The 52,505-nt window shown below is 68.4% G+C and carries 51 protein-coding genes; 29 read left to right on the top strand and 22 right to left on the bottom strand.

All coding sequences use genetic code 11. From position 1 onward, the window contains the following. Nucleotides 1–455 (bottom strand): hypothetical protein (locus VFG40_RS03475; protein WP_324894947.1); only part of this gene is annotated, 455 nt, incomplete at its 3' end. Nucleotides 456–533: 78 nt separating this feature from the next. Here VFG40_RS03475 and VFG40_RS03480 point away from each other — a divergent pair. Then, nucleotides 534–770, top strand: a complete 237-nt coding sequence (locus VFG40_RS03480; RefSeq protein ID WP_324894949.1) for a hypothetical protein — start codon at nucleotides 534–536, stop codon at nucleotides 768–770. Nucleotides 771–1,044: 274 nt separating this feature from the next. Here VFG40_RS03480 and VFG40_RS17810 read toward each other — a convergent pair whose 3' ends face one another. From VFG40_RS17810 to VFG40_RS03510, 7 genes are all read right to left on the bottom strand, one after another. After that, a complete protein-coding gene (locus tag VFG40_RS17810; protein WP_414649238.1) occupies nucleotides 1,045–1,425 on the bottom strand; it encodes a contact-dependent growth inhibition system immunity protein in 381 nt (126 codons plus the stop codon). A 566-nt stretch (nucleotides 1,426–1,991) separates the two neighbouring features. Next, nucleotides 1,992–2,690 (bottom strand): pseudouridine synthase, encoded by a 699-nt coding sequence (locus VFG40_RS03485; protein ID WP_324894951.1) that lies wholly within the window; start codon nucleotides 2,688–2,690, stop codon nucleotides 1,992–1,994. Further along, nucleotides 2,687–3,748, bottom strand: coding sequence for a class I SAM-dependent methyltransferase (locus tag VFG40_RS03490; RefSeq protein ID WP_324894953.1), 1,062 nt, complete (start codon nucleotides 3,746–3,748; stop codon nucleotides 2,687–2,689). Before VFG40_RS03490 ends, VFG40_RS03485 begins: the two co-directional genes overlap by 4 nt. Before the next feature lie 869 nt (nucleotides 3,749–4,617). After that, entirely contained in the window at nucleotides 4,618–4,983 is a 366-nt protein-coding gene (locus VFG40_RS03495; protein WP_324894955.1) for a YajD family HNH nuclease, read from the bottom strand. A 96-nt stretch (nucleotides 4,984–5,079) separates the two neighbouring features. After that, nucleotides 5,080–7,086 (bottom strand): OPT family oligopeptide transporter, encoded by a 2,007-nt coding sequence (locus tag VFG40_RS03500; protein WP_324894957.1) that lies wholly within the window; start codon nucleotides 7,084–7,086, stop codon nucleotides 5,080–5,082. An 88-nt stretch (nucleotides 7,087–7,174) separates the two neighbouring features. Continuing rightward, complete coding sequence (locus VFG40_RS03505; protein WP_324894959.1) at nucleotides 7,175–8,170, bottom strand: alpha/beta hydrolase; 996 nt, start codon at nucleotides 8,168–8,170, stop codon at nucleotides 7,175–7,177. Between the two features lie 254 nt (nucleotides 8,171–8,424). Next, complete coding sequence (locus tag VFG40_RS03510; RefSeq protein ID WP_324894961.1) at nucleotides 8,425–9,288, bottom strand: pseudouridine synthase; 864 nt, start codon at nucleotides 9,286–9,288, stop codon at nucleotides 8,425–8,427. Nucleotides 9,289–9,365: 77 nt separating this feature from the next. On the opposite strand from VFG40_RS03510, the gene VFG40_RS03515 reads away from it, so the two are divergent. The 3 genes from VFG40_RS03515 (at nucleotide 9,366) to VFG40_RS03525 (ending at nucleotide 14,853) form a co-directional block, all read left to right on the top strand. After that, nucleotides 9,366–9,911: a YaeQ family protein gene (locus tag VFG40_RS03515; RefSeq protein WP_324894963.1), complete on the top strand. Its 546-nt coding sequence runs from the start codon at nucleotides 9,366–9,368 to the stop codon at nucleotides 9,909–9,911. A 196-nt stretch (nucleotides 9,912–10,107) separates the two neighbouring features. Then, nucleotides 10,108–12,582: a sensor domain-containing protein gene (locus tag VFG40_RS03520; protein ID WP_324894964.1), complete on the top strand. Its 2,475-nt coding sequence runs from the start codon at nucleotides 10,108–10,110 to the stop codon at nucleotides 12,580–12,582. Between the two features lie 279 nt (nucleotides 12,583–12,861). Then, entirely contained in the window at nucleotides 12,862–14,853 is a 1,992-nt protein-coding gene (locus VFG40_RS03525) for a CocE/NonD family hydrolase (protein WP_324894966.1), read from the top strand. A 341-nt stretch (nucleotides 14,854–15,194) separates the two neighbouring features. Here VFG40_RS03525 and VFG40_RS03530 read toward each other — a convergent pair whose 3' ends face one another. Both VFG40_RS03530 and VFG40_RS03535 read right to left on the bottom strand, forming a co-directional pair. Continuing rightward, complete coding sequence (locus tag VFG40_RS03530; protein WP_324894968.1) at nucleotides 15,195–16,049, bottom strand: PA4780 family RIO1-like protein kinase; 855 nt, start codon at nucleotides 16,047–16,049, stop codon at nucleotides 15,195–15,197. Nucleotides 16,050–16,128: 79 nt separating this feature from the next. Next, complete coding sequence (locus VFG40_RS03535; RefSeq protein ID WP_324894970.1) at nucleotides 16,129–17,142, bottom strand: LLM class flavin-dependent oxidoreductase; 1,014 nt, start codon at nucleotides 17,140–17,142, stop codon at nucleotides 16,129–16,131. Nucleotides 17,143–17,288: 146 nt separating this feature from the next. Between VFG40_RS03535 and VFG40_RS03540 the strand changes: the two genes are divergently transcribed. After that, nucleotides 17,289–18,335 (top strand): HDOD domain-containing protein, encoded by a 1,047-nt coding sequence (locus tag VFG40_RS03540; RefSeq protein ID WP_324894972.1) that lies wholly within the window; start codon nucleotides 17,289–17,291, stop codon nucleotides 18,333–18,335. Nucleotides 18,336–18,427: 92 nt separating this feature from the next. On the opposite strand, the gene VFG40_RS03545 is transcribed toward VFG40_RS03540, so the two are convergent. Then, nucleotides 18,428–18,955, bottom strand: coding sequence for a hypothetical protein (locus VFG40_RS03545; RefSeq protein ID WP_324894975.1), 528 nt, complete (start codon nucleotides 18,953–18,955; stop codon nucleotides 18,428–18,430). Between the two features lie 332 nt (nucleotides 18,956–19,287). Here VFG40_RS03545 and VFG40_RS03550 point away from each other — a divergent pair, with 332 nt between their 5' ends. The 4 genes from VFG40_RS03550 to VFG40_RS03565 are packed head-to-tail and all read left to right on the top strand — an operon-like array spanning nucleotide 19,288 to nucleotide 23,627. After that, nucleotides 19,288–19,983 (top strand): methylamine utilization protein, encoded by a 696-nt coding sequence (locus VFG40_RS03550; protein WP_324894977.1) that lies wholly within the window; start codon nucleotides 19,288–19,290, stop codon nucleotides 19,981–19,983. Then, a complete protein-coding gene (locus VFG40_RS03555) occupies nucleotides 19,973–22,348 on the top strand; it encodes a putative bifunctional diguanylate cyclase/phosphodiesterase (RefSeq protein WP_324894979.1) in 2,376 nt (791 codons plus the stop codon). The genes VFG40_RS03550 and VFG40_RS03555 overlap by 11 nt, the downstream gene beginning before the upstream one ends. Further along, nucleotides 22,345–23,205, top strand: coding sequence for a DUF3034 family protein (locus VFG40_RS03560; RefSeq protein WP_324894981.1), 861 nt, complete (start codon nucleotides 22,345–22,347; stop codon nucleotides 23,203–23,205). Before VFG40_RS03555 ends, VFG40_RS03560 begins: the two co-directional genes overlap by 4 nt. After that, nucleotides 23,205–23,627, top strand: coding sequence for a group I truncated hemoglobin (locus VFG40_RS03565; RefSeq protein WP_324894983.1), 423 nt, complete (start codon nucleotides 23,205–23,207; stop codon nucleotides 23,625–23,627). The genes VFG40_RS03560 and VFG40_RS03565 overlap by 1 nt, the downstream gene beginning before the upstream one ends. 21 nt (nucleotides 23,628–23,648) lie before the next feature. Here the strand turns inward: VFG40_RS03565 and VFG40_RS03570 are convergent, their stop codons facing one another. Then, on the bottom strand, nucleotides 23,649–23,822 hold the full coding sequence (locus tag VFG40_RS03570; protein ID WP_324894985.1) for an oxidoreductase-like domain-containing protein: 174 nt from the start codon (nucleotides 23,820–23,822) through the stop codon (nucleotides 23,649–23,651). Between the two features lie 3 nt (nucleotides 23,823–23,825). Next, entirely contained in the window at nucleotides 23,826–24,611 is a 786-nt protein-coding gene (locus tag VFG40_RS03575; protein WP_324894987.1) for a class I SAM-dependent methyltransferase, read from the bottom strand. A gap of 177 nt (nucleotides 24,612–24,788) precedes the next feature. Here VFG40_RS03575 and VFG40_RS03580 point away from each other — a divergent pair, with 177 nt between their 5' ends. Beyond that, nucleotides 24,789–26,252, top strand: coding sequence for a GGDEF domain-containing protein (locus VFG40_RS03580; RefSeq protein WP_324894989.1), 1,464 nt, complete (start codon nucleotides 24,789–24,791; stop codon nucleotides 26,250–26,252). Here VFG40_RS03580 and VFG40_RS03585 read toward each other — a convergent pair whose 3' ends face one another. From VFG40_RS03585 to VFG40_RS03600, 4 genes are all read right to left on the bottom strand, one after another. Then, nucleotides 26,253–26,513, bottom strand: coding sequence for a 2'-5' RNA ligase family protein (locus tag VFG40_RS03585; RefSeq protein WP_324894991.1), 261 nt, complete (start codon nucleotides 26,511–26,513; stop codon nucleotides 26,253–26,255). It abuts the gene before it with no gap. Next, nucleotides 26,396–26,845, bottom strand: a complete 450-nt coding sequence (locus tag VFG40_RS03590) for a 2'-5' RNA ligase family protein (RefSeq protein WP_324894993.1) — start codon at nucleotides 26,843–26,845, stop codon at nucleotides 26,396–26,398. Before VFG40_RS03590 ends, VFG40_RS03585 begins: the two co-directional genes overlap by 118 nt. A 121-nt stretch (nucleotides 26,846–26,966) precedes the next feature. Then, entirely contained in the window at nucleotides 26,967–27,317 is a 351-nt protein-coding gene (locus VFG40_RS03595) for a YkgJ family cysteine cluster protein (RefSeq protein WP_414649240.1), read from the bottom strand. Next, the gene (locus VFG40_RS03600) at nucleotides 27,310–27,549 is read right to left on the bottom strand and encodes a hypothetical protein (RefSeq protein ID WP_324894997.1); all 240 of its coding nucleotides are present in this window, start codon (nucleotides 27,547–27,549) and stop codon (nucleotides 27,310–27,312) included. The genes VFG40_RS03595 and VFG40_RS03600 overlap by 8 nt, the downstream gene beginning before the upstream one ends. Nucleotides 27,550–28,127: 578 nt before the next feature. On the opposite strand from VFG40_RS03600, the gene VFG40_RS03605 reads away from it, so the two are divergent. After that, a complete protein-coding gene (locus VFG40_RS03605) occupies nucleotides 28,128–28,295 on the top strand; it encodes a hypothetical protein (RefSeq protein ID WP_324894999.1) in 168 nt (55 codons plus the stop codon). 61 nt (nucleotides 28,296–28,356) lie between these two features. On the opposite strand, the gene VFG40_RS03610 is transcribed toward VFG40_RS03605, so the two are convergent. Continuing rightward, nucleotides 28,357–29,319 (bottom strand): LysR family transcriptional regulator, encoded by a 963-nt coding sequence (locus VFG40_RS03610; protein WP_324895001.1) that lies wholly within the window; start codon nucleotides 29,317–29,319, stop codon nucleotides 28,357–28,359. Between the two features lie 131 nt (nucleotides 29,320–29,450). Here VFG40_RS03610 and VFG40_RS03615 point away from each other — a divergent pair, with 131 nt between their 5' ends. From VFG40_RS03615 to VFG40_RS03645, 7 genes are all read left to right on the top strand, one after another. Further along, nucleotides 29,451–30,677, top strand: a complete 1,227-nt coding sequence (locus VFG40_RS03615; protein ID WP_324895003.1) for an acyl-CoA dehydrogenase family protein — start codon at nucleotides 29,451–29,453, stop codon at nucleotides 30,675–30,677. Further along, nucleotides 30,674–31,744, top strand: a complete 1,071-nt coding sequence (locus tag VFG40_RS03620; RefSeq protein ID WP_324895005.1) for a phosphotransferase family protein — start codon at nucleotides 30,674–30,676, stop codon at nucleotides 31,742–31,744. The genes VFG40_RS03615 and VFG40_RS03620 overlap by 4 nt, the downstream gene beginning before the upstream one ends. A gap of 2 nt (nucleotides 31,745–31,746) precedes the next feature. Then, nucleotides 31,747–32,445 (top strand): histidine phosphatase family protein, encoded by a 699-nt coding sequence (locus VFG40_RS03625; protein WP_324895007.1) that lies wholly within the window; start codon nucleotides 31,747–31,749, stop codon nucleotides 32,443–32,445. Nucleotides 32,446–32,472: 27 nt separating this feature from the next. Further along, a complete protein-coding gene (locus tag VFG40_RS03630) occupies nucleotides 32,473–33,240 on the top strand; it encodes an SDR family oxidoreductase (protein ID WP_324895009.1) in 768 nt (255 codons plus the stop codon). Nucleotides 33,241–33,391: 151 nt separating this feature from the next. Beyond that, on the top strand, nucleotides 33,392–34,180 hold the full coding sequence (locus tag VFG40_RS03635; protein ID WP_324895011.1) for an SDR family oxidoreductase: 789 nt from the start codon (nucleotides 33,392–33,394) through the stop codon (nucleotides 34,178–34,180). Nucleotides 34,181–34,385: 205 nt separating this feature from the next. Then, nucleotides 34,386–35,405 carry an NADP-dependent oxidoreductase gene (locus tag VFG40_RS03640; RefSeq protein WP_324895013.1) on the top strand — a complete coding sequence of 340 codons (1,020 nt, stop codon included), beginning with the start codon at nucleotides 34,386–34,388 and terminating at the stop codon, nucleotides 35,403–35,405. Between the two features lie 238 nt (nucleotides 35,406–35,643). Beyond that, the gene (locus VFG40_RS03645; protein WP_324895015.1) at nucleotides 35,644–36,132 is read left to right on the top strand and encodes an aspartyl protease family protein; all 489 of its coding nucleotides are present in this window, start codon (nucleotides 35,644–35,646) and stop codon (nucleotides 36,130–36,132) included. Nucleotides 36,133–37,365: 1,233 nt separating this feature from the next. Here the strand turns inward: VFG40_RS03645 and VFG40_RS03650 are convergent. Continuing rightward, nucleotides 37,366–38,361, bottom strand: a complete 996-nt coding sequence (locus VFG40_RS03650; protein ID WP_324895017.1) for an NmrA/HSCARG family protein — start codon at nucleotides 38,359–38,361, stop codon at nucleotides 37,366–37,368. Between VFG40_RS03650 and VFG40_RS03655 the strand changes: the two genes are divergently transcribed. The 4 genes from VFG40_RS03655 to VFG40_RS03670 all read left to right on the top strand — a co-directional run bounded on the left by VFG40_RS03655 (nucleotide 38,360) and on the right by VFG40_RS03670 (nucleotide 42,996). Beyond that, nucleotides 38,360–39,274: a LysR family transcriptional regulator gene (locus VFG40_RS03655; RefSeq protein ID WP_324895019.1), complete on the top strand. Its 915-nt coding sequence runs from the start codon at nucleotides 38,360–38,362 to the stop codon at nucleotides 39,272–39,274. The two genes, VFG40_RS03650 and VFG40_RS03655, sit on opposite strands and share 2 nt — an antisense overlap. A 1,160-nt stretch (nucleotides 39,275–40,434) precedes the next feature. Then, nucleotides 40,435–41,412, top strand: coding sequence for an aldo/keto reductase (locus VFG40_RS03660; protein WP_324895021.1), 978 nt, complete (start codon nucleotides 40,435–40,437; stop codon nucleotides 41,410–41,412). Nucleotides 41,413–41,913: 501 nt separating this feature from the next. Further along, the gene (locus VFG40_RS03665) at nucleotides 41,914–42,102 is read left to right on the top strand and encodes a hypothetical protein (protein WP_324895023.1); all 189 of its coding nucleotides are present in this window, start codon (nucleotides 41,914–41,916) and stop codon (nucleotides 42,100–42,102) included. A gap of 12 nt (nucleotides 42,103–42,114) precedes the next feature. Next, a complete protein-coding gene (locus VFG40_RS03670; protein ID WP_324895025.1) occupies nucleotides 42,115–42,996 on the top strand; it encodes a prohibitin family protein in 882 nt (293 codons plus the stop codon). A gap of 78 nt (nucleotides 42,997–43,074) precedes the next feature. On the opposite strand, the gene VFG40_RS03675 is transcribed toward VFG40_RS03670, so the two are convergent. Both VFG40_RS03675 and VFG40_RS03680 read right to left on the bottom strand, forming a co-directional pair. Beyond that, a complete protein-coding gene (locus tag VFG40_RS03675) occupies nucleotides 43,075–43,659 on the bottom strand; it encodes a TetR/AcrR family transcriptional regulator (protein ID WP_324895027.1) in 585 nt (194 codons plus the stop codon). Next, nucleotides 43,656–44,339 (bottom strand): cupin domain-containing protein, encoded by a 684-nt coding sequence (locus VFG40_RS03680; protein WP_324895029.1) that lies wholly within the window; start codon nucleotides 44,337–44,339, stop codon nucleotides 43,656–43,658. Before VFG40_RS03680 ends, VFG40_RS03675 begins: the two co-directional genes overlap by 4 nt. Before the next feature lie 132 nt (nucleotides 44,340–44,471). On the opposite strand from VFG40_RS03680, the gene VFG40_RS03685 reads away from it, so the two are divergent. From VFG40_RS03685 to VFG40_RS03700, 4 genes are all read left to right on the top strand, one after another. Further along, a complete protein-coding gene (locus tag VFG40_RS03685) occupies nucleotides 44,472–44,855 on the top strand; it encodes a YidH family protein (protein WP_324895031.1) in 384 nt (127 codons plus the stop codon). A gap of 23 nt (nucleotides 44,856–44,878) precedes the next feature. Continuing rightward, complete coding sequence (locus tag VFG40_RS03690) at nucleotides 44,879–45,409, top strand: lipocalin family protein (RefSeq protein ID WP_414649239.1); 531 nt, start codon at nucleotides 44,879–44,881, stop codon at nucleotides 45,407–45,409. Between the two features lie 140 nt (nucleotides 45,410–45,549). After that, nucleotides 45,550–46,068: a DUF427 domain-containing protein gene (locus tag VFG40_RS03695; RefSeq protein WP_324895033.1), complete on the top strand. Its 519-nt coding sequence runs from the start codon at nucleotides 45,550–45,552 to the stop codon at nucleotides 46,066–46,068. A gap of 31 nt (nucleotides 46,069–46,099) precedes the next feature. Next, on the top strand, nucleotides 46,100–46,879 hold the full coding sequence (locus tag VFG40_RS03700; RefSeq protein WP_324895035.1) for an SDR family NAD(P)-dependent oxidoreductase: 780 nt from the start codon (nucleotides 46,100–46,102) through the stop codon (nucleotides 46,877–46,879). 24 nt (nucleotides 46,880–46,903) lie between these two features. On the opposite strand, the gene VFG40_RS03705 is transcribed toward VFG40_RS03700, so the two are convergent. Continuing rightward, nucleotides 46,904–47,752: a DUF3014 domain-containing protein gene (locus tag VFG40_RS03705; protein WP_324895037.1), complete on the bottom strand. Its 849-nt coding sequence runs from the start codon at nucleotides 47,750–47,752 to the stop codon at nucleotides 46,904–46,906. A 223-nt stretch (nucleotides 47,753–47,975) separates the two neighbouring features. Here VFG40_RS03705 and VFG40_RS03710 point away from each other — a divergent pair, with 223 nt between their 5' ends. From VFG40_RS03710 to VFG40_RS03720, 3 genes are all read left to right on the top strand, one after another. Continuing rightward, on the top strand, nucleotides 47,976–50,129 hold the full coding sequence (locus tag VFG40_RS03710) for a putative bifunctional diguanylate cyclase/phosphodiesterase (RefSeq protein WP_324895039.1): 2,154 nt from the start codon (nucleotides 47,976–47,978) through the stop codon (nucleotides 50,127–50,129). 87 nt (nucleotides 50,130–50,216) lie between these two features. Beyond that, complete coding sequence (locus VFG40_RS03715; RefSeq protein WP_324895041.1) at nucleotides 50,217–50,987, top strand: alpha/beta hydrolase-fold protein; 771 nt, start codon at nucleotides 50,217–50,219, stop codon at nucleotides 50,985–50,987. 82 nt (nucleotides 50,988–51,069) lie between these two features. Next, nucleotides 51,070–52,449 carry a diguanylate cyclase domain-containing protein gene (locus VFG40_RS03720; RefSeq protein ID WP_324895043.1) on the top strand — a complete coding sequence of 460 codons (1,380 nt, stop codon included), beginning with the start codon at nucleotides 51,070–51,072 and terminating at the stop codon, nucleotides 52,447–52,449. Nucleotides 52,450–52,505 lie beyond the last annotated feature (56 nt).

A 52,505-nucleotide genomic window follows, 5' to 3' on the forward strand; every position in this document is an offset into this window, starting at 1 on the left:
TAGGCATCGTTGTGCGGATCGTGCTCCGCTACCCACGCCTGCACGCTGATTCGGTGCTTGTAGACAAAAACTACCATGCACCCACTACCAAGAACGAAAGCGACGGCTGACAGTAGTGAGAAATGCCCGATAAGAGTGCCAAGCGACACTAGGAGCAAAAGACTGCTAGCAGTGAAGAGCAAGAGCCCAGTGCCGGAGCCCTTTAGGGTTGAGAAATGTCCGCTGGCTTCAGGCCCAAAGAAAGAATAAGCCTCGCCCACTTGCCAAAGAGCGAGCCACGCAGGGATGGCAATGGACGCACAGAAAAACGACACGGAAAGTGCGCAACTATTGACTCCGATTTGGGTGATCAAAAACACAATAGCTGTCGATAAGCCCGCGCCACTGAGCGTCATGGCCCGAGCCTTATCCCACTTGGCTTCGTCCATACGACGCGCCACAGGATCAATTGCCATCTTGTACTTTTCTTCGATTGGAGGCTGAGTGTCCATAATGCCTAACGCTGAAGTTAAGCGGCGGCGAAGCCGTCCGCCTTGAACGAGATGTTAGGCGCGATGCTCGATTTTTGCGCGAAACACCAACGTGACAAGTTGAAGGCCAAGGAGGATGCCGATTGCCATGGCAACGGGCACCAAAGCTTCAACATAGAACGAAACTTGCGAGACAGCCAGACGAGCCAAAACCACAAGCGCCTGAGCCAAACATACATACGCAGCCAAGTGGAAGAATTGAAGAGGCTGCCGGAAATTGAATGGGTTGATCTGCCATGAAGGGCGAAGCCACAGCCTTGCCGAACGTGGATTTATGACCTGAAGCCCGAGAACGAGCAACAGGCCAACTGGACAAAAAGCGAGTATGGCAAGCAACGCGCTCCAGCCGATGGGTGGTGATGCCTGAGGCCCTGGGGGCACGAACAATGCCCCAACTGCCGACGCAGCAATTATGACCCACCGCACGATCAGCCAAACATGCATGCTTTTGACGCCCAACGCTGGAGTTAAGCGGCGGCGGTACGCCGTCCGCTTGGACGAGTGGTTAGGTGCGCTACCGCCTAGCCACATAGGCGCTGGTTGCAGGAACAACCAACTCTTGAACTGCTTTGGCTGCCGCGAGAGCGTCGCTACAAATATCGAAGAGCTCACTCTCCGATAGTGCCGGCAAGCCATAGCTCTCTGCTGCGTTAAGCAGGCTGCATAGTAAGTCACCTGGATAGCCATCAGCCTCAACAAGAGGTTGCTCGATGAGAGCGGCAACCGCCCGCTCTGCAACTTGAGGCAACGCGATTCCTTGACGTAGGCAGAACGCTAACTCACCAATCGTCAGGTCAGTGATTAGGCGCTCCGCCAGTGCATGAGCTCGAATGCTGACACTAGTATCCAGTACTGGCCTCTGTGCCAAGGTTGGGTCTGCGTCAATAACTCTCATGGCACCTAACGCTGGAGTTAAGCGGCGCGCGGTACGCGCGTCCGCCTTGAACGAGTTGTTAGGCCAATACTAGCGTGGCCACGTAAGCAAGCGGAGCAGCCAAGGCAAAGCCCGCGCACACTGAGAGTAAGTGCTTCCTTCGCCTGCCTTTGGCGAACAATGCTGCGCATAGGACGCAAAGCCAAACCGCGGCGAGCACCCAGAACGAGGCTGCTGCCCGTGCGTTGAGAATTGACCAGATAGTTAGGTTGCCCAGGCCGCTCTTGTCCATAACAGCGTCGGCAGCGTGCGCGAACCAGAGGAACAGGCAGAGCGGAATAGCCAACGCGATGGCTGCGATGATGGCTGAGCGAGGAAGTCCCATAGGAGCCTAACGCTATGTAGGTTGCAGAACGCTGTCTAATCCTGCGGCCTAACACCGATCTTCGGAGCGGGAGTTTCGCCTCGTTCCTGCGCATTGGGCAACTTAGCACCTGCGCCGCAGCCTAATCCAGCCATCTAATACTGCTGCCGGTTTCCGGTTGGAGGGCCGTCGGCTTCAATTCGTCCGACGAACTTGAGCGACGTCAGCAAAAGATCGATGCAGTCTCATCTTCCCCCAACATCCGCCACTCCCCCGCCGGTAAATCACCCAGCGCCAACCCACCCACCGACACCCGGTGCAGTGCCTCCACGTGGTTGCCGACGGCGGCGAACATGCGGCGGACCTGGTGGTAGCGGCCTTCGTGCAGGGTGAGGCGAGCCTTGCGTGGTTCCAGCACCTCAAGCTCGGCGGGCAGTAGTGGCGTCTTCTCGGCTTCCAGCATCAGCGTGCCGCTGGCGAAGGTGGCGGCTTCGTCGCCGCGCAGGTCGTTGGCGAGGGTGGCCTCGTAGACCTTGGGCACGTTGGCCTTGGGCGAGATGATCCGGTGCAGCAGCGCGCCGTCGTCGGTGAACAGCAGCAGGCCGGAGGTCTCGCGGTCCAGCCGGCCGACAGTGGAGAGTGCGGGATCGCGCACCCGGTAGCGCGGCGGCAGCAGGTCGTAGACCACGCGGCCGATGTCCTTGCGCGAGCAGGTGGCGCCGAGCGGCTTGTGCATCATCAGCACGATGCCGGCGGGCGGATCGAGCGGCTCGTCGTCCACGCGGATGTGTTCGTGCGGCACCTTGTCGTCGGCATACAGCACCTCGCCATCGGGATCGGTGATGCGCCCCTCGCGGAACATCAGCGCTACCTCCTTGCGGCTGCCGTAGCCGAGGTTGGCAATGAGCTTGACCAGTTTCATGCGTGGGCTCCGCGCGCGCTGATGACCTTGAAGCCGCCTTCGTCGGCGACGGGATGGACCTCGTCGAACCGGGCGGCGAGGGTGGCCTCGTAAGGCAAGTGACGATTGGCGACCAGCCACAGCTGGCCGCCCGGGGTAAGCGCAGCGGCCGCCGCAGCGATGAATGCCCGCCCGAGCTCCGGCTGGTCGGCGCGGCCTTGGTGGAACGGCGGGTTGCTGACGATGGCGTGGTAGCGGCCAGGCAGCCCCGTCGTGACATCGTGCCAGTGCAGCGCCACGGCGACATCGCGCCCTGCCCTCGCCTGTGCCTCGGCCAGGTTCTCGCCGGCGCAGGCCAGTGCGCGCTGCTCGGCCTCGAAGCCGTCCAGCGCGGTGACGCCCGGGCAGCGGGCAATCACTTCGCTGCCGAGGTAGCCGTAGCCGGCGCCGAGGTCGGCGACATCCCCGGCCAGGTCGTGCGGCAGATGCGCGGCCAGCAAGGCGGAGGCGGCGTCGACGCGATCCCAGGCGAACAGGCCGGGCCGGCTCCAGTAGCCGGCGGCATTGCGGCGCGGCGCGTCGAACGCGAGCCAGTCGGCATGCAGCGCGTGGTCGTGCGCGCCGTGCAGCGGCCCGGTCCAGAACACGCGGCATTTGTGCTTGGACAGATGACCGCCCTGCCCGGCCAGCGCCGCCAGATCGGACTGCGCCGACCTGGCGCCCTCGGCATTGGGGACGCACGCCAGCACCATCCCGCCCGGCGCGGCCAGCGACACAGCGCGGGCAAACAGGACATGTGCCTCGTCGCGCTGGCGCGGCGGCAGCACCAGCACCAGATCGAAAAGCTCGCCCTCGACCCACGCATCGACGTGGAAACGGCTGCGCTCCAGCGCGTCGGCGAATGGCTTGAAGCTCTGCTCGAGGCGCCAGCCGGGGCGCGCGACCTCGCGCAGCCGGAAGCTGTCGCGCGCGCGCAGAAACAGCACCCGCGCATCGGCCGGCAGGCGCAGGATGCCCTCCGTCAGCGGCATGAACAGGGCGTCGAGCACCTCGTCGACAGGGGCGGCAGCTACGGGCATGGAAGGAGTGCGGCAGGCGGAACGAGCAGCAATTGTACGTGGAGAGTGCGCGCGGCCCGGCTTGCAGCTTCGCGTGCCAGCTCGGGGGCGCGTGCCGCGCGATGCAGTCGGGCGAGCCGGCGGGGTGGCGGCGCGACGCGGCCGGGACAAGCAAGGTGGATGCCCGCGTTCGCGGGCATGACGCCCCCTACTGGAAAGTGCGGCACGCGGGGCAGACGGCGATGATACGTGGAGAGTGCGCGTGGCCCGGTTTGCAGCTTCGCCTGCCAGCTCGGGGCGCGTGCTGCGCGAGGCGGTCGGCGAGCCGGTGGGGCGGCGGCGCGACAAGGCGAGGACGATCAAGGTGGACGCCCGCGTTCGCGGGCATGACGCCCCTACTGGAAGGTGCGGCACGCGGGGCAGACGGCGATGGTACGTGGAGAGTGCGCGTGGCCCGGTTTGCAGCTTCGCGTACCAGCTCGGGGCGCGTGCCGCGCGATGCAGTCGGCAAACCGGTGGGGCGGCGGCGCGGCGCGGCCGGGACGATCAAGGTGGATGCCCGCGTTCGCGGGCATGACGCCTCGGTGGAAAGTGCGGCCATGCCGGGGCCTCGTGGCGGCGTGCTCCGGGCGACCCGCCGGGTGTGCGCATGCGGCCGGATCGCCGGCTAACGTTCTGGCTACGTTTGCCGCTCAAGCATCGCCGGAAGGCCGGCAGGGAGCCTTGAGGCGGAGCCGGCACGTGGCCGTTGCGATCACAGGGGCATGTCCGCTCGCCGACCTGCGACCCACTCGGGACTTCCGTGCCATCCAAGGCGAACCACCTGCGGCGAGTTCCTGGCTGCCGGCAGCGTGTGCCGGCTGCGCCACGCATGGCCGGCGGCACTCCGATTACTTCTTCCGCTCCAGCATCGCCTTGAGGTCGGCGAAAGGGTTGCCGGTCGCCGGGGCCGGCGCGTCGCCGGTGTCGAGCGAGCCGGTGTCGTGGTCGAGGTACCGCTGGTGTTCGTTGTCGTGGCAGTACAGGCAAAGCAACTCCCAGTTGCTGCCGTCGGCCGGGTTGTCGTCGTGATTGTGGTTGCGATGGTGCACGGTGAGCTGCTGCACGTTGCTGCGATCGAACTCACGGGCGCAGCGGCCGCAGATCCACGGATACATCTTCAGGGCGCGGTCGCGGTAGCCGTGGCCGCGCTGCTCGGCGGCGCGCCGGGCATCGGCGACTATTCGGTCCAGCTTGGTGGTGTTGATGTTGGCCATGATTGCCGGAAGTGATGGAGTACGAAAGACGGGCGGTGCGCGGGTGCGGCACGGTGCGGCGGCGCTGCGGGCGCCGCCGACGCGGGCTGCGCGAGATTACCCCCCGGCCCGGCCCATGCGGCCAACCCAGCGGTAGAGCACGAACACCACGATGGCGAAGGCACCGCCGCCAAACCACACCGACGCATTGGCGAAGCCCGGGCCGACGATGGCCAGCGGGCCGTCCTTGTCCAGGCCGAGCTTGTCGGCGAACGCCACGATGGCCGCGATCACCACGCCGATGATGCTCTCGCCGACGATCAGGCCGGACGCCAGCAGCACGCCAAGCTGCTTCACCGGCTCGCTGCGCGGCCCCTTCTCGGCCTGCCGGTCGTAGACCCAGCCGACCACCGAACCGACCACCACCATCAGCGTGCTCACGGTCGGCAGGTAGATGCCCAGCCCCACCGCCAGCGGCGGCAGGCGGAACCGGCTGACACGGGCGAGCACCTCGTCGACGAGGATGATGGCGGCACCGATGCCCGCGCCCATCTCGATCAGGCTCCAGTCGATGTTGCCCTGGATCACGCCCTGCGCCAGCGCCGAGATCAGCCCGGCCTGCGGTGCCGGCAATGCGGTGGCCGGGTCCACGCCCGGCGCGCCGAGGAAGCCGTAGGCGCGGTTGACCAGGTCGAGCACCGGCGGGATCACCGCCGCGCCGGCAATCACGCCCACGATCAGCGCCGCCTGCTGTTTCCACGGGGTGGCGTCGACCAGCTGGCCGGTCTTGAGATCCTGCAGGTTGTTGTTGGCGATGGCGGCCACGGTGAACACCACCGCGGTGACGAACAGCGAGAACGCCACCAGCGCCTTGCCGGTATCCGGCGGCAGGTGCGGCTGCACGAACGCCGTCAGCAGCAGCGAGGAGCAGATCACCACCAGAATGCCCACGCCCGACAGCGGGCTGTTGGACGAGCCGATCAGGCCGGCCATGTAGCCGCACACGGTGGAGACGAAGAAGCCCATCAGCACCACGAACGCCACGCCGCCGATCGCCAGCATCGCCACCGCATGGCCCAGCCCGCTGACATTGGCGAAGTGGCCGAGCAGCCAGGCGATCGGCACGAAGCAGGCCAGCGTGATCACGCCCACCAGCCCGATCGGCATGTCGCGCTCGGTGCGCGGCAGCGTGTCGGCCTGGCCAGCCTTGCGCACACGGTTGGCGGCCATCGCCCCGGCCAGCCCGCTGGCGACCGGCTTGACCAGCTTGGCCAGGGTCCAGATGGCGGACACGGCGATCGCGCCGGCGCCCACGTAGCGCACCTTGGCGCTCCAGGTGGCCTGGGCCAGCTCGGCGATGTCCCCGGCGCCGCCGGCCAGTGCGGCGTAGTGCGGTACGCCCCAGCCCCAGCCGATCACTGCGCCCACCAGCATGGCGATGCCGACCGAAATGCCCACCAGGTGGCCGATCGCGAACAGCGCGAACGACAGGCCGAAATCGAAGCCGGTGACGCCGCCGCGGTCGTTCACCGCGAAGTAGCGCACCACGTCCGAGGCGAACACGCGGGTGGCCACGACCACCGCGAACACCGCCGAAACGATCGAACCCCACAGCACGGCAAGCAGGCCGGCGCGGCTGTCTTCGGTGGCCGCGGCGGTGGTCTCGTCACCGGCGCCGACCTTCAGCACCTCGGCGCAGGCCACGCCCTCGGGATACGGCAGCTCCGAGCCGGTGACCAGCGCGCGGCGCAGCGGGATCGAGTACATCACGCCCAGGATGCCGCCCAGCGCGCAGATGGCGAACGACAGCCAGAACGGAAACCCGGTCCACCAGCCGATGATGATCATGCCGGGCAGCACGAAGATGATCGACGACAGCGTGCCGGCCGCCGAGGCGATCGTCTGCACGATGTTGTTTTCCTGGATGGTCGCGTTCTTGAACCCGCGCAGCAGCGCCATCGAGATCACCGCGGCCGGGATCGAGGTGGAGAACGTGAGGCCGGCCTTGAGGCCGAAGAACACGTTGGCCGCGGTGAAAACCACGGTGATCACCACGCCGATGATCAGGCCTCGGATGGTCAGTTCGGTGCGCGGCGCAAGGCCCGGCGCGTTGGGTGGGCTCACGTGTGACTCTCCCCGGATGGACAAGGCCCGAAAGATAGCCGGTAACGGTCGGGCTTGGCAGCGCGCGCTGCCGCATGAAGCCCCGCCCTCAGTGGCGCGGCGGGAACGCCCAGCGCAGGAAGTCCGGCAGTACCGCCGCCCAGGCGGCCTGGTCGTGATGCGCCCCGGGCACCATCTCCAGCGCCACCTGACCGCCGCGCGGCGGATGCGCCGGATCACCCGTCACCACCGCGTAGCCCAGCTGGCGCAGGCCCCGGCGCGCCGTGCCGTCCACGTCGTGCCAGCCGTCGACGAGGTCGCGCAGGTCGTCCACCGCGTCGATCACGCCGTCGCCGTCGCGGTCGCTGGTTTCCTCTGCGAGGCCGATCGAAAACCACAGCCGCAGGGCCGGCCGCACCGGCGCGCGGTCGACCATCCGCAGCGCCAGCCGCGTGTGCTGCACGGCGCGCGCGTCGCTGCGATCGCCAGCCACCCAGAACGACGGCGAGAACGCGCCGACCGTGCCGAACACGTCCGGCCGGTTCCAGCCCAGCCCGAATGCGCTCAGCGCGCCAAGCGACCAGCCCAGCACCGCGCGGTCGGCAGCGGTGGGCCGGGTGCGGTAGCGCGCGTCGATCGCGGGCACCAGCGTGTCGACGAACCAGTGCGCGTACGGCTGCGCCAGCGTGCCGATGGCGCCGAAGCGCGAGCCGCCCACCACGCTGCGCCGGCGCACGCCGTCGAACAGGCCGTAGAGCGCCAGCCGTTCGGGCAAGGCATCCACCGCCACCACGATCACCGGCGCCATGGCGTGCCGGGCCTGCAGATCCGCAAGCGTCGGTTGCAGGCCGACCGCCGGCATGTCCTGGCCGTCGTTGACGTACAGCACGGGATAGCGCTGCGCGTCCCGCGCATAACCCGACGGCAGGTACACAGTGACGTGGAAGGCCGGTGGCGCGAAGGCGGTGTCGGGAAGCTTGAGGCTTTCGGTGGTGATGGCGCCCCGGGTGACGCCGGCCGCGCCGGGTGTTTCGCCGGCATGCGTCTGCGGTGTAGCGAGCAGAAGACAGAACGCCATCGCGAACAGAAGGTGCGTCGAGCGCATGCGGATGATCCCTGAAGAGATGAGTGACGGGCGCGGCCGGTGCGGGGCCGTTGCCCTTCGACTCCGCTGTGCGACGCCGGGGGCAGACGATGGGAGATACCGCCGAACGGCCATGCTGGCGTCACCTGGTCGAGATGAGGCAGCCCATCGGCAAGGCCCGTGCAGCGGGCTGTTCCCGATGCAGATCATTTCGCCGGTCAACCTGTGCGTGGCGCAGCAGGGCCCAGCGGCAGCGCCCTCCACCACCGCGCTCATCACAACGACAAGCCGCTGCAGAAGCGTCGCGCTTCACCGCTCAGCGGATCATCGAAGATCAGCTCCCGCGCCAGCAGCGCAAGCGGCCGTACCGGGTCGTCCGGCGCGGCCGGCTGCAGCCGGGGATACAGCGGATCGTTGGCAATTGCCGCACCCAGCCCGGCCATCTGCACGCGCAGCTGATGCTTGCGACCAGTCAGCGGCTCGAGGCGATAGCGCCACAGCGATTCGCCGCGCTCGACCACCTCGATGCGGGTCTCGCTGTTCGGTTCGCCCGGCCCTTCGCGCATGCGGAAAAACGGTTCGCCGCGCTCGATCCGCGAACGCCGCACCTGCGGAAAGGGCAGCTCCGGCAGCGGCGGCGCGAGCGCCTCGTAGACCTTGCCGATGCGACGCGCGCGGAACAGCGCCTGATAAGCGTCGCGCGTAGCGGGGCGGATGGAAAACATCACCAGCCCGCGGGTGAGCCGATCAATGCGGTGCAGCGGCACCAGATCCGCATGCCCGGTGCGGGCCACCAGCCGCGCCAGCAGCGTCTGGGTGACGTAGCTTCCCGCCGGGGTCACGGGCAGGAACGGCGGCTTGTCGGCCACCAGCAGATGATCGTCGGCGTACACCACCCGCACCTGACCCGCGATCTCCGGCTCATCCGCTACCTCGCGGAAATAGCGCACCGGCATGCCGATGCGGTACGGCGTGCGCGCGGTGATCGGCGTGCCTTCGGCATCGAGCACGCGGCCGCGGGCGATGCGATCCAGCCACTGCGCGCGCGGGATGCTGGCGAAGTGGGCGCACAGGCAATCCAGCACGGTCGCCCAGTCGCCGGGCGGCAGATGCAAGGTGCTGGCGGGAGTCGTCGTCATGGCGGACGCGCAGCGTAACCCGATAGCCGCGCGCGGTCCCGGCTAGACTGCACGGCTGACATCACGGAATGCATCGCATGGCCCTCAACGCCACCATCTACAAGGTCGAGCTGCAGGTCAGCGACATGGACCGGCACTACTACGCCACCCACGCGCTCACCCTCGCCCGCCATCCGTCGGAAACCGAGGAGCGCCTGATGGTGCGGCTGCTCGCCTTCGCGCTCTACGCCGACGACCGGCTGGAGTTCGGCAAGGGCCTGAGCAACGAGGAAGAGCCGGACCTGTGGCGCAAGAGCTACACCGACGAAATCGAGCTCACCATCGAGCTGGGTCAGCCGGACGAGGCGCGCATCCGCAAGGCCTGCGCCAGATCGCAGCAGGTGGTGGTGATCAACTACGGCGGCCGTGGTGCAGACGTGTGGTGGGACAAGATCGCCAACAGCCTCACCCGTTTCCGCAATCTCACCGTGCTGGATATCCCCGAGGCGACCGTGCAGCAGCTGGTCGGCCTGCTCACGCGCGGCATGCGCCTGCAGGCGCTGATCCAGGATGGCGAACTGCAAATGATGGACGGCAGCGACAGCGTCACCGTGAACCCCTCCAGGCGCATGGCCGCCGCCTGAGGGCGCGCCCGCGACGATCGACTCAAGCCGCACCAGCCGGGGTCGATAACCCCGGCAATCGGGGAGTCTTCGCCGGCCGTGGCGCGACCGTGACGGGCGGTGTAACGTGCCTGCACCTGGCGCGAAGCCTGTGGGGAAACGCATCCGGGGGTCCCGGCCATCGGCCGGCGTGGAGGTCAGCACGGGCGGCGCGGCAATGGGCAGTGCGATCGATCTCGGCGGCATCACCCCGATCCTGTCCACGGTCTCGGAAGGGATTCTGCTGGCCGACGCGCGCGGGCACATCACCTACGTCAACCAGTCGTTCACGGCAATCACCGGCTTCACCAGCGAAGACCTGGTAGGCACTACCTGCCGCGCCATGCAGGGCCCGCTGACCGAGCCGGACACGGTGCAGCGGATCCGCGAGGCGATCGCCTCCGGCAGGCCGTTCTCGGGCGAGATGCTCAACTACACCAAGGGCGGCGAGACGTTCTGGAACGATCTCACCATCACCCCGGTGTTCGCCAACGATGCATTGTCGGGGTTCATCGGCATCACCCGCGACAGCTCCGCCCGGCGCGACGCGGCCGACGCGCAGGCCTCGCGCGAGCGGCTGTACACGTTCCTGTTCCAGCACGTGCAGGCCGGCATCGTGCTGCACCGGGCCAACACCGAGATCATCTACGCCAACGAGACCGCGCTGCGTCTGCTCGGCATGAGCCACGACGCGCTGCTGGGCGCGTTCTATACCGACGAGCACTTCGAGTTCCTGCGCGAGGACGGCTCGCCGATGCCGCTGGAGGAGTTTCCGGTCGCGCAGGCGCTGGGCAGCCGCCGCGTCGTCAACGACCTGATCCTGGGCCTGCGCCATCCCGTCGACCATCGCATGGTGTGGGTGATGTGCAATGCGTTCCCCAACCTCGACGCCCAGGGCGAGCCCACCGAGGTGGTGGTGAGCTTCACCGACATCACCGGCCTGAAGCAGGCCGAGCGGGCGCTAAGCAAGTCCGAGGAGCGCCTGAGCCTGATGCTGCGCGGCGCCAACGACGCGGCGTGGGACTGGGACCTGGTCGCGGACGAGCTGTACTACTCGCCGCGCTGGTGGCAGATGATCGGCTATGCGCCGGGCGAACTGCCGGTCGACTCGCAGCTGTGGAAACGCCGCATGCACGCGCAGGACCTGCGCCGCGTCGAGGCCGAACTTGGCGCGCACCTGGCTGGCGACACCGCCAGCTACGAGATCGAATTCCGCCTGCAGCACAGCAACGGCCACTACGTGCCGGTGCTCTCGCGCGGCTTCATCCTGCGCGACCCGGCGGGTCGACCCACGCGCATCTCCGGCACCAATACCGATCTCACCGAGCGCAAGCGCAGCGAGCAGCAGATCCACCGGCTGGCTTATTACGACCCGCTCACCGCCCTGCCCAACCGGCGCCTGCTGATGGAGCGGCTCGTCGCCCTGGTCGGCGACACGGCGAGCGGGCGCGAGCACGGCGCCATGCTGTTCATCGACCTGGACAATTTCAAGCTGCTCAACGACACCATGGGTCACGACGTGGGCGACCAGCTGCTCAAGCAGGTCACCCGCCGGCTGCACGCTTGTGTTCGCCAGCGCGAACTGCTGGCTCGGCTGGGCGGCGACGAGTTCGTGTCGATGATGGAAGGCCTGGGCCATGATGCCGATCAGGCGCAGCGCCAGGCCGAATCCGCGGCGCACCGCATCCGGGACGTGCTGTCGCTGCCCTACAGCCTGGACGGCATCGACTACCGCTGCACCGTGAGCATCGGCATCGCGCTGTTCGCCCGGGGCGAGCGCGCGGCCGACAGCACGCTCAAGCATGCCGACCTGGCGATGCACCAGGCCAAGGCCGCCGGCAAGAACACGCTGCGCGTGTTCGACCCCGCCATGCAGGCCGCCGTGGACGCGCGCCTGGCACTGGAGCACGACCTGCGCAGCGACCTGCAGGCACGCCGGCTGCAACTGCACTACCAGCCGCAGGTGGACAGCGCCGGCGAGACGGTGAGCGCCGAGGTACTGCTGCGCTGGCACCATCCGGTGCGCGGCAACGTGCCGCCGGACCAGTTCATTCCGGTCGCCGAGGCCACCGGGCTGATCGTGCCGCTGGGCGAATGGGTGCTCGACAACGCCTGCCGCCAGCTCGCCGCATGGGCGGCCGATCCGCGCACGGCGCACCTGAGCCTGTCGGTGAACGCCAGCGTGCGCCAGCTGCACGACCCGGGCTTCGTGCAGTCGGTGCTGGACATCCTCGCCGCCACCGGCGCCGATCCGACGCGGCTGGTGATCGAGGTCACCGAGAGCCTGTTCGCCGAGAACATGGAGGAGGTGATCGCCCGCATGGCGCGCCTGCGCGAGACAGGAGTGCGCTTCTCGCTGGACGATTTCGGCACCGGCTACTCCTCGCTCAGCTACCTGCAGCGGATGCCGCTGGACGAGATCAAGATCGACCGCTCGTTCGTGCAGGACATCACCCGCAGCGAACACGCCGCCACCATTGCACGCATGATCATCTCGTTGGCCGACAACCTGCACATCACGGTGGTGGCCGAAGGGGTGGAGACAGAATCGCAGCGGGTGTTCCTGCACGATCACGGCTGCCGTCACTACCAGGGCTACCTGTTCAGCCCCGCGCTGCCGCTGGACGCCTTCGAGGCGCGCCTGCAGCAGTGATGTCCTGATCGGGCGGCGGTGGCGACGGGACGGTACCCGACACGCTCGCGCGTCGTGCCGCACGTCATGCAGCCCGGCCAACGGCGCCCCCGGCCGGCGCCCGCTCCGGGGAGCGTTGCACCGTGCGGATTGTCATGTGTTCGAGCCGAACAGGATCAGCCGGCCCGGTTGAATCAGCGCAGCGCCGGGCGGCCTTCCCCCACACGCCCCGTACCAATGGTTAATGGCTCCGCTGGCGCGCGCCCTGATACCTTGGCCGCTCCATCCAGGGGACCCCTCATGATCTCGCGCAAGCTGCTTCCTGCTTCTCTCAAGGCCGGCCTGGTGCCCGCCTTCGCCACCGCACTGCTGGCCGTCTCGGCTGGCGCCTTTGCCCGGCAGGATGCCGCACCGAAATATCCCGAGTACCCCAGCGAAACCCCGGCCAGCTTTGCGCCGGTGAACGCCGATGCCGACTTCGAGCGCCGCGTGGTGATGATCCCGATGCGCGACGGCGTGAAGCTGCACACGGTGATCCTGGTGCCGCGGAACTTGAACGGCACGGGCGCGAAACATGCCGGCATCGTGCTCACCCGCACCCCCTACGACGCCGACGCGCTCACCACCCACTCGCAGAGCGGAGACCTCGCCGCCAACCTGGAGGGTTACGACAACCCGGCCGACGTGATCGTGGAGGATGGCTACATCCGCGTGGTGCAGGACGTGCGCGGCAAGTACCACTCCGAAGGCGATTACGTGATGAACCGGCCGGTGCACGGGCCGCTCAATCCCACCCCGGTGGATGACGCCACCGACACCTACGACACCATCGACTGGCTGGTGAAGCACGTTCCGGAGAGCAACGGCAAGGTCGGCACGCTGGGCATTTCCTACGACGGCTTCGAGCCGCTGATGGCGCTGATCCACCCGCATCCGGCGCTGAAGGTGTCGGTGCCGATGAACCCGATGGTCGACGGCTGGATGGGCGACGACTGGTTCCACAACGGCGCGTTCCGCCAGCAGAACCTGCCCTACATCTACGAGCAGACCGCCACCCGCGACAACTCCGCCAAGTGGTGGTCGAACGTGCGCGACGACTACGACCTCTACCTGCGCGCGGGTTCCGCCGGCGAGCTGGCCCGCCAGCACGGCATGCAGCAGCTCGGCTTCTGGCAGAAGATGCTCGACCACCCCGACTACGACGCGTTCTGGCAGGAGCAGGCGGTCGACAAGCTGCTCGCCAAGGAGCCGCTGAAGGTGCCGGTGATGCTGGTGCACAGCCTGTGGGACCAGGAAGACAGCTACGGCGCCATCGCCGTGTACAAGGCGATCAAGCCCAAGGACACCGGCAACAACATGGTCAAGCTGGTGATGGGCCCGTGGCACCACGGCCAGGAGATCGAGGACGCCAGCTCGCTGGGCGCGCTGAAGTTCGGCAGCGACACCGGCACCTGGTTTCGCGAGCACGTGCTGCGCCCGTTCCTGGCGCAGTACCTGAAAGATGGCGCGCCCAAGGCCGATGTCGCTCCGGTGACCGCGTTCCAGACCGGCACCAACCAGTGGGAACGCTTGAAGAGCTGGCCGGCCGGCTGCGGCGGCAGCTGCGCGGTGAAGCCCACGCCGCTGTACCTGGAGCCCGGCATGAAGCTTGGCTTCGAGAGCGACGACGACGGCGACAGCGACGCCTACGTGTCCGATCCGGCGCATCCGGTGCCGTTCCGCGCGCGGCCGATCCAGCCGGTGGGCTACGACGCCGGGCAGACTTGGTCGCAGTGGCTGGTGGACGACCAGCGTGAAGCCTCCGGTCGCACCGACGTGCTCACCTACACCTCCGACGTGCTCACCGCGCCGCTGACCATCGCCGGCCAGCCGCAGGTGCACCTCACCGCCTCCACCACCGGCACCGACAGCGATTGGGTAGTGAAGCTGATCGACGTCTACCCGGACATCGTCGGCAACCAGCCGGAGATGGGCGGCTACCAGCTGGCGGTGGCGATGGACATCCTGCGCGGCCGCTACCGCGAGGGCTTCAGCCAGTCCCGGCCGATCGCGGCAGACAAGCCGCTGCCGTACACCTTCGCCCTGCCGACCACCAACCACGTGTTCCTGCCGGGCCATCGGATCATGGTGCAGGTGCAGTCGAGCTGGTTCCCGCTGTACGACCGCAACCCGCAGACCTTCGTGCCGAACATCATGCTGGCCAGGCCGGAGGACTTCCAGAAGGCCACCCAGAAGGTGTTCCACTCAAGCTACGTCGAGCTGCCGGTGGTGTCCTCGGGCAAGGGCTCCTGAGGGCGGGCTGAGGCTCGCGCCCGCCGCGCGCCGGAAACCATCGGCGGCGGGCGAAAGCTGTCACCATGGCGCACGCGGGGATTCCTCCGCAGGAGCGTGCCATGAAAGGTCTGAATCAGCAGAAAGGCGGCAAGAAGAAAGCCTTGAAGACGCCCAAGGAGAAGAAGGCCGACAAGAACGCCAAGAAGGCGGCCAAGGGAACCAGTTTCCCGGGGCATTGAACAAGAAGGGCCGCGATGCGGCCCTTTTTCATGGGATGTCCGCGGCCCCATGAATGATGTCGCCGAGGGTGCCGCCCGAGCCGGTACGCGACCCGAGACGCCGCAACCCGATCGATGCGTTCAATCCTCGCGCGCCGCCTCGCGGCCCTGCTGGCGGATGATCGCTTCTTCCCGCGCATCGATGATCGACTGCATCACGCTGTCCACGTCGGCGGCGCGCTCGTCGAAGGTGAAGTGGCCGGTGAGCTCGGTGTCCGGATGCAGTTCGCTCTGCTCGAACAGTGCCCACATCTCCTCGGCATAATGCGTGTCCAGCAGCTCCGGCGCGAAGCGCGCCAGCGTGATGGTGAGGTTGCCCACGTCACGGCGCAGCATGAAGCGCGCATTGTTGTTGCCCGCCGCGCTCACCGCCTGCGGCAGGTCGATGATCACCGGGCCGTCCGGCCCCACCAGCACGTTGTATTCCGACAGATCACCGTGGATCAAACCCACGCAGAGCATGCGCGCCACCTGCTGCATCAGGAACCGGTGCCAGGCGCGCGCGGTCTCCGCGTCGACATCCACCTCGCCCAGCCGCGGCGCCGAGTGGCCCTCCTCGTCGGTGACCAGCTCCATCAGCAGCACGCCATTGAAGTAGCCGTGCGGACGCGGCACGCGCACACCGGCATCGTGCAGCAGGTACAGCGCGTCGACCTCGGCGTTCTTCCAGGCCGCCTCGGCCTCCTTGCGGCCGAACTTGGTCGCCTTGCCCATCGCGCGCGCTTCGCGGCTGCCGCGCACCTTGCGCCCTTCCTGGTACTGCACGCGCTGCTGGAAGCTGCGCTGGGCCATGTCCTTGTAGACCTTGGCGCAGCGGATCGCGTCGCCACAGCGCACCACGTACACCGAGGCCTCCTTGCCGCTCTTGAGCGGGCGCAGCACCTGGTCGATCACGCCATCGTCGATCAGCGGCTGCAGGCCGTTGGGAATCTTCATGCGGTGTCACTTGGCCATGCGAGGGGAGAGAGGGCGCCATGATGCCCGAACCACGTCGGCCGCGCCCCCGGCGCCTGCCTCAATGGCGCACGGCGGTATCTGCCGATGCGAGCGCGCTCCGTGCGGCGGCAGCAAGACCGAACGAGTGCAGGCGCGCCGCGGGGTCGAAGATGTTGGCCGTCAGCAGCAGCTCGTCCGGGCGGTGCCGCGCGATGAAAGCGGCCAGCCCGCGCTGCACCGTGTCCGGACCGCCCACCACGGCGCAAGCCAGTGCCTGCTCCACGCCGAGCCGCTCGGTCGGGGTCCGGAATGTCTCGATATCGTCGATCGGCGGCGGGATCAGCCCCGGCCGGCCGCGGCGCAGGTTCACAAACGCCTGCTGCTGGGTGGTGAACAGGCGCCGTGCCTGCGCGTCGCTGTCGGCCGCCACCACGTTGAGCGCGAGGATCGCGTACGGCGCGGCCAACCGCGCCGAGGGGCGGAAATCGCGGCGGTAGGTCGCCAGCGCCTGGTCCATGGCATCGGGCGCGAAGTGCGAGGCGAAAGCGAACGGCAGGCCCAGCTGTGCGGCCAGCCTGGCGCTGAACAGGCTCGACCCGAGCAGCCACACCGGCACGTCCAGGCCCGCGCCGGGCACGGCACGCACCGCCTGCCCCGGCGCAGCGGGCTCGAAGTAGCCCAGCAGCTCGACCACGTCGTTCGGAAAAGCGTCGGCACTGTCGAAGTAGCGCCGCAGCGCGCGGGCGGTCGGCTGGTCGGTGCCGGGCGCGCGGCCCAGGCCCAGGTCGATCCGGCCCGGATACAGCGAGGCCAGCGTGCCGAACTGCTCGGCCACCTGCAGCGGGGCGTGGTTGGGCAGCATGATGCCGCCCGAGCCGACCCGGATGGTCGAAGTGCCGCCGGCCACGTGGCCGATCAGCACCGCGGTGGCCGCGCTGGCGATGCCGGGCATGTTGTGGTGCTCGGCCAGCCAGTAACGGTGGTAGCCCAGCGCCTCGCCGTGCCGTGCCAGGGCGAGCGCGTTGCGGAACGCCTGCGCGGCGTCGCTGCCCTGCGTGACCGGGGCCAGGTCCAGGATGGAGAACGGAATCATGCGTGACTCGACAAACGGGGGGGGGGATCGCTTCGAAGTGGGGGCGAGCCGCTCGAATGCCAGCGCGGGCCCGGACGCTTCATTTTTCCTGCACCACGCCGTTAACACCTTCGCGAGGCCGGGTGTCCGGCCGAAGGCGGGGATGCATGGGCAGTCTGTGGCGCCGGATTCTTGGATATGCGGAGGTGGCACCACCGCCGCGTACGCCGGCGCGCAAATTCGCCGCGCGTCCCGCCGCGGCACCCAGTGCCGAAGAGACCGCCGCCGCCCACGAGGCGATGTCGCTGGCGGAACTGCGCGACCGCTTCCACCGTTACGTGCTCGGCCTGCCCGACCACGTCGGCGACGAGCCGACCCAGCAGGAGCGCGCGATCCTCAAGCGGCTGCAGGCCACCTGCGGCCAGTTCGACGTGCGCAGCCTGCCGCGCTTGCCCACCGTGCTGCCGCAGCTGCTGCGCTCGCTCAAGAGCGACACCGTGGGCGGCGCCCAGCTGGCCAAGCTGATCGGCCGCGATCCGGTGCTGGTGGGCGAGGTAATGCGGGTCAGCCGCAGCATCTACTACCGCACCCTGCACCCGATCCAGAGCCTGCAGCACGCGGTGGTACTGCTCGGCCAGGACGGCCTGCGCCGGGTGGTGACGATGCACGTGATGAAGCCGATCCTGCACGCCAGCGCGGGCATGTTCGGCCACGTGGCCGGGCAGCGCCTGTGGGACCACGCCGAGCGCTGCGCGCACGCCTGTGCGTACCTGGGCAAGAGCAGTTCCGATCCGTTCGAGGCCTACCTGGCCGGTATCGTCTGCAACACCGGCACCGGCGCGGTGGTGCGCGTGCTCGATCAGGAGGCGCCTGCCGAGCTGGGCCCGCTGACCAACCATTTCCTCGCCAGCTGCGCACAGATGGCCGCGCACATCTCGCTGCGCGCGGCACAGCACTGGAATCTGCCGGGCAAAGTGCTGTTTGCGCTGCAGGAACGTGCCGAGGTACCGACCGAGCCGGAGAGCCCGCTGGGCCGGGCGCTGATGTGCGCCAATACGCTGGCGATGGCGCAGGTGCTCGGCGAACACGCGCTGGCGGCGCCGGACACCGACCTGAGCACCGCCTGGCCCGACGTGTTCACCCCGGCGATGATCGAGCGCTGCCAGCAGGATCTGCGTCGGCAGTTCCGCGACAGCGACTCCCGCGGCAACTGAGCTCACCCTCAGCGACAGGCGCGAGCCGCCAGACCCCCGCCGGACGCAACGCGCGCCCGGCGCGACGACGCGCCGGGCGCCCTAACAGCGAGTCAGGGCTGCGCCTGCCGACTGACGCGCACGTCCGCCGCCAGCTTGCCGGCGATCTGGTCGGCGGCATCCTTCAGCAGTACGCCCAGCGCACGGCCATAGGCGGCATCATTCGAGCCGGCGGCCACGGTGGCGGTACTGGTGGCGCTGTATTCGTGCGCCACGATGAGGCCGCGGGCGTTTACCGTGCAGCGCAGCGACAGATCGAGCTTCGGCGTGTCCGGTGCCTCGTCGGTGTCGACGTTCATCTGCGTCTTGAGGTCGTCGCAGGCGATGGTCAGGTTGGTGAAGTAGTCCGGCTGCACGCCTGCGCGCAGCTGCGCCTCCACCGCGGTGGCGACCGAGGGCTCCGGCGAGAGCTTGATGGTGTCGTCCAGACCGCGCACCAACACTTCCTCCGGCCCCGTCGCCAGGATCAGCCATGGCGCCTGATTCGGCACCACCAGCGCGCCGAGCGGCGCGGGCGTGCGCACGTCGTGGCCGCAGGCAGCGAGCAGCACGGTTCCGGCCATGGCCAGTATGCGTTTCATGATGATTTCCCCCAGGAAGAATCTGGGAATCTAACCCGCGACCGCCCGCCGATCAATGCCGGCGGGCGTTTGGACGTCCGTTTGTCGGCGATGGTCGAGCGCGGCGATAGCGCCGGCAGGCGCTTGAGAGGGCCTGCAACCGCGACCACGCTTGCTTCGTATACACGGGTGCCCGGCGAAGGCGCGGCAGAGGCAGCGCCCGCGTGCGGGGCCGTGTACGCTGTCGTGCAGGCCGCTCAAGGGAATGCGCGCCAGCGTCGATAACGGTTGATCGCAACAGGTGCGGGCACGGGCGCGCGACCCGGCCGGCACCCATCGGACATCATCGAGCCATGATCAAGCTGCTTTCCTCCCGCGCCGCCTTGCGGATGGCCCTGGCCCTGCTGCCACTGTCCGCCAGCGCAACCGGCGCGCGGCTCGACGTGCAGGTACGCGACACCGCCGGCGCACCGGTACGCGATGCCGTGGTGTGGCTGCTTCCGCTGGACCGCCCCGCCCCGCCGGCATCGGCGGGCGCCAGCGCGGTACTGGACCAGCGCAACCTCAGCTTCACCCCGCAGGTGCTGGTGGTGCGCACCGGCGCGACGGTGAGCTTTCCCAACAGCGACAACGTGCGCCACCAGGTGTACTCGTTCTCGCCGGCCAAGCACTTCGAGCTCAAGCTCTACACCGGCAACCACGCCTCCACCGAGCAGTTCGACCAGCCTGGCATCGTCACGCTCGGCTGCAACATCCACGACTGGATGCTCGGCTATGTGGTGGTGGTGGACACGCCCTGGTTCGCACAGAGCGGTGACAACGGACAGCTGACGCTGGAAGATCTGCCCGCCGGGCGTTACACGCTGCAACTGTGGCAGCCGCGACTGGCCGCCGGCGCCCCGCCCGTCAGCGAGACGGTGAGCCTGGGCACCACGCCGCTGCAGCGCAACTACACGCTGGCGCTGGTGGCGCCGGAGCAGACCAACCAGCCGCCGCCGGACCTGGAGATGGGGCTGGGCGCGCGCACGCAGGGCTCGCATGAGCATTAAGTTCCGCGAGCGGCTGGCGCTGCTGCTGCTGGCGCTGTTCGTGCTGGTGCAGGTACCTACCTTTGTCGCGTTCTATTACGCCACGCGCCAGAGCGCGCTCAGCCAGGCACAGACCCGGCTCGCCTCCGGTGCGCGCGTGTTCGCCGACCTGCTGCAGACGCGCGGCGCGCAGCTGGAAGACGCCGTGCGCATCACCACCAGCGACTTCGGCTTCAAGCAGGCCGTCGCTACCGGCGACACGCCGACCATCCACTCGGTGCTCTACAACCAGGGCCACCGCATCTCCGCCGACCTGATGGTGCTCACGTCGCTCGACGGCCGCGTGGTCGCGGCGCTGGACGCCAACGGCAAGACCATGGCGGTCGGTGATTGGACCGCGCTGGTGGCGCACGCTGGCGAGGTGGCCGGCACCACCGTGACCCTGATCGACGGCCGGCCTTACCAGCTGGTGATCGTGCCGGTGCGGGCGCCCACCCGCATCGCCTGGGTCGGCATGGGCTTCGCGCTGGACGACGCGCTGGCGCGCAGCCTCAAGGACCTCGCCGGCGTGGAGGTGACTTTCCTCGCCCGAGACCGCGCCGGCCACCGCTGGTTGCGCACTACCCTGTCGGCCCTGGACGACACCGGCCGCCGGGCGCTGTTCGACGCCACCGGCAGCGACAATCCGGTGCCGCGCGTGCTCAGCCTGGGCCCGCAGGACTACTTCACCCAGTGGAAGCCGCTGCAGGGCGACGACGGCATGCTCGGTGCGCTGCTGCAGTTCTCCCGCAGCGAGGCGCTGGCAACCTATCGCTCGCTGGAGCACGAGCTGCTGCTGATCGCCCTGCTTTCGCTGGTGGCTTCGCTGGGCGGCGCGCTGTGGCTGTCGCGCAACGTGACGCGCCCGGTCTCGCTGCTGGCGGACGCGGCGCGGCGGATCGGCCACGGCGACTACCTGGGCACCGTGCCGGTGCAGCACAACGATGAGCTGGGCGAACTGGCCCATGCCTTCAATGGCATGCAGCGCGGCATCGCCCGGCGCGAGCAGCAGATCGCCCACGCCGCGTTCCACGACAACCTCACCGCGCTGCCCAACCGGGCCAGCCTGCAGCAGAGCCTGGTCGATGCGCTGGTGCGTGCCGCCGGCGCCGGCCATACCCTGGCCGTGCTGATGCTCGACGTGGACCGCTTCAAGGAAATCAACGACACGATGGGCCACGGCATCGGCGACCGCGTGCTGGTGGAGATCGGCCGGCGCCTGCGCAGCGGCCTGCGCGACGACGACGTGCTGGCGCGTTTCGGCGGCGACGAGTTCGTCGTGCTGATGGAGGGCATCCACGCCGACGACCTGATGCGCCGTGCCGAGGAATTGCTCGATGCGGTCGCACAGCCGATCCGCGCCGACGCGATGGAACTGTTCCTGGACGTGAGCGTGGGCATGGCGCTGTTTCCCGAGCACGGCGACGTGGCCGAGGAGCTACTGCGCCGTGCCGACATCGCCATGTACGACGCCAAGGAGGCCCGCGCCCGGCTGCAGCTCTACCGGCCGGGGCGCGACGCCGAACACCTGTACCGGCTGTCGCTGGTCAACGACCTGCGCCGCGCCGTGCCCAACAACGAGCTCGAGCTCCACTACCAGCCCAAGCTGCAGCTGTGCAGCCAGCGCGTGCTCAACGTGGAGGCCCTGCTGCGCTGGCGCCATCCGCAGCACGGGCTGATCCCGCCGGACGACTTCATCGCGCTGGCCGAGCACTCCGGCATCATTCGCTCACTCACCGACTGGGTGCTGCACGAGGTGATCCGCCAGTGCGCCGAGTGGTCGGCGCAGGGCATGGACATCGGCGTGGCACTCAACCTGTCGGCGATGGATCTGGGCAGCGGCGAGCTGCCCGACGTGCTGGCGCGCCACCTGGCCACCTACGGCATCGACCCGGGCCGGCTGGTGCTCGAGGTAACCGAGACCGCGGTGATGCGCGACGCACTCTACTCGCTGGAAGTGCTCAACCGGCTCAAGGCCTGCGGCGTGATGCTGGCGATCGACGACTTCGGCACCGGCTACTCCTCGCTGTCGCACCTCAAGCGCCTGCCGGTGGACGAGCTGAAGATCGACAAGTCGTTCGTGATGGGCATGGCCGAGGACGAGGACGACGCGGTGATCGTGCGCTCGACCATCGAGCTGGCGCACAACATGGGCCTGAAGGTGGTCGCCGAGGGTGTGGAAACCGATGCGGCGATGCAGATGCTGCGCGGTTTCCGCTGCGACAGCGCGCAGGGTTACCTGATCAGCCGCCCGATGCCGGCGGCCGACGCCACCCGCTGGCTGGCCGACGCCTGCGCCGAATTCGCCGCCCGTCCGGCGGCCGAGGCGCAGGATTGCCGCGCATGAGGTCCGTTCGCGGCGCCTTTGCCCTGCTCGCCTGCCTGTGGCTGGCCGCACCGGCCCACGCTGGCGACGGCCGTCTGCTCGCCACCGGCGGCGCCAGCATGGTCGAAGGCAGCGCCGGTGGCGGCCTGGTGCCGTGGGCGGTGTTGTCCGGCTACGCCACCCGCGAGCAGGTCGGCGCCACTGCGTTCGTCACCCGGCTGCACCTGCCGGACTACCGGCTCGACGCGCACGGCGTCGCGTTCACCTGGCATGACCGGCTGGAACTGTCGCTAGCGCGCGACCGCTTCGACCTGGGCACGCTGGGCAAGGCGATCGGCATGCCCGGCGCCGCGCTGCGCCAGGACGTGTTCGGCGCCAAGCTGCGGCTGGCGGGCGACGCGGTCTACGGGCCGCTGCCGCAGATCTCGCTGGGCGTGCAGCATAAGCACAATCTCGACTTCGCGGTTCCGGCGCTGGTCGGTGCACGCCGCGATCGCGGCACCGACGTGTATCTGTCCGCCACGCAGGTGCTGCTGGCCGGCGCGGCCGGCTACAACCTGCTGTGGAACGTGACCGTGCGCTCCACCGACGCCAACCAGTTCGGCCTGCTCGGCTTTGGCGGTGACCGCGGCGGGCGCCGGCTGGTGGGTGAAGGTTCGCTGGCGTTGCTGCTGGACCCGCACCTGGCGGTGGGCGCGGAGTACCGGCAGAAACCCGACCATCTGGCCTTCGCTCGCGAAGACGACGCTTCGGACCTGTTCCTGGCCTGGTTCCCGACCAAGCACGTGTCGCTGGTGACCGCGTACGTCTCGCTCGGCTCGATCGCCGGCCTGCGCAGCCAGCGCGGCTGGTATCTCTCGCTGCAGGGGAGCCTGTGATGCGCCTTCGCCCGATGCTCTTGATCCCCCTGCTGCTGGCAGGCTGTGTGCAGACGCAGGTGAAGGCACCGACGCTGTACGACCAGCTCGGCGGCAAGGCCGGCGTGGCGGCGATCACCGAGAACCTGCTCGATGCGTTCGCTGCCGATCCGCAGGTGGCGCCGAGCTTCGCCCATGTCGACATCCGCCGCTGGAAGCGGGTGTTCGCCGACTATCTCTGCCAGACCGCCGACGGCCCCTGCCAGTACCGCGGCGACTCGATGGAGGAAGTGCACCGCGGCATGCACATCGACGAGGCGATGTTTAACGCCGTGGTGGAAGACCTGATCACCGCGATGGACCGCCAGCACGTGCCGGTGCGCGTGCAGAACCGGCTGATTGCCCGCCTCGCGCCCACGCGCGCGCAGATGCTTTACCGCTGAGCAGCCCCCCGAGGCACCGGCTCAGCCGGACGCCTCGGGATGACGCGCCAGCCACGCGGCGAGGGCGTCCTGGTATTGCTCCATGGCGCGATCGTAGACGTCGTAGATGCACGGCACGCAGCCTTCGCCACAGCAGTCGAGGGGCTCCGGCGCCTCCGGCGGCTGCGGCTTCGGGTCGTCGTCCTTGACCGCCACGCGTCAGCCCCCGGGCTTGCGGAACCGGTAGACGAACTGGTCGGTATGGCCGCGGATCGACTTGTCGAACACCTTGATGTCGTGCGGGTCCTTCGGGTTGCGCAGCACTTGGCTTTCGCCGTCGAACACGAACCCGGCCGACTCGACCTGCTTCTTCACGATCGCCGGATCGATACGGTGCAGCGTGTCGGTGTCACGCATGCCCGAGCCCGCCTCGGCCACGTGATCGACCACCACGAACAGCCCGCCGGGCTTGAGCGCGGCGAATACCTGCTTGTCGAAGGCGACCGGATCGAGCTTGCCCATGAAGGGATCGGGATAGTCGTGGTAGTTCTGCGAGGTGAACACCAGGTCCACCGGCTCGGGCGTGGCGAACTGCGCCGCCGGCTGCACCAGCACGCTGACGTTGCCGTAATGCGGATCGGTGGCGAGCTTGCGCAGGTTGGCCGAGTCCGAGCCGGACACCTTGTCGTAGGCATCGGGCCAGATGCCGTAGACGTGCCCGCCGGGGCCGACGATGGCGCTGAACACGCGGGTGAAGTAGCCGCTGCCGGGGATCAGGTCCACCACCTTCTGGCCCGGCTTCACCTGGGCAAAGGCCATCAGCTGGGCTACCTGGCGACGGGCGTCGTTGGCCGCGTCCAGCTTGCGCGCGGGATCGTCGACCGCGTTGCGAACATAGGACGGGGCGCTGTTCGCCGGGACGGCGGCCTGGGCGGTGGACGCGCCGGCGGGCAGCGTCAGCGGCAGTGCGAGAGCGGTCACAAGGGCAAGCAGGGTCGGTCGCATGACGGTCTCCTCGTTGGCAGGGAGCGCCCAGTGTGCACCCCCGCGCCGCGGTCGTCGCCATGACCTGTGCCACATCGCGCGCGCCGGGCGCACCGGAGTGATTGCCGCGCCCGCCGCGGCGTAGTACTAGTGGGCCGTTTGTTGCAGCCAGCCGCAACCGCCCAGGGACCGCTGCCGATGACCTTGCTCTTCGCGTGTGCTTTCGTGCTGTTGCACGCGCTGGCGATATGGCTGCTGCCCGCATTTGCGATTCAGGCGTCCTACTTTTTCCTGCTGCTGGCGCCGGTGCTGGCGCTGGCGGCGGCACTGCGGCGGGCGGCGCGCAACGGCTGGTCGCACAGTCGCGGCTGGCTGCTCGCGGCACTGGCCATGGCTTTCTGGACAATGGGCATGCTGGCGAGCCTGCGCCAGGACCTCTACCTCGCCAACGCCAACGCCGCGCCCGGCGACAGCATGCTGCTGTTCATCCTGTTCGGCGTGCCGATCGTGATGGCCGTGTCGGCCTCATCGGTAGAGGGTGAGGCGCTGCTGGTAAGGCTGATCGACGGCGCGCTGGCGCTGGCGCTGGGCTACCTGTTCTACGTGCACACCTTCAGCCTGCTCACCGTGCGCGGTGCCGACAGCATCGAGCAGGCACAGCAGGTGGCGGCGATGTTCGATGCCGAGAACCTGTTCCTGCTGCTGGCGTCGGCGATCCGGCTGGCCGCAGCAGAGCGTCGGGCCGAGCGACATTTCTTTCGTGCGGTGGTGCTGTTCACCGGGCTCAACACGCTGGCCAGCTTCTACTACAACCACTTCGTCGCGCTGGGCGACCACCCGGATTTCGGCTCGCTGCGCGACCCCCTGATCGACGTGGCGTTTCTCGCCTTTGCGGTGCAGGCGTGGCACGACCCCTCCGCCCGTCGCACCGGCCGACGCAGCTCGCCCGCGCTTTCGCGCATCGTGCGCACCGGCAGTCCGCTGTTGATGGCGCTGGCGCTGCTGGTGGTGGCGGTGATCGTGCTGCGCGAGCGCTTCTACTTCGGCGTGGCGGGCCTGGTGGTGGCGGTGGTCGGCTATGGCGTGCGCACGACGCTGGTGCAGGTCAGCCAGATCCAGGCCGCCGAAGGCCTGGCCAGGCACAGCCATGCGCTGGAGGAGATGGCGCACACCGACAGCCTTACCGGGCTGGCCAACCGGCGCGCGCTGGACGAGGTGCTGGAGCGCGAATGGGTGCTGCGCGAACACGCCACGCGCAGCATCGCGGTGCTGATGATCGACATCGACTACTTCAAGCAGCTCAACGATCGCTACGGACACCCCGCGGGCGACGCCTGCCTGCGCATGGTCGGGCGGGTGCTGCTGGCCACCGCCGGCCGACCCGGCGACGTGCTCGGCCGCTATGGCGGCGAGGAGTTCGCGCTGGTGATGTGCGGCGGCTCGCTGGCCGATGCGCAGGCGGTGGGCGAACGGCTGCGCGCGGCGGTGGAGAAGCTGGCCATCGCCAACGCCGACAGTCCGTTCGGGATCATCACGGTCAGCATCGGCGCGGCCAGCGGCCTGGTCGGCGAAGGCTCGCCTGATACCTTGATGGCCGCGGCGGACGCGGCGCTCTACGCGGCCAAGCAGGCGGGCCGCAATCGAGTGACCGTGGCGGGCTAGTCAGCCCGGCAGCCGCCAGCTGCCCAGCACCTCGTAATCGCCGGCGCCGACCTCGCTGTGCAACAGCAGCACCCGATCGACCGGCCACGCAACCGGGGCTACCGCTACCGGTGCAGCCAGGTCCTGCTGGCCGTAGGCGAGCGTCACATGCGGGGTGAAGCTGCGCTCGATCCGCCCGCCGAGGCGCACCAGCGACAGTTCCCGCCGCAGCTGTTCCCACAGCGCCTGCAGCGCCGGCGAGCCCTGCGCACTGCGCAGCACACACGGCGGCCGGCGCCCTGGAAACTGGCAACCTGATCCGCCTGCCACGTGAACGGCGCCACGCGCACCTTGCCGATGGCCGCACGCGCCGCCTCCAGCAGCGATGGCCGCAGGCTGGGGTGGTCGCCCAGAAAGGCCAGCGTCACGTGATAGCGTGCCGGCTGCACCCAGCGCGCCTGGATGTTGCCCTCCTCGCGCAGCGTGCGGGCCGTGGCAGCGATCTGCTCGCGTACCGGCTCCGGCGGCACCAGCGCGAAAAACAGGCGGTGCAGCGGACCGGCCGGCTCCTCCAGCCCGGGCAGGCCGATCTGCGGTTCGTCGGGAGCACTCATGGCGGAAGACCTGCTGGCAGAAGTGACGGCGGTGGCGCGGCGGCCGCGGACACCTCATCGGCGCCTGCGGCGGCGGCAGACAACCGCGCGCGGGGCCGCAGTGTGCCACGCGCAGTGGGGCTCAACGGTCCCAGGTGTGGACCGCCGTGGGCACGGCGCGGTGCGCGGACCACGCCGCGCGCTCGTGCCGGCAGCTCGGGCTGCCCATGGCGAACTTGCGGCAGATCGCCGGGCGGTCGGCGTAGATGGTGCAGCGGAAATCCAGCGGGTCGACCGCGGCACACCAGCCGTCCTCGCCCTTGGCGAGCGTCTGCAGGCCGCGCTCATCCTCTTGCACCAACCAACGCGGTACCCGGTCCTCCGGCATCAGCACCACGGTCAGGCGGCAGCACACCGCTTCGCACGTATCGCACTGCACAGACGGATCCACCCGCTGGTAAAAAGGGTCGTGCGTGGCGTCGTGTTCAGACATGCCCGGCACGTCGGGCATCCACGAACGCCTTTGCCTGCTCCAGCATCCAGCCGCCGAGGCGTTCGCTGTCGAGTTTCTTGCGCGCCTGCGGGTAGGGCTGGTGCACCACTTCGTCGCCGGCCAGGCTGACGGTGTAACTGTCGACGCTGCAACGGATGAGATACCCGCAATAGCGGGTGACGAGCGGCAAGGTCGGGGCAACCACAACGGGCGCAGCACGGCGGACGGGCATGAATGACATTCCTGCAGACAGGGCTGGCGTGGCACCACGCAGGGGCGGGCGCAGTCGCGGGGACGGCGCGGCCGGGGCGTGGATGGCAGTTGCCAGCGAGGGAAGGAGCCCGTTCGAGAGCGGGCTGGCGATGCGCGGACAGCGATGCAGCCGCCTGCGCCTTCACATGAAGGTTCGCGATCTTAGCCGCTGCAGGGTTACGGCGATGTTGAGGCCCTGCCCGGGGGGGATCGGCCGAGCCGGCCGGCCGCCTTACAGACGCGTAACGAAAAACAGCGCATGCTGGGCAGGTTGCCGCAGGACGCAACGCGACGCGATCGCGTGTCCGGTGGCCTGGTTTTCGCTCATGCCCTGCCCGCGCGGGCCCCCGTGATGCCGCCCACCGGAGCTCAGGCCCGGCGCCGCATTGCAGGGTTCTGCGCCCTTTATCCATCGTTCGAACGCGCGCTCCAGCACACCGGCGCACGTCGCTGCACCGTCACGCCTTTGCTCCACCGCGCCAGGACTCTGCGCCTGCGCGGTTTCTGCGGCCCACGCCGCACGTGATCCATCCCGGATCGTCACCTGAAAGGCTCGCCATGACTTCACCCAAGAACGAGATGTCCGTGCAGTACATCCACGACGTGTACAGCATGGACAAGACCAAGGCCGCGGGTCAGCCGGCCGCCAAGCGCGCGGCCGTGGCCAAACCGGCAGCGGCCGCCAAGGCAGCCAAGCCGCGCAGCAAGCCGGCTCCGGCCAAGTAGCTCCGCGTCGAGCCGGGTCGGGCCAGCCCCGCCCGGTCGCCACGCATTGACCGCGGGCCGCTCAGGCCACTGCAGCGGCCGCGCGGCGCCTGCGTGGCGGCGCCGTGCGGAACGCGGGCGCGTCCCGGATCGCCTCCATGACCTGCCCGCGCAGCCACGCGTGCGCCTGTTCGGACTGTCGGGACGCATGCCAGTACGCGAGGATCGGGATCGGCTTGAGCGCCAGCGGCAGCGGCCGCACCGCCAGCGGCAGCAGCGGCGTCAGGCTCGCCGCATACGAGGCCGGCAAGGTCAGCAGCAGGTCGGTATCGGCCGCGATCTGGCAGGCGGCAAAGTAATGCTGGCAGATCAGGCCCACGTCGCGATCGCGCCCGTCCTGATTGAGCAGCACGTCCAGCGCCACCGGTTCGCCCAGCGACGACACCGCCACGTGCCGTGCGCCGAGATAGTCGGCGCGCCGCAGCGGCGCACGGGCGAGTGGATGTTGCGCCCGCATGGCCACCACCAGCGACTCGTCCAGCAGATGCTCGCTGCCGATCCGCGCACTGACGCGCTGGCGGCGATCCACCACCATGTCGAGCGAGCCGGCCACCAGTTCCCGCTCCAGCTCCGCCGTGGCCACCCGGCGACTGACGATACGCACGCCCGGCGCCTGCCCCGCCAGCCGGCGCATCAACGCGGGGAATGCGATCGACTCCAGCACGTCGCGAAAGCCCACGGCAAAGGTCATCTCCAGCGTCGCCGGGTCGAAGCTCGACTGCTGGCGCACCGCGGCGTGCAACCCCTTCAGGTGCAGCTGCACGTCCGCCATCACGCCGCGCGTGCGGTCGGTGGCCACCACGCGGTTGCCCTGGCGCACGAACAGCGGATCATCGAACAGCGTGCGCAGCCGGTTGAGCGCATGGGTCACCGCCGGCTGGGTCAGGTGCAGCGCCCGCGCCGCGGCGCTGATGCCGCCGTGGGTGTCGATGGCCGCCAGCACGCGGAACAGGTTCAGGTCGATGCGGCGAAAAGCATGATCCATGGCGGTACTCGCGTTCTGGCCGAATGGCACCGGCAGCATATCAATCCCGGCGATGGCCCCGCATAAGCGACATTCATTTCAATGATCCACGCCAGCGGCGTAGGCTCGACCGGTCACCAGGAGCCGTCATCGTGGATTTCTCGCACTCCGCCCGCAGCGGGCAGCTGCTCGACCGACTCGACCGCTTCATGCGCGAGCAGCTGGCGCCGGCCGAGGCAACCTACGCCGCGCAGCAAGTCGGCGGCAGCGACCACCGCCGCTGGCGGCAGCCGCCAGTGATGGAGGAACTCAAGGCGAAAGCGCGCGACGCCGGCCTGTGGAACCTGTTCCTGCCCGACCCCAGCCACGGCGCCGGGCTGTCGAACGCGGACTACGCGCCGCTGGCCGAACGCATGGGCCACAGCTTCATCGCGCCGGAGGTGTTCAACTGCAGTGCGCCGGACAGCGGCAACATGGAAGTGCTGGCCCAGTACGGCACGCCGGCGCAGCAGGCCCGCTGGCTGGCGCCGTTGCTGGACGGCACGATCCGCTCGGCGTTCTGCATGACCGAGCCGGAGGTGGCCTCCTCCGACGCCACCAACATGCGCGCCACCGCCACCGTCGACGGCGACAGCATCGTGCTGGACGGGCGCAAGTGGTGGTCCACCGGCATCGGCCATCCGCACTGCCGCGTGGTGATTTTCATGGGCCTGAGCGATGCCTCGGCGGAGCCGCACGCGCGCCACAGCATGGTGCTGTGCCCGCTGGACGCGCCGGGTGTGACGGTGGAACGGATGCTGCCGGTGTTCCACACCTTCGACGAACCCTCCGGCCACGGCGAGGTGCGCTTCGACCAGGTGCGGCTGCCGCTGGATCACGTGATCCTGGGCGTGGGTCGCGGTTTCGAGATTGCCCAGGGCCGGCTGGGCCCCGGCCGCATCCACCACTGCATGCGCGCCATCGGTGCGGCCGAGCGGGCGCTGGCCATGCTCTGCCAGCGCGCCGCCGCGCGCACGGCTTTCGGCCAGCCGCTGGCAAGGCTCGGCGGCAATGGCGACATCATCGCCAACGCGCGCATGGCGATCGAGCAGGCGCGCCTGCTCACGCTGAAGGCGGCCTGGACCATCGACACGCAGGGCGTGAAAGCCGCGCTCAGCCTGATCTCGCAGATCAAGGTGGTGGTGCCGGGCATGCTGCAGCAGGTCACCGATGCGGCGATCCAGATCCACGGCGGCGCCGGCCTGTCCGATGACCTTCCACTCGCCGCCCTTTACGCCTATGCACGCGTGCTGCGGCTGGCCGACGGTCCCGACGAGGTGCACCGCGCGGTGGTGGCAAAGATCGAAATGAAGGAACAACTGCGAGGGAACACGCGATGACTGCTCCGACCGACCAGCCGCGCGACGTGCGCGACGAGGACCGTTTCGACGAGGCGCGGCTGGATGCCTTTCTCAAGCGCGAGCTCGACGGCCTCGAAGGCGCGCCGCGGATCCAGCAGTTTCCCGGCGGCGCCTCCAACCTCACCTACCTGATCCGCTACGGCCAGCGCGAGCTGGTGCTGCGCCGCCCGCCGGCCGGCGCCAAGGCAAAGTCCGCGCACGACATGCTGCGCGAGGCGCGGGTGATCGCGGCGATCCGCCCGCATTTTCCGTTCGCGCCGGCCATCCTCGCCAGCTGCAGCGACCCCGACGTGATCGGCTGCGACTTCTTCGTGATGGAGCGCCTGCCCGGCGTGATCCTGCGCCGCGAGCTGCCCGCCAAACTCGGGCTGGACGAAACCGGCCTGCGGCAACTTTGCACCGGCTTCATCGACCGGCTGATCGAACTGCACCGCGTCGATACCAGCCAGCCGGACATCGCCGCGCTGGGCAAGGGCGAAGGCTACGTCGCGCGCCAGGTCGCCGGTTGGAGCGAGCGCTGGCGCAGGGCGCTGACCGAGGGCGCCGATCCGCACGAGGACGTACTCGCCTGGCTGGCCGAGCACCAGCCCCCGGGCGAGGCGGCACTGTGCGTGATCCACAACGACTACCGTTTCGACAACGTGGTGCTGGACCCGGCCGACCCGCTCGCCATCACCGGCGTGCTGGACTGGGAGATGGCCACGTTGGGCGATCCGCTGATGGACCTGGGCGGCTCGCTGGCCTACTGGGTGCAGGCCGATGACGACCCGGTATTCCAGTCGTTCCGGCGCCAGCCCACGCACGCAGCCGGCATGCTCACGCGGCGCGAGGTGATCGATTACTACGGCGAGCACAGCGGCCGCAACGTGGACAACTTCGGCTTCTACGAAGTGTTCGGCCTGTTCCGGCTGATGGTGATCATCCAGCAGATCTACTACCGCTTCGCGCTCGGCCAGACCAGCAACCCGCAGTTTGCCGGCTTCGGCGACGCGGCCCGCTACCTCGGCCAGCGCTGTCGCCGCCTTATCAGGCCGGCGGGCGCCTAGGCATGGGCGACCTGCTGCTGATCCGCCACGGCCAGGCCAGCTTCGGCGCCGAGGATTACGACCGGCTCTCGCCCGTCGGCGAAACCCAGTCGCAGCGGCTGGGTGCATGGCTGCGGGGCAACGAGCCGGCACCGGTGCTGGTCGCCCGCGGCAATCTTCGCCGCCACGCGCAGACCGTGCAGCGCTGCCTGGATGCCGCCGGCGTGGACGCACCCATCCTCACGTTTGCGGGGCTGGATGAGCTGGACCACGTGGAGCTGCTGCGCCGCCACCGCCCCGACCTGCCCGATCAGGCTGCACTCGCGGCCGAGATGCGTCGCCACGACGATCCGCGTCGCGCCTTCCAGTCGCTGTTCGCCGCCGCCGTGGAGCGCTGGACCAGCGGCAGCCACGACGGCGAGTACCACCGCAGCTGGAGCCAGTTCCGCGACGAGACCTTGCGCGACCTGCACGCCTTGACCGAGCAGGCGCTGGAGCGCGACGGCGATGTGTGGGTGATCACCTCCGGCGGCCCGATCGCCGTGATCGCCGCGCAGCTGCTGGCCGTGCCGGTGGAGCGCACCTTCACCCTCAGCTGGCCGCTGGTGAACACCGGGATCACCCGCGTGCGGCCCGGCCGCAGTCGCCACCAGCTCGTCACCTACAACGCATGGCCACACCTGGCCGGCGCCACGCACACCGACCTCCTTACCCATCGCTGACCGCACTCCGTTCGCAAGGAACCGACCATGAGCACCGACCTGTTCGACCTCACCGGCAAGATCGCCGTCGTCACCGGCGCCAGCCGCGGCATCGGCGCCGAGATTGCCCGCCTGCTCGCCGCACAGGGGGCGCACGTGATCGTCTCCAGCCGCAAGCTCGAGGACTGCCAGCGCGTGGTCGAAGGCATCGTCGCCGATGGCGGCAGGGCCGAGGCACTGACCTGCCACATCGGCGAGATGGAACAGATCGAAGCGCTGTTCACCCAGCTGGAGAACACCCACGGCCGGCTCGACGTGCTGGTCAACAACGCCGCCACCAACCCATACTTCGGCCCGATCACCGAGACCGACCCCGCGATCTTCCAGAAGACCGTCGACGTGAACATCCGCGGTTACTTCTACATGTCCAGCCACGGCGCCCGACTGATGGCGAAGAACGGCGGCGGCGCCATCGTCAACGTGGCCTCGGTCAACGGCGTGGTACCCGGCTTCCAGCAGGGCATCTACTCGATCACCAAGGCCGCGGTAATTTCCATGACCAAGGCCTTCGCGGTGGAATGCGCCGAATCCGGCGTGCGCTGCAACGCGCTGCTGCCCGGCCTCACCGACACCAAGTTCGCCTCGGTGCTGGTCAACACCCCCGCCATCCTCAAGCAGGCGCTGGCGCACGTACCCATGCGCCGCGTGGCGCAGCCGTCGGAGATGGCCGGCGCCGCGCTCTACCTGGCCAGTGCCGCCTCGTCCTACACCACCGGCGCCGTGCTCAACGTCGACGGCGGCTACCTGTCGGTGTGAGGCACCGGCTGTGCTCTCCTGTCCCGCCGCAACGGCCGTCGGGTAAGCGACTGTCCGTGGCACCAACCAGACGCGCGTCGGTCACCACCACCCCCAGAACGGGTTTCCGCGCCAACCACGACGAATGCCCGACACCTCCCGGAGCTCCGCCATGACCAACCCATCCGCACCGCGCGCCGCGGGCAAGCAAGCCTTCATCACCGGCGCCGCCGGTGGCCTCGGTGCTGCCATGGCGCACCTGCTCGCGCGCCACGGTGCGCGGGTGTTCCTCACCGACATCGACGAAGCGGCGGCAGCGGCCGTCGCCACCGCCATCAATGCCGAATATGGCACCACGGTGGCGTGGTCGGCCCAGCAGAACGTGCGCGAAGAGGCGCGATGGCCGGCAGTGCTGCAGCAAGCGGCCGAAGCGATGGGCGGGCTCGCCGTACTCATCAACAACGCCGGGATCGGCGCCATCGGCGGCGTCGAGTCATTGACCGACAAGGAGTGGCAGCGGGTCATGGGTGTCAACGTCGACGCCATCTACTACGGCTGCAAGTACGCCCTGCCCTGGCTGAAGCAGAACCAGCCGGCGTCGATCATCAACATCTCCTCGATGGCCGCCTTCAAGGTCGACCCCGACTTCACCGTCTACAACGCATCCAAGGCGGCGGTCGCCTCGCTGACCAAGTCGGTGGCGATCGACTGCGCGCGCCAGCAGCTGGCCATCCGCTGCAACTCGATCCACCCCGCCTTCATCCGCACCGGCATCGTCGAGCCGTTCTTCCAGCAGCTGGGCGAGGAAGAAGCCCTGCGCAAGCTCACCCGCGGCAACCCCATGCGTCGGCTGGGCGAACCGGACGACGTGGCGTTCGCCGCGCTCTATCTCGCCTGCGACGAGAGCCGTTACGTCACCGCCGCCGAGCTGCGCGTCGATGGCGGCGCATCGGCCGTCTGATGCGTGACGTTGACGATCGCGCGAGGACACTGTGCCGCGCGGCCGCCACACGGCACGGCCTGCCGCCTCCAAGCGTCCGTGCAGCGGGCGCACCCATGGCAGCGCCAACGCACCGCCCGCCGGCCTTCCCGGCCCTGCGCAACCGTTTCCTGCGCACGCCGCGTGAATGCCGAACCCTCCACGCCACCCACCCGCGAGGCCGACCATGACCCTGAGCAACCGCCAACTTCGCCTCAAGACCCGCCCGGAAGGCCTGGTCCACCGCGACAATTTCGACCTCGTCACCAGCCCGATTCCCGAACTCCAAGACGGCGAGGTGCTGGTCCGCACACTCTATATCTCGATGGATCCCACCAACCGCGTGTGGATGCGCGACATCCCGCAATACCTCCCGCCCGTGGCCATCGGTGAAGTGATGCGCGCGCTGGGCCTGGGCCGGGTGGTGCAGTCGCGTTCGGCGCAGTACCGCGAAGGCGATCTGGTGCAGGGCATCACCCGCTGGCAGGACTACCTCGTGCTGCACGAAAGCGCCAAAGGCTACGTACGCCTACCCGCCGACCCCGGCATCCCGCTGCCGACCCTGCTTGGCGCCGCCGGCATGAGCGGCGTCACCGCCTACTACGGCATGACCGACATCGCTCCGGTGCAGCCCGGCGAGACCCTGGTGGTTTCCGCCGCCGCTGGCTCGGTCGGCTCCATCGCCGGCCAGATCGGCAAGATCATGGGTGCCCGCGTGGTCGGCATCGCCGGCGGCGCCGACAAGTGCAACTACCTTGTCGACGAACTCGGCTTTGACGTCGGCGTCGACTACAAGGCCGCGGACTTCAAGCAGCAGCTCAAGGCCGCCACCCCCGACGGCGTGCACGTGAACTTCGAGAACGTCGGCGGCGACGTGATGAAGGCGGTGCTCGGCCGCATGAACATCGGCGGCCGCGTTGCGCTGTGCGGCCTGATCGCCGGCTACAACTCCGGCGAGAAACCCGGCGACGACTTCAGCCCGTTCATCATGAAGCGGCTACGCATGCAGGGCTTCCTGGTGCTCGACTACACCAAGACGAAAGAGGCGGTGCATGCGATCACGGGGTGGATTCGCGAGGGGAAGTTGAAGACCGAGGAGACGGTGGCCGAGGGGCTGGAGAACGCGCCGGTGGTGTTGAACCGGTTGTTCGATGGGAGTCATCGGGGGAAGTTGGTGTTGCGGGTGAACCCTCAGGAGGAGTCGTGATTTTCGTCCCGCCTCCGCTGTCCACCCAACGCGACCCAGTATGCGCTCTAGATCATCGAGGACTCCGCCAGTGAATGACTTACGAGGAAACCGGCCCACCGTCATGACCGGGCCACGATCCATTTGCGCGAACGGAGTTTGAGCGGACAGCGGCACCGCAGCCCACGCACGTTTGGGAAAAGCTGAATGTGCCCCGGCGTTGTCTCAACAACACATCATCCATAGCAAGAGGATCCAAATGCGTCGACTACTCGCAGTCTCCCTCTTCATGTTCATTTTTCCAGCGCTGGCGCAAACCGAGGAGATCACCCTGCCGATGCACCGCGACCGCACTGGCCAGCTAAGCGTCTCGTTAACGCTCAACGGCGTTCCTGCACGACTTCTGGTGGATACCGGTGCCAATGTCAGCACTATGGATAGAAGCCGGCAGGCGTTCCTCCCGGACGGCGAGATGCCGGAGTCAGCCGCCCCCGGCGCGCCGCCGCAAGTGGAGTTATCTGTAGCCTATCGGCTTCGATCCATCGGAGCAGAGCAGTTCACATTGCTAGACCTGAGCTTCATCAACGTCGGAGCAGAACGTATGGGTACCCCACCGTTCGATGGTCAGCTTGGCGCCAGCTTCTTCGAGCAACACCACGCCGTGATCGATTTTCACACCATGACGATACGCCTGGATGCTTCGGGCAGCTCAACTAACAGCGAAGTTCACGGATCGACGCAAAGGTAGTGAGAGCACTGATGCGCCAGGACATTCGCCGCGTCACAAGGATGCTAATACGAAGCCTTTCGTGCGCCTTCGGCGCCCGAGTCACTTTCTCTTGGGTCGCCAAGAGAAAGTAACCAAAGAGAAGGCGACCCTCCTCGGCGCTTGCCGGGCTGCGCCCGGCAAGTCCGTGAGCCGCGGCCGGGCTTTTCGACAGGGCTTCCTGCCCTGACGAAAAGGCATCGGCCTCCCTGCCGATGCCCCTGCGGGCATGATCGTCCGCGACTCACCGCCTCACAAAGGAGTGGGGATCAAAAGCAGGAGCAACAGCAGCAGCAAAAGCTAAAGCCAATGCCACTGCCACTGCCACAGCGATGGTGATCGCGTAAGCGATAGCCGAGCCTGGGCGCGCGATGCGCGCGGCTTTTGATCTTCCCTCCCCTCTGCAGCGGCGGCCGGGCGGAGGATCAGCCCGAAGGGTGGCTCGCATGGATGCGAGCCAGTTTGGCGTCAGTCCATGGATGGACTGTCGACAAACCCCGCAGCCCGGACGCGTACCTCCCGGGCCAATGGCCCGGGAGGCGCGGAAGCGGGGTGGCCTTTCTCTTGGTTACTTCTCTTTGGCCACACAAAGAGAAGTAACTCGGCCTCCGAAGGAGGACGAAACCGCTCTTGCTCTGGATCAGCCGACGCCGGAGAACCACCCAGATCAAAATGGGTTCCCGCGTTCGCGGGAATGACGGCAGTAGAGCGTGGAGCCACCGCGAGCGAAGCACCCATCCCCTCTGAAGCGGCGGCCAGGCGGAGGAACAGCCCGAAGAGTGGCCTGCATGGATGCCGGCCAGTTTGGCGTCAGTCCATGGATGGACTGTCGACAAACCCCGCAGCCCGGACGCGTACCTCCCGGTCCAACGGCCCGGGAGACGCGGAAGCGGGGTGGCCTTTCTCTTGGTTACTTCTCTTTACGCCGGGCCTCCTGCCCTCCACCCTTCGGGCCGGCTTCGCCGTTCGCGCCACCGGCGCGTGGCCACACAAAGAGAAGTGACTCGCCCTCCGAAGGAGGACGAAACCGCTCTTGCTCTGGATCAGGCGACGCCGGAGAACCGCCAAGATCAAAATGGATGACCGGCATGCGCCGTTGAAGAGCGCTTCCCGCGTTCGCGGGAATGACGGCCGGGCACTACCAAAGTCTCAGTCCGGCGCGGCGCCAGCCAAGCCGACGCCGCGCCTTCCTTTGATCACTCAGCCTCCCTCTTCTCAAACACCCTGCCACTGCGCAGCCGCTGCGTTTGCAAAATCGCGATACGAGCGCGGCGCGTGCCCCAGCAGATTCTCGAACCGCTGGATCTCCTCGGCCGTGGCTGCCGCACCGTCGGACTGGTAGCGCTCGAGCATCAGGCGGAGGTCCATGGCGTACCAGGCCGGCATCATGGTTTTCATACGGCCTTCCATCGCCGCCAGCTCGTTGCCGCCGTAGCGCACGGGGCGTCCAAGCACCTCGCTCCAGATCTGCGCCAGCTCATCGCCGTTCAGGCGATCCGGCCCGACCAGTTCGTAGGTTTCGCGCGGCAACGGCGCGGGAGCACGTTCCCGACGAAGCAGCTCCAGGGCAGCGGCTTCACCGATGTCGCGGATATCCACCATGGAAATGCCCTTGTCGCCGATGGGCATGCCATACACACCTGCCGCCAGCAGAGGATCCTTCTGACGCAGGTCGTTCTGGATGAAATAGGCGGGACGCAGCACCGTCGCCGGCAGGTCGAGCACCTCGATCATGCGTTCGGCCGTGTACTTGCCGGCGAAATGCGGGACGTCGACATAGGCCTGGCCCTTGTACACGGACAGATACACGATGCCCTTGACGCCAGCCTCCCGGGCCAGCGTCAACGCCTGCAGCGCCTGGGTGACTTCGTCGGCGACATTTGGCACCAGCAGGAACAGGGTGCTGACACCGTCCAGTGCGGCGCGGAACGAATCGGGATCGGCCAGCTCGCCGGCGACGGCGGTGACGCCTTCCGGGAACTGTGCATTCGCGGGTGAGCGGGTCAACGCGCGCACCGAAACGTCGGTACCGCGGAGATGATGAAGGACCTGGGTGCCGATGGTGCCGGTGGCGCCGGTAACAAGAATGCTCATGGGAAATTCCTCGTCGTGTGACGACTGTCGTTGGGGTGAACACACGGTAGGTCGTTCCACCCATGCTGCGAAGATGCCAATATCAAGACCGCTCGTCTCATATGTGGAACACACCATGGACCTTCAGGCACTGACGGATTTCGCACTGGTCGCCACGCACGGCGGCTTCGGCCGCGCCGGCCGAATGTCCGGGCGCTCCAAGGCGACGCTGTCGCGGCGTGTGGCGGAGCTGGAACAAAGCCTGGGCGTGCGGCTGATCGAACGCGGCGGCCAGCGCCTCCGATTGACCGACGAGGGGCGCGCGCTGCACGAGCGCACGCGTGGACCGCTGGCGGACATTGCCGAAGCGGGCGAAGTGGTGACGTTGGGGGCGTCCGTTCCGCGAGGCCGGTTGCGGGTCAGCGCACCGCTGGTGCTCGCCCACGTCGCCCTTGCTCGGGTCGCCGCGCGCTTTGCGCGCTCCTTCCCCGAGGTGCAGCTGGAGATCGTGGCCGAGGACCGCAAGGCCGATCCCGTCGAAGACGGTTTCGATCTGGTGATCCGGGTCAATCCCTCGCCCGATGAGCGCCTGGTGGGGCGACGCATCCTCGACGACCAGCGTGTGGTCGTTGCGCATCCCGAGTTCGCCTTGCCCAAGCGCCGTGCGAAAGACGCGAACGCGCCCGAGGTAAAAGCGGTGCTGCCGAGCCGGACCGCCCCTGACCTGCTCTGGCGATACCGTGCGCCGCGGGGCGGAGCCGAGACGACGGTGCGGCCAGTGCCCGCTTTGCGACTGTCATCCCTTCTGATGGCCCGTGAGGCCGTATTGACCGGCGCAGGTGCTGCGTTGCTGCCCGGCCTGCTGGTGGCGGACGACCTGCGGACGGGACGCCTGGCGCTCTGGGGCATGGACACCGGACCCGTGGTGGAGATCTGGGCGCTGCGTAACTCCCGCGGATTGGTCGGCGCCAAGGTACGCGCCTTTCTCGACGCCCTGGATGAAGCCTTTCCTGATCGCGTCCTTGCCGGCGCCACGGCTGAGCCTGAGTAGCGGTCGTTTGAGCCGGCGGCTTTGCGCTCGCTTTCCTCCTTGCAAGCGAGGGCTTTCCTGCGCCTCCGGCGCCTGCGTCACTTTCTCTTGAGTCGCCACGCACCCCGTCCGGAACGGACGCGCACGGCGACGCCGGCCCGAAAGGGCGGAGGGCAGGATGCCGGAGTAAAGGAAAGTAACCAAAGAGAAGGCGACCCTCTTCGGCGCTTGCCAAGCTGCGTCCGCCAAGTCCGTAAGCCGCGGCCGCGCTTTTAGACAGCGCATCACGCACTAGCGAAAAGGCATCGGCATCCGTGCCGATGCCTCTGGGGGCTGATCGTCCACGACTCACTGCCTCACAAGGGCGGTAGAGATCAGAGTCGACGGCCACGGCAACCACAACATCAGCAGGCCAAGAGCATTGGCAAACGCGATGGCGATTGCGTGAGCGATCGCCGAGCCTGATCACGCATGACGCGCTGCTGTTGACCTTCCCTCCCCTCTGCAGCGGCGGCCGCGCGGAGGAACAGCCCGAAGGGTGGCCGGCATGGATGCCGGCCAGTTTGCCGTCAGTCCAAGGATGGACTGTCGACAAACCCCGCAGCTCGGACGCGGACCTCCCGGGCCAGCGGCCCGGGAGGCGCGAAAGCGGGGTGGCCTTTCTCTTGGTTACTTCTCTTTACTCCGGGCCTCCTGCCCTCCGCCCTTCGGGCCGGCTTCGCCGTTCGCGCCAACGGCGCGTGGCCACGCAAAGAGAAGTGACTCGCCCTCCGAAGGAGGCGAAACGCTCTCGCTCTAGAGCAAGCTCCAACAGAGACCAGCCAGGAGCAAGATGGATGACCGGCATGCGCCGTTGAAGAGCGCTTCCCGCGTTCGCGGGAATGACAGCGGTGGGGCGTGCCGCCGCCTTCGGGCCGGCTTCGCCATTCGAGCCCGTTCCAGACGGGCGCGTGGCCACACAAAGAGAAGTGACTCGGCCTCCCCAGGAGGACGAAAGGCTTTGGCTGTTGAGTGCGAAGAGCAGAAATGGATGGCGACCGCTCCTGCGGTCATCCTTTGGAGCGCCTTTCGGCGTCCGCTTCGGCTCCTGCCTCCGCGAGCCCGCGTTTGCGGGAATGACGACCGGTAAATTCGAGGAAGAGTAACCTCCTCTGGTTACCCACACCGGAGCCCCACTCCCCATGGAATACCGCAAACTCGGCCGCACCGGCCTGGACGTGTCGCGACTGTGCCTGGGCTGCATGACCTACGGCGAATCCGCCCGGGGCAACCACGCCTGGACGCTGGACGAGGCGACCAGCCGCCCGCTGATCCGCCAGGCGCTGGACGCCGGCATCAACTTCCTCGACACCGCCAACGTCTACTCCGACGGCACCTCGGAGGAATTTGTCGGCCGCGTGCTGAAGGAGCACGGCCAGCGCGACCGCATCGTGCTGGCGACCAAGGCGCACGGGCGCATGCACGCCGGCCCGAACGGCATGGGCCTGTCGCGCAAGGCGGTCATGGCCGAGATCGACCACAGCCTGCGCCGACTCGGCACCGACTACGTGGACCTGTACCAGATCCACCGCTGGGACCCGACCACGCCGATCGAGGAAACCATGGAGGCGCTGCACGACGTGGTGAAGGCCGGCAAGGCGCGCTATCTCGGCGCCTCCTCGATGTACGCGTGGCAGTTCGCCAAGGCGCAGCACGTGGCCGAGCGACACGGCTGGACCCGCTTCGTCAGCATGCAGAACCACTACAACCTGCTCTACCGCGAGGAGGAGCGCGAGATGATGCCGCTGTGCCAGGACTCCGGTGTCGCGGTGATTCCCTGGAGCCCGCTCGCCCGCGGCCGCCTCACCCGCACCTGGGACGAAGCCACCGAGCGCACACGCACCGACGAATTCGGCAAGACCCTGTACAAGGTGCCCGACGCCGACCGTCGCGTGGTGGAAGCGGTCACCGCCGTCGCCGACCAGCGCGGCGTCTCCAAGGCACAGGTCGCGCTGGCGTGGATGCTGGCCAAGCCGTTCGTCACGGCGCCGATCATCGGCGCGTCGAAGGCGGCGCATCTGGACGACGCGGTGGCTGCACTGTCGCTCGCGCTCAGCGCGGACGAAGTCGCCGCACTCGAGGAGCACTACGTGCCGCACGAAGTGTCCGGCCACGCCTGATTCCCCGGCTCTGGCGGTGCCGCGAAAAGCGGCACCGCCAGAGCGACCTTCGGTGCCGGCTGCACCCTCACAAGCGTTGCTGCACAAGGGCTGGCGTTACTTCGTAACGCTTCCGGTTTTTCTTTTACTGCGCATCGGACCGGCGTAGAATCACGGGTGTCGAATCCTTCGATTCACACATCGCCATGAACACTTTCAATCCGCGCTGGGCCATCTTTGCGAGCGGGCTTTTTGCCACGCTAACCGACGTACCCGCAACGCGTTGACCCGCTCCGCGTCGTGAGTCGCGTCCCCAGGCCGGCACTGGCCTGATCCGGACGACGGCCGCCCCTCGAACCGCTTGCACATCCTGCCGACGCCTCCGCGCCGGACGGGCGCCTGCAGCCTCCTTCCCGTGAGCCCGCCACCGATTCATGCCGCAGCGCCTTGCCGCCGCCGGCGGCCTCACCGCGCGCGTCCCGTGGACTGCGCGCATCCGCAAACCCGAGGGGAGAACGACTAATGCAACCGACACCGCGTCACCGCCGCGCCAGCCTGGGGCTGTTCGCCGTCTGCGTGGCGCTTTACCTGGGCCTGCTCGGCCCGTGGCTGATCTCTGCCCCCAGCACGCTGGCGGTCGCGGCCGGCCTGATCTTGCTGGTCGCCCTGCTCGCATGGGCATGGCGGCTGTTTGGACGTCCCTTCAACTAAGGAAAGCCTTCCATGAAATCGATCGTTTCCGCCCGCCTGCTGGTGGGCCTGTTCGTCATCGCGCTCGCCTCGCTGTCGCTGACCCAATGCAGCAAGGTGCCGGCCGGCAATGTCGGCGTGAAGTTCAAGCTGTACGGCGACGGCAAGGGCTCCCTGCAGGAGCTGCAGCCGGGCCGCTACTGGGTGGGCTGGGGCTACGACCTGTACACCTTCCCCACCTTCACCCAGAACTACACCTGGACCCGCAGCGCCGCCGAAGGCTCGCCCAACGACGAGTCGCTGACCTTCCAGACCGTGGAAGGGCTGTCGGTGAACGCGGACGTGGGCATCACGTACCACATCAACCCGGACAAGGTGACCACGATCTTCCAGAAGTACCGCAAGGGAGTGAGCGAGATCACCGACATCTACCTGCGCAACATGGTGCGCGACTCGCTGGTGAAGGAGTCCAGCTCGCTGGGCATCGAGTCGGTCTACGGCCGCGGCAAGGCCTCGCTGATCCAGTCCGTGCAGGACGATGTGGATCAGCAGGTGGGGCCCACCGGCATCGTGATCGAGAAAATCTACTGGATCGGCGAACTGCGCCTGCCGCCGAACGTGGTGCAGTCGATCAACGCCAAGATCCAGGCCACGCAGATGGCCGAGCAGCGCAACAACGAGATCGCCCAGGCCCGGGCCGAAGCGGCCAAGGAAGTGGCGATGGCCGAAGGCAAGGCCAGAGCCCAGCTGACCATCGCCGAGGCCGAAGCCAAGGCGATCCGGCTCAAGGGTGATGCGCTGCGCGCCAATCCGGACATCGTGCAGATGACCGCGGTGGAGAAGTGGAACGGGCAGTTGCCCACGTACACCGGCGGCAGCGCCGTGCCGCTGATCCAGTTGCCGGAAGCGAAGTAACCAAGGGAAACCGCAGCGGCGACGGAGCAATCCGTCGCCGCTTTGTTTTTGGTGAAGCCTACGAAGAAAACCCGCGCGTCAGGCGCACGCGGCGAGGCTCGCCAGCAGGTTCTTGCCGACCGCCGCGGGGCCCGCTCCGGAGCGACTGCCCCGGCCCACCACCATCGCGCCTTCCAGCGCCGACAGCATCAGCTCGGCGAGATGCGCCGCGCGTTGCGCGGTGGTCACCTGACCGCTGCGCTGCGCGTCGCGGAAGGCGGCGGTGAGCCAGGCGAGGTTGAGCTGGAAGAACCCGGCGACCGCGTCGGCGACGCCGGCCGGCAACGCATCCGCCTCGGCGCCGAGCATGCCGCACACGCACAGGCGGCCGTCCTGCGCGTAGGTGGTGGCGAACAACTGCACGTACGCCTTCAGCCGGGCCAGCGGATCGCGCCGGGCCACATCGATGGCTGCCAGCGCGGACTCGAAGCGCTCGGTGTAGCGCTGCGCCAGCGCGGCGACGAGGTCGGCCTTGGTGCGGAAGTGGTGGTGCACGCTGGGCTTGCGGATGCCCACCGCCTGCGCCACGTCATCGAAGGAGAACCCGCCGTAGCCGCGCTGCTGGATCAGCGCCTCGGCCACGTCCATCACCCGTTCGGCGGTCCCTGCCGGTGCGTGGTTCATGCGGCGGCGTCCTCGGTGTGTGCGATCAGGTGGCCGGTCTTGACCAGGATGGTGCAGCCCTCGCGACTGAAGGGCTGGTGCTGGCTCATGTGCGGGCTGCGCAGCCAGCTGCCGGCCGGGTAGCGGCCGTGCTCGTCCTCGAACACGCCCTCCACCACCAGAATCTCCTCGCCGCCGTAGTGACGGTGCGGGTTGAAGTACGTGCCCGGCGCCCAGCGCACCAGCGCGGTGTGCTCGGTGCGGAAGTCGTGCAGCGGCATCACCGACAGGCCGGGTACCAGCCCCGGCAACCACGGCTCGTCGCGGGTGTGCACCACTACATGCGCCAGATCGATCAGGTCGAAGTAGCGCAGTTTCACGAACAGCACGCAGCCGCCGTCGGACCACGGCGCATGCGCCGAGCCCGGCGGGTTGCGGATGTACGAGCCCGGGCCGAAGCGACCGCTTTCGTCGCAGAACTCACCCTCCAGCACGAACAGCTCCTCGCCCATGGCGTGCACGTGGCGCGGGAAGTGTGATCCCGGCGCATAGCGCACGATGGAGGTGGCGCGGGCCACTTCGTCGCCGTCGCGTTCGAGCATCTTGCGCTGGACGCCGGCGGAGGGCGAATCGATCCAGTCCATGGCGGAAGAGTCGACCACGGCACGTTCGGACCAGTCGGAGCGCAACTGCATAGACATGAACCTACCTATTGGAAGGTAGGCAGTTTGATCGGGGTGCGATGGCGCGTCAATGGCCGCGGTGCCGGCCCCGGGCTGGGCAAGTGGCGCCATGCGGGCGTGGATTGACGGCCCCGACACGGAGGGCCACCGATGATTCCGCGCTTCAGCGACCACGCCGCCAACGAGCGCACCTACCTGGCCTGGGTGCGCACCGCGATCACGGTGATGGCGTTCGGGTTCCTGCTGGAGCGGTTCGATATCTTCCTGGCCTACGCCAGCCATGCTGCCGGAACGTCGCTGCCGAAACTGCACGTGCGTGCCTCCGAATGGCTCGGGCTCGCGCTGCTGGTGTTCGGCGCGCTGCTGATCCTGGTGGCGACGCTGCGCTTCCATCGCCAGCGTGCCGCGATCGACCGCGACAGCTCCTTGCCCTATCGCAGCGCGCGCATGGAGCAGATGTTGTCGGCACTGCTGATCGCAATGGCGGTTTTTCTGGTGGTGTACGTGGCGCAGCAGGTGGTGGCGCTGGGCTGAACTTACTGACGCGGAGAAGTCGAATGATGTCATCCCTTGTACTGGCCGCCGCGATGAACGTGGGCACGGTCGGCGCCGCCAGCCTGCCCAACCGTCCGGTGACGACGCTCGAGCTCGAGCGCTATGCCGGCACCTGGCACGAAATTGCGCACCTGCCGCTGTTCTTCCAGCGCAAATGCATCGACACCATCACCGCCACCTACACCCCGCGCGCCGACGGCACGCTCGCCGTGCACAACGCCTGCCGCACGGCCAAGGGCATGGACGCCTCCGACGGGGTCGCGCGCCCCACCGGCGGGGCGTCCGGCGCACTGCAGGTGCGCTTCGCGCCGCGCTGGCTGGCGTGGCTGCCGATGGTGTGGGCCGACTACTGGGTGATCGAGCTCGACCCCGACTATCGCTGGGCGGTGGTGGGCAGCCCCAGCCGCAAGTACCTGTGGGTGTTGTCACGCACGCCATCGATGGATGCCGGGCAGTTCCGCGCCATCCGCAATCGTGCAGCGGCGCGCGGTTACCCGGTGGAACGCCTGGTCATGGCCGCCCCGCTGGACTGAGGCCCGGTGCATCGGACGGCAAGGCCGACAGACTGTCGCTGCATGCACCGCATCGCGACCGGCTGAGGCACGATGTGGGGCCACGCGTTGTGGCGGCCGGCCGCCGCGCGTCGGTTGCACCACCCCAGAAGGAGCCAGGCATGTGGACCTATCGAGGCCAGCAACGGCCGCCGTTTGCCGATACCCCGGGGCCGGGCCAGGAATCGGTGTGGGACTATCCACGCCCGCCCCGCCTGGCGCCGGATGCGCGCCGGGTTCGCGTGCATGCGGGCGCTGCCCATGTCGCCGACAGCGTGCGCGCGGTGCGCGTGCTGGAGACCGCCAGCCCGCCCACGTTCTACCTGCCGCCGCAGGACGTCGATCTTGAGCGCCTGCGTCCGGCGCCGGGCAGCTCGCACTGCGAGTGGAAAGGTCGCGCGGTGTACTGGAGCGTTCGCGACGACGCCGGCCGCTGGCTCGAGGCGGTGGGCTGGAGCTATCCCGAGCCGCGCTCCGCCTTCGCCGCAATCGCCGGCTGGCTCTCCTTCTATCCGGGTCGACTGCACTGCGAGGTGGCCGGCGAAGGCGTGCGGCCGCAGCCGGGTGGCTTTTACGGCGGCTGGCTGACCGACGAGATCGTCGGCCCGGTCAAGGGCGAACCCGACAGCGGGCACTGGTGATGACCCCGCCCCGGCCCATCGGATCACGCGCATGAGCGACCCGCGTACGGTGCTGCTGCGCGAGCATCACGCCCCCGCCCACGTGCTGGTGACCGGTGCCAGTCGCGGCATCGGGCTGGCGCTGGTGCGTGCGCTGCTCACAAACCCGCAAGTGGCCCAACTGACCGCCGTGGCGCGCCACGCCACCCGAAGCGAGGCGCTGGGCGACCTCGCCCTTGCGGATGCTCGACTGCAGTGCCTGGATGTCGATGTCACCGACGAGACAGCACTTGCCGCGCTGGCCGGACGCCTGCGCGCGCACCATCCGTCGCTGCAGCTGGTGATTCACGCCGCCGGCATGCTGCACGGCGACGGCATCGGGCCGGAGAAGTCGGTGACCCAGGTTCGCCGCGCCACGCTGGAGCAGGTGTTTGCGCTCAACGCGTTCGCGCCGATCCTGCTGGCGCGGGCACTGCTGCCGCTGCTCGAAGGGCCGTGCGTGTTTGCGTCGCTGTCGGCGCGGGTCGGTTCGATCGGTGACAACCGGCTCGGCGGCTGGTATGCCTACCGTGCCTCGAAGGCAGCGCAGAACCAGCTGATGAAAACCTTCGCCATCGAGCTGGCGCGGCGCAATCGCCGCGGCTGCTGCCTGCTGCTGCACCCGGGTACGGTAGACACGGGCCTCTCTGCACCGTTCCAGGCCAACGTGCCCGCCGCCAGGCTGTTCGCGCCGGAGCGCGCGGCGGCGCAGCTGCTGCACATCATCGCGCAGGCCACGCCGCAGGACAGCGGCCGTTTCATCGCGTGGGACGGTACCGACATTCCCTGGTAGCGCGACAAGGCAGCCGCCGTTCGCTCAGTGCTCGGGAGCCGCCGTGGCGGCCGGTGCCGCACGCAATTCGCTGCCGACCAGGCGGGCACGCACCTCACGCAGCTTGGACTTCACCGCCGCCTCGTTGGCCGCACCGATGCGGATCATCGACTTCTGCCCGACCGACAGCGCCTGCAGTGCCGGGTCGGCATAGGCGTAGCCGTTCTTGTAAGGCACCACCCGCGGCGGCTGGGCCGGCTCCGGCGCGGCCAGCAGGTGGTCGATGACCGTGATCAGCCGATCGTTGAAATAGCCTTTCGGGTAGCCGAGCTCGGCGTACGCCTGCTGGAACAGCGGGTAGTGCTTGACGTACCAGTCGACCAGCGCCTGCGCATTCACCGCGCTCAACGCCTGCACGTAGGCCGCGTAGCGCGCCGCGTTGCTCTCGCTGATCTGCTGCGCACCCTCGACATCCTGCAGCTGCAGCACGCCCTTGGCCGGATGCAGCGGCAGGATGAAGTGACTCAGGCCCTCGCGCGGCAGTGCATCGATGGTGGCCACGAAGCGCGGAATGATCGACTCGCCCACCAGCAGTTCGCCGGCACCGGCGCCACCGAGGGCGGCCAGGCTGCGGGTGACGTCGGCATCGCTGTCGGCCAGTGCCGGCAGCGCGGCCGTACTGGCGGGCGCGGGCGAGGCCTGGGCCTGATCAATCGGGTGGGCGATGGCCGGGGCGCGGTCGGCGGTGCCCGAACTGCTCGCGACCGCGGCCGACGTCTCGGCCGGCACCGGACTCTGGCGCGCCCGCTGCACGAGGAAATAACCCGCCACCGCCACGGCGACCACTGCGACGCCGGCGATGATCCAGCCGGTTCCTGAAGAACGCTTGCTCATGATGTGTGACCTCTTTCGTGAATCAGCTGCACTCGACCCGGCGGCGCCGGGATCGTTCACTTCAGCCGGCGCCGCCCGTGCCGAAAGGAGGGGAGCGGTGCGCGTCCGGCGTAGGCCGCGGCGTGCGAACGCGACCGGGGGGTTTCTATATGAGTGGCATCAGCTATCGTGACTGCCTGAACGGGTGGCCGGATCCATGGTAACAACCGGGGAAATATCGGGTATGGGGGACGCCGCAGCTCACGCCGTTTTCGGGTACTACACCGCCGCGCTGGTGGCGACCGCCTGCATCGCAGCGGCCTCGAGCGCGCAGTTCGTCATCATCGGGCTGCGTCAGCGACGCCATCCGCTGTATCTGGCCTATGCGCTGCAGTGCCTGTGCATCGGCGCGCTGGCGATGTTCAACGCGCTGTTCGGCCTGGCAAGGGATCTTCCGCGCGCGATCGAGATGATGCGCCTGATGTACGCAGCCGCGGCGAGCTTCTTTCCGTTTTTCTTCGTCTTCGTCAGCCGCTATACCGGGCGACCGCTGAGCGCCCGCGCGCTGTGGCTGGTGACGGCGGTCTGTGCGGGTTTTCTGGTGCTCAACCTGCTCACCCCGGGCACGCTGCTGTTCTCGCACGTCAGCGGCATCCAGTCGAGCGAGCTGCCCTGGGGCGAATGGATCACCAAGGTCAACGGCGTGCCTTCGCCGCTGGGCTGGGCCTTCCACATGTTCACCTACATCGCCTTCGCCTGGGCACTGGTGATGGTGGTGCTGCAGTTCATGCGCGGCGAGCGGATCGCCGCGGCGCTGCTGGGGCTGTGTCTGGTGATCCAGTTCGGCGCGTTGCTGTGGGGCGATCTGGTGATCGACCTGATGAACCAGCCCTACCCCTACCTGGACGCCTTCTCGTTTCTGCCGTTCGTGCTGCTGATGGGCCTGACCATGGCCGACCAGCTGCACCAGCGCACGCTGCAACTGGAGCAGACCACGCGCCGCCTGCGCGCCGAGGCCGAGACCCGCGAGCAGGCGGAGATGAACCTTCGCCACGTCGCGTACCACGACACCCTCACCGGCCTGCCGAACCGCCTGCGCGTGCTCGAGCGCCTGGCCGAACTCACGGCCGAGCCGTTTCGCCCGCGCTGCCGCGCCGCGCTGGTGATCGATCTGGACAACTTCAAGACCATCAATGACGCATTGGGTCACCCGATCGGTGACCGGGTGCTGGAGGCGGTGGCCGACCGGCTGGTGTCGGGCAGCCCGCCGGAGTCGGTGGTGGGGCGCCTGGGCGGCGACGAGTTCATCGTGCTGCTCGACACCCTGGCCGCCAGCGCCGAGGAAGGTTCGGCCTACGCCCAGCACGTGGCTCACGACCTGCGCACCAGGCTGGCCGCACCGATCATGGTCGAGAGTCGGGTACTGGCCGTGGGCACCAGCGTGGGCATCTCGCTGTTCATGGGTGCCAGCGCCCGCCCTGCCGACATCATCCGTCACGCCGATATTGCCCTGTACCGGGCCAAGGCCGCAGGCCGCAACAGTGTGCGTGTGTTCGAGCCGGAGATGCAGGAGGTTGCCGACCAGCGCATGGAACTCGAGCGGGGCCTGCGCGCGGCAGTCGAGAGCCTTGGCAGCGCGCCCTCGTTCCAGCTGTATTTCCAGCCGCAGCTGAGCATCGAGGGCCGCCTGCTCGGCGCCGAGGCGCTGCTGCGCTGGCGCCACCCGCAACTGGGCGATGTGTCGCCGGCGGTGTTCATCCCGATCGCCGAGGAGACCGGGTTGATCCATGTTCTGGGCGCCTGGGTGATCAGCCAGGCGTGCGAGCGGATCCGCGAGTGGGACGCCCAGCGGATCGACTTCGGCGAGCACCTGGCCGTCAACGTCAGCCCTTGGCAGCTGGCGCACCCGGACTTCGTGGCGCAGGTGGAAAAGCAGGTGCGCGACGCCGGCGTGGAACCGGGCCGGATCACGCTCGAGCTCACCGAGAGCGCGCTGCTGCAGGGTTTCGACGCGGCGCTGCAAACCATGTATGCGCTGGCCGGGATCGGCTTCCGGCTCTCGCTGGACGACTTTGGCACCGGCTACTCCTCGCTCAGCTACCTCAGCCAGTTGCCGCTGCACGAGCTGAAGATCGACCGCTCATTCATTTGCGGCCTGCGCCCGGAGGCCGCCAGCCCGCTGGCGTCGTTCATCGTCGACGTCGGTCGTCGCCTCGGCATGACTACCGTGGCCGAGGGCGTGGAGAGCGAGAGCCAGCGTGCCACGCTGCAGGCGCTGGGCTGCGACGCACTGCAGGGTTACCTGATCTGCCCGCCGCTGGCCGCGAGTGATTTCGTGGGCTGGCTGCAGCAGTCCGACTACCCGCGCGGGCTGCCACTGGACGAGCGCCGCGCCTGATCATCCCGGCCGCTCCCGCGTCGTTCGCGGCCGGTTGCTCCGGCCTGTCTCACCTCATCCGCCGGCATACCCGGCAAGGACCTCGCAATGCACCGGTTCCACCGCCCCTTCGCGCTCGTGATGCTGCTGGTCTCGCTGTGGCTGGCCGGCTGTGCCGCCGGCGGCGATCCGCGCCAGCCGATACCGACCACCCTGGTGCCGGCGGCACAACCTGCGCGTCGGCTGCTGGTGATGCTGCCCGGACGCGGCGACAGCCTCGCGTCGCTCACCGCCACCGGCGTCGCCGCGCGCATCCAGCAGGCGTGGCCGGATACCGACGTGCTGCTGACGGGTCTGACCATGCCCTACTACCGGCAGGACCAGGCGATCCGCCGGCTGCATGGCGAGATCATCGAGCCGGCACGGCGCAGCGGGCGCTACCAGCAGATCTGGCTTGCCGGCATCTCGCTGGGCGGGCTGGGCGCGCTGCTGTACGACCAGGCGCACCCGGACGTGGTCGACGGCATGCTGCTGTTTTCGCCCTATCTCGGCGACGACGCCATTCATGACGAAATCCGCGCCGCGGGCGGCCTGGCCAGCTGGAACCCGGGGCCGGTCCAGCCGATCAATGCCGACACCTTCCAGCGCGAGCTGTGGCGTTCCCTGCAGGGCTGGTCGGAGCGGCCCCGGCGCACTGCCACCATCTGGCTGGCCTACGGCGACAGCGAGCGGTTCCGCGCGCCGATCGAGCTGATGAGTTCCCAACTGCCGCCGGGGCACGTGTTGATGCTCCCGGGGCATCACAACTGGACACTCTGGAACGCCGCAATCAGCGCCGTGCTGCAGCGCGTGTCCGCTACGCTCCCCACGGCGCCGTGAGCCTCCGGCTCGCGAAAATCCTCCATGCGGCACGGAACGTGCTTGCTTCCGGGCGTCTCTCCTGGAATGCCGCCCCGCCCCGATGAGCTCCCGCCCGTACGCACTCCCGCTGGAAAACGTGATCGACATGCTGGTCGACGTGATCTGCGTGGTGCGCGCCGACACCGAGATCGTCTACGTCAGCGCCGCGAGCACGCGCATCTTCGGCTACACCCCGGAGGAAATGATCGGCCGCAAGATGTCCGAATTCATGCACCCGGACCACCGCGAGCGCACCCTGGAGCACGCGCAGCAGGTGATGGAAGACGCCGCTCCGGCGTATTTCGAGAACGTGTACGTGCGCAAGGACGGCAGCCTGGTCGACCTGATGTGGACCGCTCGCTGGTCGCCAGGCGACGGCGTGCGCGTGGCCGTGGCGCGTGACATCACCGGACGCAAGCGGGCCGAGTCGCTGCAGGCCGCGCTGTATGCCATTTCAGAAGCCGCCCATACGGCCGCCGACCTGCTGGCGCTGTTCGAGCGCATCCACGGCATCATCGGCGGGCTGCTGCCGGCGCGGAATTTCTTCGTCGCCCTGCACGATGCCGAGCGCGACGAGCTGAGCTTTCCCTATTTCGTCGACGCCCACGACGCGACGCCGGCGCCGCGGCCGCTGGACAGCGGCACGCTCAGCGGCGAAGTCATTCGCACCGGCCAACCGCTGCTGCTGCGCTCGGACGACCCGCAGCCCGCTGTGGCGTCCATTGCCGCCATCATCGGCAGCGAGCCGCTGGCATGGCTCGGCGTACCGCTGACCGGCCAGCGCGGGGTGATCGGCGCGCTGGTGGTGCAGAGCTACACCGGCGACGTGCGCTACAGCGAGGCCGATCAGCAGCTGCTGCAGTTCGTGTCCACCCAGGTGGCGGCGGCGATCGAGCGCAAGCAGATCGAGGCGCGCCTGACCCACATGGCCCGCTACGACCACCTCACCGACCTGCCCAACCGGGCGCTGTTCCGCGACCGGCTGCAGAACGCGCTGGCCCGCGCCCGCCGCGAACTGGAGCGCCTGGCGGTGCTGTACCTGGACCTGGATCGTTTCAAGGAGATCAACGACCAGCTCGGCCATGCGGCGGGTGACCTCCTGCTGCGCGAGGTCGCTCGGCGACTGGGCGGTTGCGTACGCGAATCGGATACGGTGGGCCGGCTGGGAGGCGACGAGTTCGCCGTGCTGCTGCCGCGCATCGTCAAGCCGGAAGACGCCATGGCGGTAGCCGAGAAGATCCGCCGCGAGCTGCACCAGGTGTTCGAGCTCGCTGGCCGCCCGGCCATGGTGTCGGCCAGCGTCGGTATCGCGCTGTATCCGGACCATGGTGAAAACGAAGATGACCTGCTCAAGCTGGCCGACGATGCGATGTACGCCACCAAGCGCCGCGGCGGCAACCGCGTGCTGATGTCCAGCACGCCGCCCCCTGCAGACGCCTGAGGCCGCGTCAACGCCGCTCCCGTCGGGACGGGATTTGCGCCGGGCGCGCTGGCCGT

The sequence above is a fragment of the Dyella sp. genome (genome assembly GCF_035685805.1).
Lineage (GTDB): Bacteria > Pseudomonadota > Gammaproteobacteria > Xanthomonadales > Rhodanobacteraceae > Dyella_A.

Coding starts and splice junctions, on each gene's coding strand:
- VFG40_RS17810 (WP_414649238.1), bottom strand. CDS start 1,425: ATGAGAGTTATTGACGCAGACCCAACCTTGGCACAGAGGCCAGTACTG.
- VFG40_RS03485 (WP_324894951.1), bottom strand. CDS start 2,690: ATGAAACTGGTCAAGCTCATTGCCAACCTCGGCTACGGCAGCCGCAAG.
- VFG40_RS03490 (WP_324894953.1), bottom strand. CDS start 3,748: ATGCCCGTAGCTGCCGCCCCTGTCGACGAGGTGCTCGACGCCCTGTTC.
- VFG40_RS03495 (WP_324894955.1), bottom strand. CDS start 4,983: ATGGCCAACATCAACACCACCAAGCTGGACCGAATAGTCGCCGATGCC.
- VFG40_RS03505 (WP_324894959.1), bottom strand. CDS start 8,170: ATGCGCTCGACGCACCTTCTGTTCGCGATGGCGTTCTGTCTTCTGCTC.
- VFG40_RS03510 (WP_324894961.1), bottom strand. CDS start 9,288: ATGACGACGACTCCCGCCAGCACCTTGCATCTGCCGCCCGGCGACTGG.
- VFG40_RS03515 (WP_324894963.1), top strand. CDS start 9,366: ATGGCCCTCAACGCCACCATCTACAAGGTCGAGCTGCAGGTCAGCGAC.
- VFG40_RS03520 (WP_324894964.1), top strand. CDS start 10,108: ATGGGCAGTGCGATCGATCTCGGCGGCATCACCCCGATCCTGTCCACG.
- VFG40_RS03525 (WP_324894966.1), top strand. CDS start 12,862: ATGATCTCGCGCAAGCTGCTTCCTGCTTCTCTCAAGGCCGGCCTGGTG.
- VFG40_RS03530 (WP_324894968.1), bottom strand. CDS start 16,049: ATGAAGATTCCCAACGGCCTGCAGCCGCTGATCGACGATGGCGTGATC.
- VFG40_RS03535 (WP_324894970.1), bottom strand. CDS start 17,142: ATGATTCCGTTCTCCATCCTGGACCTGGCCCCGGTCACGCAGGGCAGC.
- VFG40_RS03540 (WP_324894972.1), top strand. CDS start 17,289: ATGGGCAGTCTGTGGCGCCGGATTCTTGGATATGCGGAGGTGGCACCA.
- VFG40_RS03545 (WP_324894975.1), bottom strand. CDS start 18,955: ATGAAACGCATACTGGCCATGGCCGGAACCGTGCTGCTCGCTGCCTGC.
- VFG40_RS03550 (WP_324894977.1), top strand. CDS start 19,288: ATGATCAAGCTGCTTTCCTCCCGCGCCGCCTTGCGGATGGCCCTGGCC.
- VFG40_RS03555 (WP_324894979.1), top strand. CDS start 19,973: ATGAGCATTAAGTTCCGCGAGCGGCTGGCGCTGCTGCTGCTGGCGCTG.
- VFG40_RS03560 (WP_324894981.1), top strand. CDS start 22,345: ATGAGGTCCGTTCGCGGCGCCTTTGCCCTGCTCGCCTGCCTGTGGCTG.
- VFG40_RS03565 (WP_324894983.1), top strand. CDS start 23,205: ATGCGCCTTCGCCCGATGCTCTTGATCCCCCTGCTGCTGGCAGGCTGT.
- VFG40_RS03575 (WP_324894987.1), bottom strand. CDS start 24,611: ATGCGACCGACCCTGCTTGCCCTTGTGACCGCTCTCGCACTGCCGCTG.
- VFG40_RS03580 (WP_324894989.1), top strand. CDS start 24,789: ATGACCTTGCTCTTCGCGTGTGCTTTCGTGCTGTTGCACGCGCTGGCG.
- VFG40_RS03590 (WP_324894993.1), bottom strand. CDS start 26,845: ATGAGTGCTCCCGACGAACCGCAGATCGGCCTGCCCGGGCTGGAGGAG.
- VFG40_RS03595 (WP_414649240.1), bottom strand. CDS start 27,317: ATGTCTGAACACGACGCCACGCACGACCCTTTTTACCAGCGGGTGGAT.
- VFG40_RS03600 (WP_324894997.1), bottom strand. CDS start 27,549: ATGCCCGTCCGCCGTGCTGCGCCCGTTGTGGTTGCCCCGACCTTGCCG.
- VFG40_RS03605 (WP_324894999.1), top strand. CDS start 28,128: ATGACTTCACCCAAGAACGAGATGTCCGTGCAGTACATCCACGACGTG.
- VFG40_RS03610 (WP_324895001.1), bottom strand. CDS start 29,319: ATGGATCATGCTTTTCGCCGCATCGACCTGAACCTGTTCCGCGTGCTG.
- VFG40_RS03620 (WP_324895005.1), top strand. CDS start 30,674: ATGACTGCTCCGACCGACCAGCCGCGCGACGTGCGCGACGAGGACCGT.
- VFG40_RS03625 (WP_324895007.1), top strand. CDS start 31,747: ATGGGCGACCTGCTGCTGATCCGCCACGGCCAGGCCAGCTTCGGCGCC.
- VFG40_RS03630 (WP_324895009.1), top strand. CDS start 32,473: ATGAGCACCGACCTGTTCGACCTCACCGGCAAGATCGCCGTCGTCACC.
- VFG40_RS03635 (WP_324895011.1), top strand. CDS start 33,392: ATGACCAACCCATCCGCACCGCGCGCCGCGGGCAAGCAAGCCTTCATC.
- VFG40_RS03640 (WP_324895013.1), top strand. CDS start 34,386: ATGACCCTGAGCAACCGCCAACTTCGCCTCAAGACCCGCCCGGAAGGC.
- VFG40_RS03645 (WP_324895015.1), top strand. CDS start 35,644: ATGCGTCGACTACTCGCAGTCTCCCTCTTCATGTTCATTTTTCCAGCG.
- VFG40_RS03655 (WP_324895019.1), top strand. CDS start 38,360: ATGGACCTTCAGGCACTGACGGATTTCGCACTGGTCGCCACGCACGGC.
- VFG40_RS03650 (WP_324895017.1), bottom strand. CDS start 38,361: ATGGTGTGTTCCACATATGAGACGAGCGGTCTTGATATTGGCATCTTC.
- VFG40_RS03660 (WP_324895021.1), top strand. CDS start 40,435: ATGGAATACCGCAAACTCGGCCGCACCGGCCTGGACGTGTCGCGACTG.
- VFG40_RS03665 (WP_324895023.1), top strand. CDS start 41,914: ATGCAACCGACACCGCGTCACCGCCGCGCCAGCCTGGGGCTGTTCGCC.
- VFG40_RS03670 (WP_324895025.1), top strand. CDS start 42,115: ATGAAATCGATCGTTTCCGCCCGCCTGCTGGTGGGCCTGTTCGTCATC.
- VFG40_RS03675 (WP_324895027.1), bottom strand. CDS start 43,659: ATGAACCACGCACCGGCAGGGACCGCCGAACGGGTGATGGACGTGGCC.
- VFG40_RS03680 (WP_324895029.1), bottom strand. CDS start 44,339: ATGTCTATGCAGTTGCGCTCCGACTGGTCCGAACGTGCCGTGGTCGAC.
- VFG40_RS03685 (WP_324895031.1), top strand. CDS start 44,472: ATGATTCCGCGCTTCAGCGACCACGCCGCCAACGAGCGCACCTACCTG.
- VFG40_RS03690 (WP_414649239.1), top strand. CDS start 44,879: ATGATGTCATCCCTTGTACTGGCCGCCGCGATGAACGTGGGCACGGTC.
- VFG40_RS03695 (WP_324895033.1), top strand. CDS start 45,550: ATGTGGACCTATCGAGGCCAGCAACGGCCGCCGTTTGCCGATACCCCG.
- VFG40_RS03700 (WP_324895035.1), top strand. CDS start 46,100: ATGAGCGACCCGCGTACGGTGCTGCTGCGCGAGCATCACGCCCCCGCC.
- VFG40_RS03705 (WP_324895037.1), bottom strand. CDS start 47,752: ATGAGCAAGCGTTCTTCAGGAACCGGCTGGATCATCGCCGGCGTCGCA.
- VFG40_RS03710 (WP_324895039.1), top strand. CDS start 47,976: ATGGGGGACGCCGCAGCTCACGCCGTTTTCGGGTACTACACCGCCGCG.
- VFG40_RS03715 (WP_324895041.1), top strand. CDS start 50,217: ATGCACCGGTTCCACCGCCCCTTCGCGCTCGTGATGCTGCTGGTCTCG.
- VFG40_RS03720 (WP_324895043.1), top strand. CDS start 51,070: ATGAGCTCCCGCCCGTACGCACTCCCGCTGGAAAACGTGATCGACATG.